General features: G+C 66.2%; 32 protein-coding genes and 3 pseudogenes. 23 read left to right on the top strand and 12 right to left on the bottom strand.

Annotated features, from left to right (window positions below; all coding sequences use genetic code 11):
• Nucleotides 1-318: transposase (locus tag BMY19_RS27565; protein WP_139215722.1), on the top strand; the 318-nt coding region annotated here is incomplete at its 5' end.
• Between the two features lie 88 nt (nucleotides 319-406).
• The gene (locus tag BMY19_RS27560; RefSeq protein WP_100253592.1) at nucleotides 407-1,984 is read left to right on the top strand and encodes a winged helix-turn-helix domain-containing tetratricopeptide repeat protein; all 1,578 of its coding nucleotides are present in this window, start codon (nucleotides 407-409) and stop codon (nucleotides 1,982-1,984) included.
• Between the two features lie 12 nt (nucleotides 1,985-1,996).
• Here BMY19_RS27560 and BMY19_RS27555 read toward each other — a convergent pair whose 3' ends face one another.
• Nucleotides 1,997-2,893 carry a LysR family transcriptional regulator gene (locus BMY19_RS27555; RefSeq protein WP_042671102.1) on the bottom strand — a complete coding sequence of 299 codons (897 nt, stop codon included), beginning with the start codon at nucleotides 2,891-2,893 and terminating at the stop codon, nucleotides 1,997-1,999.
• Nucleotides 2,894-3,011: 118 nt separating this feature from the next.
• Here BMY19_RS27555 and BMY19_RS27550 point away from each other — a divergent pair, with 118 nt between their 5' ends.
• The 7 genes from BMY19_RS27550 (at nucleotide 3,012) to BMY19_RS27520 (ending at nucleotide 10,653) form a co-directional block, all read left to right on the top strand.
• Nucleotides 3,012-3,962: an ABC transporter substrate-binding protein gene (locus BMY19_RS27550; protein ID WP_100253591.1), complete on the top strand. Its 951-nt coding sequence runs from the start codon at nucleotides 3,012-3,014 to the stop codon at nucleotides 3,960-3,962.
• Nucleotides 3,959-4,819: an ABC transporter permease gene (locus BMY19_RS27545; protein WP_100253590.1), complete on the top strand. Its 861-nt coding sequence runs from the start codon at nucleotides 3,959-3,961 to the stop codon at nucleotides 4,817-4,819. The genes BMY19_RS27550 and BMY19_RS27545 overlap by 4 nt, the downstream gene beginning before the upstream one ends.
• Nucleotides 4,812-5,594 (top strand): ABC transporter ATP-binding protein, encoded by a 783-nt coding sequence (locus BMY19_RS27540; RefSeq protein ID WP_091979593.1) that lies wholly within the window; start codon nucleotides 4,812-4,814, stop codon nucleotides 5,592-5,594. The genes BMY19_RS27545 and BMY19_RS27540 overlap by 8 nt, the downstream gene beginning before the upstream one ends.
• The gene (locus BMY19_RS27535) at nucleotides 5,594-6,508 is read left to right on the top strand and encodes a polysaccharide deacetylase family protein (RefSeq protein WP_100253589.1); all 915 of its coding nucleotides are present in this window, start codon (nucleotides 5,594-5,596) and stop codon (nucleotides 6,506-6,508) included. Before BMY19_RS27540 ends, BMY19_RS27535 begins: the two co-directional genes overlap by 1 nt.
• A 15-nt stretch (nucleotides 6,509-6,523) precedes the next feature.
• Entirely contained in the window at nucleotides 6,524-8,332 is a 1,809-nt protein-coding gene (gene atzF / locus BMY19_RS27530) for an allophanate hydrolase (protein ID WP_100253588.1), read from the top strand.
• Nucleotides 8,333-8,447: 115 nt separating this feature from the next.
• Nucleotides 8,448-9,455, top strand: coding sequence for a dienelactone hydrolase family protein (locus BMY19_RS27525; protein ID WP_056524875.1), 1,008 nt, complete (start codon nucleotides 8,448-8,450; stop codon nucleotides 9,453-9,455).
• A 670-nt stretch (nucleotides 9,456-10,125) separates the two neighbouring features.
• Entirely contained in the window at nucleotides 10,126-10,653 is a 528-nt protein-coding gene (locus BMY19_RS27520) for a hypothetical protein (protein ID WP_244535040.1), read from the top strand.
• Between the two features lie 248 nt (nucleotides 10,654-10,901).
• Here the strand turns inward: BMY19_RS27520 and BMY19_RS27515 are convergent, their stop codons facing one another.
• The 3 genes from BMY19_RS27515 to BMY19_RS27505 all read right to left on the bottom strand — a co-directional run bounded on the left by BMY19_RS27515 (nucleotide 10,902) and on the right by BMY19_RS27505 (nucleotide 13,688).
• Entirely contained in the window at nucleotides 10,902-11,414 is a 513-nt protein-coding gene (locus BMY19_RS27515) for a hypothetical protein (RefSeq protein ID WP_139215721.1), read from the bottom strand.
• Nucleotides 11,415-12,548: 1,134 nt separating this feature from the next.
• The gene (locus BMY19_RS27510) at nucleotides 12,549-12,773 is read right to left on the bottom strand and encodes a hypothetical protein (RefSeq protein ID WP_100253586.1); all 225 of its coding nucleotides are present in this window, start codon (nucleotides 12,771-12,773) and stop codon (nucleotides 12,549-12,551) included.
• 156 nt (nucleotides 12,774-12,929) lie between these two features.
• A complete protein-coding gene (locus tag BMY19_RS27505; RefSeq protein ID WP_020091236.1) occupies nucleotides 12,930-13,688 on the bottom strand; it encodes a sugar transferase in 759 nt (252 codons plus the stop codon).
• Nucleotides 13,689-14,880: 1,192 nt separating this feature from the next.
• Between BMY19_RS27505 and BMY19_RS27500 the strand changes: the two genes are divergently transcribed.
• A complete protein-coding gene (locus BMY19_RS27500; RefSeq protein ID WP_020091237.1) occupies nucleotides 14,881-16,026 on the top strand; it encodes a glycosyltransferase in 1,146 nt (381 codons plus the stop codon).
• A gap of 118 nt (nucleotides 16,027-16,144) precedes the next feature.
• Here the strand turns inward: BMY19_RS27500 and BMY19_RS27495 are convergent, their stop codons facing one another.
• The 6 genes from BMY19_RS27495 to BMY19_RS27470 all read right to left on the bottom strand — a co-directional run bounded on the left by BMY19_RS27495 (nucleotide 16,145) and on the right by BMY19_RS27470 (nucleotide 25,244).
• A complete protein-coding gene (locus BMY19_RS27495) occupies nucleotides 16,145-17,488 on the bottom strand; it encodes an FAD-dependent oxidoreductase (protein ID WP_100253585.1) in 1,344 nt (447 codons plus the stop codon).
• 565 nt (nucleotides 17,489-18,053) lie between these two features.
• Entirely contained in the window at nucleotides 18,054-19,529 is a 1,476-nt protein-coding gene (locus BMY19_RS27490) for an O-antigen ligase family protein (protein ID WP_020091239.1), read from the bottom strand.
• 150 nt (nucleotides 19,530-19,679) lie between these two features.
• Nucleotides 19,680-21,038 (bottom strand): polysaccharide biosynthesis/export family protein, encoded by a 1,359-nt coding sequence (locus tag BMY19_RS27485; RefSeq protein ID WP_100253584.1) that lies wholly within the window; start codon nucleotides 21,036-21,038, stop codon nucleotides 19,680-19,682.
• Nucleotides 21,039-21,317: 279 nt separating this feature from the next.
• Nucleotides 21,318-22,733, bottom strand: coding sequence for a lipopolysaccharide biosynthesis protein (locus tag BMY19_RS27480; protein ID WP_100253583.1), 1,416 nt, complete (start codon nucleotides 22,731-22,733; stop codon nucleotides 21,318-21,320).
• A gap of 244 nt (nucleotides 22,734-22,977) precedes the next feature.
• Entirely contained in the window at nucleotides 22,978-24,039 is a 1,062-nt protein-coding gene (locus BMY19_RS27475; protein WP_100253582.1) for a glycosyltransferase family 4 protein, read from the bottom strand.
• A gap of 182 nt (nucleotides 24,040-24,221) precedes the next feature.
• Entirely contained in the window at nucleotides 24,222-25,244 is a 1,023-nt protein-coding gene (locus BMY19_RS27470) for a glycosyltransferase family 2 protein (protein WP_100253581.1), read from the bottom strand.
• 625 nt (nucleotides 25,245-25,869) lie between these two features.
• Between BMY19_RS27470 and BMY19_RS27465 the strand changes: the two genes are divergently transcribed.
• The 8 genes and pseudogenes from BMY19_RS27465 to BMY19_RS31495 form a co-directional block, all read left to right on the top strand.
• Nucleotides 25,870-26,715, top strand: a complete 846-nt coding sequence (locus tag BMY19_RS27465; RefSeq protein WP_244535039.1) for a hydrolase — start codon at nucleotides 25,870-25,872, stop codon at nucleotides 26,713-26,715.
• Nucleotides 26,712-28,043, top strand: coding sequence for a glycosyltransferase (locus BMY19_RS27460; RefSeq protein WP_100253580.1), 1,332 nt, complete (start codon nucleotides 26,712-26,714; stop codon nucleotides 28,041-28,043). Before BMY19_RS27465 ends, BMY19_RS27460 begins: the two co-directional genes overlap by 4 nt.
• Before the next feature lie 269 nt (nucleotides 28,044-28,312).
• Nucleotides 28,313-30,343 (top strand): glycosyltransferase, encoded by a 2,031-nt coding sequence (locus BMY19_RS27455; RefSeq protein ID WP_100253579.1) that lies wholly within the window; start codon nucleotides 28,313-28,315, stop codon nucleotides 30,341-30,343.
• 1 nt (nucleotide 30,344) lies between these two features.
• On the top strand, nucleotides 30,345-32,009 hold the full coding sequence (locus BMY19_RS27450) for a Wzz/FepE/Etk N-terminal domain-containing protein (protein WP_100253578.1): 1,665 nt from the start codon (nucleotides 30,345-30,347) through the stop codon (nucleotides 32,007-32,009).
• Between the two features lie 71 nt (nucleotides 32,010-32,080).
• Nucleotides 32,081-33,193 carry a glycosyltransferase gene (locus BMY19_RS27445; protein WP_100253577.1) on the top strand — a complete coding sequence of 371 codons (1,113 nt, stop codon included), beginning with the start codon at nucleotides 32,081-32,083 and terminating at the stop codon, nucleotides 33,191-33,193.
• A 552-nt stretch (nucleotides 33,194-33,745) separates the two neighbouring features.
• A complete protein-coding gene (locus tag BMY19_RS27440; RefSeq protein WP_100253576.1) occupies nucleotides 33,746-36,376 on the top strand; it encodes an FAD-dependent oxidoreductase in 2,631 nt (876 codons plus the stop codon).
• A 132-nt stretch (nucleotides 36,377-36,508) separates the two neighbouring features.
• Nucleotides 36,509-37,453, top strand: coding sequence for a glycoside hydrolase family 16 protein (locus BMY19_RS27435; protein WP_100253575.1), 945 nt, complete (start codon nucleotides 36,509-36,511; stop codon nucleotides 37,451-37,453).
• Nucleotides 37,454-37,676: 223 nt separating this feature from the next.
• Nucleotides 37,677-37,790, top strand: a pseudogene (locus BMY19_RS31495) (IS481 family transposase); the annotation flags it as partial.
• A 395-nt stretch (nucleotides 37,791-38,185) separates the two neighbouring features.
• Here the strand turns inward: BMY19_RS31495 and BMY19_RS27425 are convergent.
• Nucleotides 38,186-38,784, bottom strand: a pseudogene (locus tag BMY19_RS27425) (transposase); the annotation flags it as partial.
• Nucleotides 38,785-39,491: 707 nt separating this feature from the next.
• On the opposite strand from BMY19_RS27425, the gene BMY19_RS30660 reads away from it, so the two are divergent.
• The 5 genes and pseudogenes from BMY19_RS30660 to BMY19_RS27410 all read left to right on the top strand — a co-directional run.
• Nucleotides 39,492-40,427 (top strand): hypothetical protein, encoded by a 936-nt coding sequence (locus BMY19_RS30660; protein ID WP_139215720.1) that lies wholly within the window; start codon nucleotides 39,492-39,494, stop codon nucleotides 40,425-40,427.
• Between the two features lie 175 nt (nucleotides 40,428-40,602).
• A complete protein-coding gene (locus BMY19_RS30655) occupies nucleotides 40,603-41,358 on the top strand; it encodes a hypothetical protein (RefSeq protein ID WP_139215719.1) in 756 nt (251 codons plus the stop codon).
• 200 nt (nucleotides 41,359-41,558) lie between these two features.
• Complete coding sequence (locus BMY19_RS27420) at nucleotides 41,559-42,659, top strand: trypsin-like serine peptidase (RefSeq protein ID WP_170863059.1); 1,101 nt, start codon at nucleotides 41,559-41,561, stop codon at nucleotides 42,657-42,659.
• A 68-nt stretch (nucleotides 42,660-42,727) separates the two neighbouring features.
• Nucleotides 42,728-43,015: a hypothetical protein gene (locus tag BMY19_RS27415; RefSeq protein ID WP_100253574.1), complete on the top strand. Its 288-nt coding sequence runs from the start codon at nucleotides 42,728-42,730 to the stop codon at nucleotides 43,013-43,015.
• A gap of 31 nt (nucleotides 43,016-43,046) precedes the next feature.
• Nucleotides 43,047-43,295, top strand: a pseudogene (locus tag BMY19_RS27410) (helix-turn-helix domain-containing protein); the annotation flags it as partial.
• Between the two features lie 36 nt (nucleotides 43,296-43,331).
• Here the strand turns inward: BMY19_RS27410 and BMY19_RS27405 are convergent.
• Nucleotides 43,332-43,637, bottom strand: a 306-nt coding sequence (locus BMY19_RS27405) for a transposase domain-containing protein (RefSeq protein WP_139215718.1), incomplete at its 5' end; no start/stop codon positions are given.

Here is a 43,637-nt window from a genome sequence, read left to right as displayed (position 1 = left end):
GCCCATGAACTGCCGCACGCGCTCCCCCTACTCGATCATCTACCGGGCGTTCCGGGATGGATCGTGGCCGATCGGGGCTACTCCAGCCACCGCTTCCGGCAGCACGTCCGAAACGCCGGGGCAAAACCTGCCATCCCGTCCAAGCGCAACGAGGCTCCCGCGCGCTGCCCAGAATGGATCTACACCAACCGCAACATCGTCGAGCGGCTCTGGGCACGGCTAAAGGAATGGCGAGCCGTTGCCACGCGCTACGAAAAGACCGCCGCCAGCTTCAGCGGCGTCCTCTGCCTCGCCGCCGCAATAGATCACCTCAGGTGACGACAGACCCTAGAGCGCCCTCCGCCGCGGAGACCGGTTCGGTGAGCAGGGCGCGGAACGCGGACATGGCCCCGCCCAGGAACGCCCCGTGATCTACCGGTTCGGATCCTTCACCCTCGATTCTGCGCGGCGCGAGCTCAGCCGGGACGGCGCCGAGATCGCCGTCGAGCCGCAGGTCTTCGACCTCCTGCGGGTGCTGATCGAGCGGCGCGACCGGGTGGTGAGCCGCGACGACCTGCTGGAGGCGGTCTGGAACGGGCGCATCGTCTCCGAGGCGACCCTCGGCAGCCGGATCAACGCGGCCCGGACGGCGATCGGCGACACCGGAACCGAGCAGCGCTGGATCCGGACGCTCCCGCGCAAGGGCGTGCGCTTCGTCGGCGCCGTGCGGGAGGCCGCATCGGAGGTCTCGCCCGGGATCGCTCCGGAAGACGCGGCGAAGGCGAGCGTCACGTGGCGCACCGGGCCGCGCCTGCCCGCGGTGGCGGTCCTGCCCTTCACCAACATGAGCGCGGATCCGGATCAGGACTACTTTGCCGACGGGATCACCGAGGAGATCATCACGGCGCTGTCCCGCGTCAGCGGCCTGTTCGTGATCGCGCGCAACTCGACCTTCACCTACCGGGGCGCGGCGATCGACGTGCGCCGGGTCGGGCAGGAGCTCGGCGTCGGCTACGTGGTCGCCGGCAGCGTGCGCCGCGGCGGGTCGCGCCTGAGGATCACCGGCCAGCTGGTCGATGCCGGGACCGGCGCCCATCTCTGGGCCGACAGCTTCGACGGCGGGCTCGACGACGTCTTCGCCCTGCAGGAGCGGGTCGCCGCGCGCGCCGCCGCCGCGATCGAGCCCACCCTCCAGCTGGCGGAGATCGGCCGGCTCGGCCGCGACGCGCCGGCCCATCCGGACGCCTACGACCGGCTGCTCCGGGCCAATGCCCGGCTCGCCGACTTCACCGCCGCCGGCATGGCGGCGGCGCTCGATCACCTGGACGAGGCCCTGGCGCTCGACCCGGGCTACGCCCCGGCGATGGCCGCGGCGGCCTATTGCCGGGCGCAGTGCCATTTCCAGGGCTGGATCGCGCAGGGCGAGGCGGAGCGCGCGGCGGCCGTGCGGCTGGCCTGGGGCGCGGTCGAGCGCGCGCCCGGGGACGCGCAGGTGCTGTGGATGGCGGCCTTCGCGGTCTGGAACATGTCGGAGACCGGGCGGGACCGGGCGCGCGACCTGTTCGGCCGCGCGCTGCTCGTCAACCCGAACTCCGCCCTGGCGCTCACCCTCGCGGGCTGGATCGAGACCATGTGCGGCCGCGCGGAGGCGGGACGCGCCATGGTCGAGCGGGCGCTGCAGCTCAACCCGCGGGATCCGCGCGGCTGGCTGATGTCGGGCGTGATGGCGGTCGCGGCGGTCAGCGAGTCCGACTATCCCGAGGCGATCCGGTGGGCCGAGCGGGCGCTGGCGCAGAACCGGCGCTTCGCCGTCGCCCTGCGGGCGCTCGCCGTGGCCCATGTCGGGCTCGGCCAGCCGGAGCGCGCCCGGCAGGCGGTGGCCGAGCTCCTGGCGATCGAGCCCGGATTGACGGTCTCGGGCTTCCTGGCGCGGATCCCCTTCCCGGTCGCCGCCCTTGGGCAGCGATACGCCGAGGCGCTGGCCGAAGCCGGCCTGCCCGCCTGAGCGGGACGCCGGTCAGGCCCCTTCCCGGTTCAGCCGGACGACCAGCTGATCGGCGAACTTGGCGGCGGCCACCGACAGCGAGCGCCCGCGCAGCTGCGCCAGGACCAGCGTCATCGGGGTGAGGTCGCGGGTGTCGATCGGCCGGCTGTGCAGGCGCGGGTCCTCCGGGATGCCGCTGGGCACCTGCAGGCTCACCACGTCCTCCCGCAGGGTGAGGTTGCGCAGGAACTCCAGCGAGCCCGACTCCACCACGGGCCGCAGCTCGACGCCCCGCCGGGCCAGCGCGTGCTCGATGTGGTGGCGGATGGCGAGCGATCGGTCGGGCAGCGCCAGGGCGTGCGCGAGACAGTCGCGCAGCCGCACCGGCCCGCTCTCCGCCGCCAGCGCGTGGCCTCTGCGCATCAGCGCGCACAGGGTCTGATGGCCGGAATAGAGCGGGTGCAGCTCCGCCGAGGGCGGCGGCTGCAGGATCAGGGCGAGGTCGGCCTCGAATTCCGCCAGGGCTGTCACCGCCTGGGCGTGGTCGCGGACCTGCACGGTGAAGCCGACCTGCGGAAAGCGGGCGCGGTAGGCCTCGACCTCCTCGGGCACCACCTGGGTGACGAAGGCCTGGCTGCAGGCGAGCGCCACGTGCCCCCGCCGCACGCCTGACAGGTCGGCGATCTGCGAGCGGACCCGGTCGAGATCGGCGGCCTGGTCGCGGATGTGCCGGGCGAAGAGCTCGCCGGCCGCGTTGAGCCGCATCCCCTGCGGCAGGCGCTCGAAGATCGGCGTGCCGAGCTCGTACTCGAGATCCTGGATCTGCCGGGTCAGGGCCGAGGGCGTGAGGTTCAAGCGCTCCGCGGCGCGCCGGATCGAGCCGGCGCGGGCGACCTCGGCGACGTAGGTGACGGTGCGCAGGTGCTTCACGCCCGCACCCTGCCGGGCTGTTGCGTTTATGGCAACGGCACGCTCAGAAAATAGCACTTCCTCGCAACAGGTTGGTGCCCGTAGCCTCGGCACATCGAGACCCTGCAGGAGCCGTTCGATGATCCGCCGCCGCACCCTCCTGGCCGGTCTCGGGGCCGGCCTCGCCCTCGGACCCCTGGCCCGGGCCCGCGCACAGGGCGCGCCCATCACGATCCGGATGGGCTCCCTCAAGCTGATCCACTCGATCGCGCCGAGTTTCTACGCGCGCTTCACCCCGCCCGGGGTGAACGTGGAGGTGGTGCCCTTCGAGAGCCCGACCGAGTGCAAGAACGCCGTGGTCACCAAGTCGGTGGATTTCGGCACCTTCGGGATCGCCGCCGCGACGCTGGGCGCCGCCGCCGGCGAGCCGCTCGTGGTCATCGCCTCCACCTGCAACCGCGGGATGGCGGTGATCGCCAAGAAGGGCTCCGGCATCCACGCCATCAAAGACCTGCGCGGCAAGCGCGTCGCGATCTGGCCCGGCAGCACCCAGGAGGTCTTCGTCCTGGAGCGGATGCGCATGGAGGGCCTCTCGGTGAAGGACATCACCCCCGTGCGCGTCTCCTTCTCGGAGATGCACATCGCGCTCGCCCGCGGCGACGTCGACGCCTATGTCGGCGCCGAGCCGGGCCCGGGCGTCAGCCTCGCCTCGGGCGTCGGCCAGCTCGTCGAGTACCCCTACGGCACCGAGATGGGCGCGCTGAACATGGTGTTCGGCGCCCACCGCGACACGCTGGCCGAGCGGCCGGACCTCGTCCGGATCATGCTGGAGATCCACCGCAAGGCGACGGACTTCGCGGCCAGCGACCGCGACGCGATGATCGCCATGGCGGTGGCGAAGCTCGGCCAGAAGCGCGAGGCGCTCGAGCTCTCGGCCCCGAACGTCGAGCTGACTTGGCGCCTCGGGCCGAACGAGATCCGGCAGGCAGACGCCTACGCGCAGCACATGCTCGCGCTCAAGCAAATCAAGCGGCTGCCGGAGCCCGGCTTCATCGACACCCGCTTCGTCGACGCGCTGGGGCGGGCGTGAGCACCGGGATCGAGGCCGGCGCCCTGCCGGCGGCGGTGACGTCGGCGCCCGCCCGCCGGGCCGGATCCGGACCCGAGCTCGCCCACCTGCGCCGGCTGGCGCTCGCCTGCGTGGTGCCGGCCGCGCTCGTCGCGGTCTGGCAGGTCACCACCGCGGGCCGGCCCTACAGCCTGATCCCGCCCCCCGCGGAGGTCTGGGCCGAGATGCGGGATCTCGCGGTCGGCGGCGTCAACGACGACGCGTTCAGCGGCACGCTCTGGACCCATCTCGCGGCGTCGCTGAGCCGGGTCTACGGCGGCTTCGCGCTGGCGGCCGCCGCCGCCCTGCCGCTCGGCCTGCTGATCGGCCGCGTGCCCCTGATCCGGGCGCTGCTCGATCCCGTCCTGCAGGTGCTGCGGCCGGTTCCGGTCACGGCGTGGCTGCCCTTGGCGATGATCCTGTTCGGCCTCGGGCCGCGCTCGGCCTTCTTCCTCGTGTTCCTCGGGGCGTTCTACCCGATCCTGGTCAACACCGTGTTCGGGGTCCGCTCGGTGGAGCCGCGCCTGTTCGAGGCGGCCGCGATGCTGGGCTGCACCGGGCCGGCCCAGTTCGTCCGCGTGGTGCTGCCGGCGGCGCTGCCGTCGATCTTCACCGGCCTGCGGCTCGGCCTCGGCTTCGCCTGGGTGGTGATCGTGGTCGGCGAGATGACCGGCGTCCAGACCGGCCTCGGGGCGATCATCATGGAGGCGCGCCAGCTCTCGCGCACCGAGATCGTGATCTGCGGCATGGCGGTGATCGGGGTCGCGGGCTTCGTCTCCGACTGGCTGGTCATGCAGCTCGGCCGCCGGCTGCTCGCCTGGAGCCCCAATCATGGCTGATCCGACGATCCCGATCCTCGACATGCGGGCGGTCTCCAAGACCTACGCGGCGGGCGGCCGCCGGACCGAGGCCCTGCGCGAGGCGAACCTCACGGTGTCCCGCGGCGAGTTCGTCTGCCTGCTCGGCGCCTCGGGCTGCGGGAAGTCGACGCTGCTGCGGGTCGCCGCCGGCTTCGAGGCCCCGACCGCCGGGCAGGCCCTGATGTGGGGCAAGCCGATCGCTGGGCCGGGGCCGAGCCGCGGCATGGTCTTCCAGGATTACGGCCTGTTCCCGTGGCTCACGGTGCGGGACAATATCGGCTTCGGCCCGAAGGCCCGCGGGCGGCCCGCCGCCGAGGTGCGTGACACCGCCGAGCGCTACATCGCCCTGGTCGGCCTCCAGGCCTTCGCCGACGCTTACCCGCACCAGCTCTCGGGCGGGATGAAGCAGCGGGTCGCCATCGCCCGGGTGCTCGCCAACGAGGCCGAGGTGGTGCTGATGGACGAGCCCTTCGGGGCGCTCGACGCCATGACCCGCGAGCGGCTGCAGGACGAGCTGCTCGACCTGTGGTCGCGGACCGGGCTGACGATCCTGTTCGTCACCCACGCCATCGAGGAGGCGATCTTCCTCGCGGACCGCATCGTGATGATGTCGCCCGGCCCCGGCCGGATCGAGGCGATCCACCCGGTCGAGTTGCCGCGGCGGCGCGACGTGTCGAGCCCGGCCTTCAACGACCTGCGCCGGATGCTGGCGGCCCAGCTCCACAGCCACCACGCCCCGCGGGCCGCCGCCTGATGGACACCGCGCCCGACGATCCCCGCCGGCCCGAGAATCGCCTCGCCTACCGCGCCGCCGTGGACCGGCCGCGCCTCACCTTGCCGGGCGGCAAGCACGTGGCGGTCTGGCCGGTGGTCAACGTCGAGCACTGGCTGATCGACAACCCGATGCCGCGCCAGATCCTGGTGCCGCCGACCGCCGCGAGCCTGCTCCCGGATATCCCCAACTGGGCGTGGCACGAGTACGGGATGCGGGTCGGCTTCTGGCGCTTCCTCGAGGCCTTCGCCAGCCGCGGAATCCGCCCGACGCTGTCGATCAACGGCTCGGTCTGCTCGGCCTATCCCCGCGTGGCCGAGGCCGCCCACGCGGCCGGCTGGGAGTTCATGGCCCACGGCTTCCACCAGGTCCCGACGCACCGGATCCCGGACCAGCCGGCGATGATCGCCCGCACCGTCGCGGCGATCACCCAGACCACGGGGCGCCCGCCGCGCGGCTGGCTGGGACCGGGCCTCACCGAGACCCTCGACACGCCCGACCACCTGCGCGCGGCCGGCCTCGAGTACGTCGGCGACTTCGTGGTCGACGACCGCCCCTACCGGGTGGCGACGCGCACGGGCGACCTCGTCGCCCTCCCCTACTCCGTCGAGCTCAACGACATCCCGCTGCTGGCCATCCAGCACCACCGGGCCGACGAGTTCGTGGAGCGGGCGCTCGCCCATCTCGACCGGCTCGCCGCCGAGGCCGCCGGCTCCGGCCCCCTCGGCGGGGCCAAGGTGATGGGCTTCGCGATCCACCCCTACATCACCGGCGTGCCGCACCGGATCGGCCTGCTGGAGCGGCTGCTCGACGCCGTCCTGGCGCGCAGCGACGCGGTGTTCATGCAGGGGGGCGAGATCCTCGACTGGTACCGCGCCACCGGCGATGAATCCTGAGCCTCGCTGCGAGGAATGACCGTGCCCCCCTTCCCGACCATCCCGCTCCTGCACGCGGCCTACGCCGAAGGCCTCGACCCGCGCGCCGTCGTGGCCGAGGCCTACCGGCGGCTCGCCGCGGTGGACGATCCCGGCATCTTCCTCGCGCTCGTCCCGGAGGCGGATGCTCGCGAAGCCGCGGCGGCGCTCCCGCCCTTCGACCCCGCGGCGATGCCGCTCTGGGGCGTGCCCTTCGCCGTCAAGGACAACATCGACGTCGCCGGGCTGCCGACCACTGCCGCCTGCCCGGACTTCGCCCATACCCCCGCCGAGACCGCGCCCGCGGTGGCGCGTCTCCTCGCGGCCGGCGCGATCCTGATCGGCAAGACCAACCTCGACCAGTTCGCCACCGGGCTCGTCGGCCTGCGCACCCCCTACCCGGCCCCGCGCAACGCGATCGATCCGGCCTACGTGCCCGGCGGGTCCAGCAGCGGCTCGGCCGTGGCGGTGGCCCATGGGATCGTCGCCTTCGCGCTCGGCACCGACACGGCGGGGTCGGGCCGGGTGCCGGCGGCGCTCAACAACGTCGTCGGGCTGAAGCCCTCCCTCGGGGCGATCTCCAGCCGCGGGATGCTGCCGGCCTGCCGGACCCTCGACACGCTCTCGGTCTTCGCCGGCACCGTGGCCGACGCCGACGCGGCCTTCCGGGTCATGCTGGGTCCGGATGCCGCCGATCCCTGGTCGCGGGCCCTGCCGGTGCCGGCCGCCCCCGCCGCCCTCCCGCCGGGCCTGCGCCTCGGGCTCCCGGACGCGGCGAGCCTCCGCTTCGGCGGCGACGGGCTCTCGGAGGCGGCCTTCGCGGCGACGGTCGCCGATCTCGAAGCCCTCGCCGGGGCGGCGCCGGTCGATCTCGCGCCGATGTTCGCCGTCGCGGCCCTGCTCTACGACGGCCCGTGGGTCGCCGAGCGCTACGCGGCGATCCGCCCGGTGATGGAGACGCGCCCCGACATCCTCCACCCGACGACGCGGGCGGTCATCGCCTCCGCCGAGCGCCACAGCGCGGCCGACGCCTTCGCGGGCCTCTACCGCCTCGCGGCGCTGCGCCGGGCCGCGGACGCGGTCTGGGACCGGATCGACGTCCTCGCCGTGCCGACCTACCCCCGCCCGCAGACCTGCGCGGCGGTCGCGGCCGACCCGATCGGGCCGAACAGCGAGCTCGGCACCTACACCAACTTCGTCAACCTGCTGGACTGGTGCGCCCTGGCGGTGCCGGGCCGGCCCCGCGCCGACGGCCTCCCCGCCGGGATCACCCTGCTGGCGCCGCGCGGCTCGGACGGGCTCCTCGCCGCCCTCGGGGCACGCCTGCACGCGGCCTCGGCGCCGCGGATCGGCGCGGGCACGATGCCGGTGCCGGTCGTGGAGCCGGGACCGGCCGCGGCCGGACCGGACGCGATCGAGCTGGCGGTCGTCGGGGCGCATCTCTCGGGACTGCCGCTGAACCGCGAGCTGGCCGGCTGCGGCGGGCGCTTCCTGCGCGCCGTGCCGACAGCCCGGGACTATCGCCTCTACGCCCTGCCGGGCGGCCCGCCGCAGCGCCCGGGGCTGCTCCGGGTGGCGGCCGGGGACGGCGCCCCCATCGAGACCGAGGTGTGGGCCCTGCCGCCCGCCGCGTTCGGACGCTTCGTCGCCGCCATCCCGGCACCGCTCGGCATCGGTACGCTGCGGCTCGCCGACGGCACGGCGCCCAAGGGCTTCCTGGTCGAGCAAGCCGGCCTCGACGGGGCGGCCGACATCACGCGCTTCGGCGGCTGGCGCGCCTACCTGGCCGACCGCGCGGCCGCGTAACCCTCGCCCCCGGGGCCTGACATCGGGCAGCGAGAGGAAACCGGTTCCGGTCCCTCGCGCGGCGACAGGCCGCCCGCGCCGCTGCTAGGCTGCCGCCCGGTGGCGGAGCGTTCCGATGCGGCGATCGATCCTGTTCCTGGCGGCCTGTCTGCTGGCCGGCATCACGCCGGCGGCCTCCGCCGGGCCCGCAGCGGACGGCGTCGCCGATCTCGGCAGCTACGCCGCCCGCGTGGAGGTTCACCCGTTCGAGAGCCTGACGCTGACCGACCGGCAGTTCCTCACCGGCACGTCCGAGGGAGCGAAGCCGGTCACGGTCGCGGGGATCCTGCGCATCGCCAAGGCGGGGACCGAGCGCCTGCCGACCGTGATCCTGATGCACGGCTCCGGGGGCCTGGGCGGCAACATCGAGTTCTGGCAGCGGGCGCTGGCGGCGCGCGGGATCTCGACCTTCGCGATCGACGGCTTCACCGGGCGCGGCCTGACCAGCGTCAACACCGACCAGAGCCTCCTGGCGCGCACGAACCTGATCCTCGACATCTACCGGGCGCTGGGCGTGCTGGCGAAGCATCCGCGGGTCGACCCGGCGCGGATCGCCGTAATGGGCTTCTCGCGCGGCGGGCAGGCCGCGCTCTACGCCAGCCTCAAGCGCTTCGACGCGGCCTGGAACCGCTCCGGCGTGATCCCCGCCCTCTACCTGCCGGTCTACCCGGACTGCTCCATCCGCTTCCGGGACGACACGGCCGTGGCGGATCGGCCGATCCGGATCTTCGGTGGCGGCGGCGACGACTACAATCCCGCCGCCACCTGCGCGGCCTACGCGGAGCGGCTGAGGGCGGCCGGCGCCGATGTCGACCTGACCGTCTTTCCCGGAGCGCAGCACGTCTTCGACAACCCGGCCGGGCCGACCCAGCCCGTGGTCGCCCGGGGCGCGCAGACCGTCCGCGCCTGCGCGATAAGCGAGGCGGCGGACGGCGCCCTCGTGGCGGGCCCGGACGCCACGCCGTTCACCTACGCGGACCCGTGCGTGCAGCGCGACCCGCATATCGGCTCCGACGCCGCCGCCCGCGCCGGGATCCTGGCGCGTGTCTCGCACGCGCTGGACGCCGCGTTCCGGGGACGGTGACCGACGGAGCGCGGTGCGGATCTGCGCGGCCCCTGCCTGCCCGCCGCGCGCTCGCGCGGCGGGCGACTCGGTCAATTGACGTCGTCGGCTTGCCCCGCACCGCCCGGGCCGCCCCCCAACCTGCGTGTCGCGTGGCGTTCTACCTCCAGGCAGCGTCATGAATGCTCACAGATCGAACGTGCTCGGCCGAACTGTGCCGATCTCGTGCCCAACTGGGCCAGTAGGCGCAGACTCTTCGACGGCGAGGACGATCTATCGGGGCTCTCTTTAACCGCCTGGAGACCCGCGACCCCGCTCTCGCGGGCACGGACACCTTCCGACCCGAACACCGCAACCAACTTCGCATGAAGGACAGGGACAACCGAGAGCGTAGCTGTGCGCTTCAATCGACAAATCTACTGCGTTAGATACATCATCGAAATTCGATTTGTCTTAGATGCACGGAAAGCGGAGCTGTTCATATCAGGGCCGAAAATCACTTGTCGCGAGACGGAGCCTATCGCCGGGATCCGCCGGCAAGAATGGCCACTGAGCCCCTATACTACTTTTGGTCATTGCGTACTTCGGAGATTGCTGTAGCCAGTTTATAGGGGTTGGACTCGCCCCGCCCAACACTGGTATGTCATGTGCAAGCTTGGCTAGAATGGCCCGGCGCAGCGCGAGGGCGACCATGGCTTTCAGACGAATCGGAACGCTCGTGGCGGTGCTCACTCTAGGCGCGTGCTCCCACGCGCCGCTGATGCCGACTGCCTACAGCGCCTTGCCGCCCCCGACCGCGATGCCTGCGGCAACCGCGTCGACGGGCCCGCTCTTGGGCGCCGCGGCACCGCGTGCTGAGCCCGATATCGATCCGCTCCCCGTCGTCATTCCCGGCACTCTGAAGCTCACGGACGCGCAGATTGGCCAGAACGGTGTGAACCCTCTGGCGGTTCTCGACTCCTCGATGCGCAACCGCATGAGCTGGAAGAGTCTCCGTCCGGAGAATTTGACGAAGCCGCCGATCTATTCCGGCCTGTCCCGCATGTCGAACGGTGCCGGCGTCGGAGAAGCCTCGGCCACACAGAAAGACAACATTCCCGGCTTCGATAAGGATCTCGCCACCAAGAGGATCATGTCGGAGTACAATCGCGAAGCGGCGATGGCGGCGCTCCTGAAGGGCGGACGCGGCGCCGCGAAGAGCGTATGCTCAGGATGCTGACGTCGCTCTTCGACGCGGCTCGAGAGTGAACGGCGAGTTGTCTGTATCGACCGGCACGCCTCGGTGCGTTCTCACCCGCCACGCCGGTCCCGACTACGGCCCTCAAGCCGGCGAAGTGGCCATCGCTTTCGCCGTGCGCTCCGTCAGCCGACGCCGCGCAGAAGTCCGTTCGCGGACTCCTTCCGGGGAGGATCCCGACGATGCGCCGCACCCATCCTCTCCGCCTTCTTCACACCTGCTGCCAAGCGTCAGTAGCGCGGCGAGAAATTCATCCCCGTCACGACGGTGAAGACCGGTGGCGTGCGGTCAGCAAGCTCGATGCGTGCCGGATCCTGCGAGCGCTCTGTCTGAACTGAGGGACAGAAGACGGTGGAGGGCACCTCGACCGTCGGTGAGAGCACCCGCTCCAGAGGAGTCGGCCTCGTCATCGCGGGCTTCGGGTCCAGCCAAGTTCCGGGCACCACCTGCTGCCCACAATTGCTGACAACCGCTTCATGTATCGTCCCATCGATTGCGGCGGAAACCACACAATTGGCGGGATGGTACACCAACTCGTACTGAAACTTCCTATTCTCGTCGGATTCGGTTTTGAACCGTTTGTCCAAAATCACGGCCGTGTGCGGGCGATCGGTCGTCCCGACAACATAGAGCCGACCGGTGGCAATGGCAGCGACCGTGATATCGGAGGCCGCCGATGCGGGCATGCTGAAGACAAGCGCCAGCACTCCGGAGAGCGTCGCAGTCGAAACCAAGCCGCGCATCCTGCCCTCACCCTCACCCGCAACCTGTTCAGACCCGGCTCGATTGTATCGTCAGCCGTGATCGCGCCCTGAACAGCGGATCCCACAGCCATTCTACCGAGCAATGGCCAGCGTCCATCACCCGATAGAGGTACTCAGATCTCCCATCCACCGGGATATCGAGCTGGACGGACCGTATACCAACGCTCGAGCGCCGGCCCGCCCGTGATCACCGAGCCAGGTCCCTGGGTCCGGGACAAGAGCGTGCACGAACCTGACAGCCGGCGCATCGACGCGATCGCCATCCGATACCGGGAACGTGCCACCTTTCCTGACCAGGGACCTATACGTCCCAGACCTGGAATCGATGGCGCGGCATCACGCACCGAATCCTGGGAATGCCGCTTGCGCCGTTCCGCTCCGATCGGTGAGCCTTCCGACCGCTCCACAACCCGACGTCGGCGATGACGCGAAAGCCGAGCGACGAAGGATCGTGAACATCTCTATGATACAACACCGAAGAGTCTCAACATAAAATAGATTGCGCCGAACAGCGTTACACTTGCAGCAACCCAGATAAAGACCAGCAACCATCGATCAAAATATGCGACATCGCAGTCGGCGTATTCTGTGGCGCAGGGAACGCAATATGCGTTGGAGATCTCCACCTTGGCCCCGCACGTTTGGCAGGCACCGACCGAGAGGGAGCGCTCGCTGGCGGTCATCCTGCGCGTGCGCGGCGGCCAGCCAAAGTGCCAGCGCCGAATGGCAGCCCCTGCCTCCGAGAACCTCATACAAGCACTCGCCACTCGATATGGGCAAATGACATCTGATCCCGTTCGGGATCCATCACGTCTGTCAATTTTCAGAATGGTCAATAGCGCTACTTCATAGCGTTAATATTGTCAATCTCGACCTGATGAAGCTCTCACAACCGGCGCCGCGGCTCCGAGTTCGGTATGCTCCGGACATAACCGGCCTGCGTGCCCGAGAGGTGGGCGGTGAACGGACGCTCAGATGCGCGTTCAGCGTGGCATCACGCTCACCGGAGCTCGGACGGCTGGAGGCCGCGTCGCGGGTCCGTCGGCGGATGACGTATCACGACAGGCCGCTCGAGCCCGGCGAACGCTTCACTGTGACGATGCTGCGCTCGGCTCAGAGCCGCTTCGCAGCGGTGGTCCGATCGCGCAGGATCGAGCGCGCGGCCCGGCACCACAGTCGAGTCGGTAGCCAGTACAGCGCTCGCACCGCATCGAGAGCCGCCATGATCGGCACGAACGCGTGCGCCAGCAGATCGAGGATGACGCCAGGCGGCTCATCCGCCTCGATCCGATCGTACCAGATCGGATCCTCGTGCCGGTACGGGTCTCGTTCGGTCATCGCTGGCACCCGCCACAATCCGATCCGGCCCTCATCTATCGGACCAGCAAAGTGCTGCCCCGAACCGGATCTGGGAGCGCGGTTCGTGCTGCGCCGTCGCGCAGGGCCAGAGCACGCCGTGCCCCGGCGCGGGGCGGCTCGGGGACCACCCGCGCCTCATCGGCTCCCGCGCTGCGCCAGAACCGCGGGAACCGTGCGCAGCATGATGGCGAGATCCCGGTGCAAGGTCCACCGGGTGGCATAGTCCAGATCCAGCGCGACGCGCTCGGCATAGGTCGTGTCGGAGCGGCCCGAGACCTGCCACAGCCCCGTCACGCCCGGCGGCACGGCGAAACAGGTGGGGAATGCCCGCCCGTAGCGGGCGACTTCGGCCGGCACGATCGGGCGCGGACCGACCAAGCTCATCTCGCCGCGCAGCACATTCCAGAGTTGCGGCAGCTCGTCGAGCGAGGTCTTGCGCAGCACGTAGCCGACGGCGGTGACGCGCGGGTCGTCGCTGAGCTTGTGCGTCGCCGCCCACTCGGCCCGGGCCAGAGGATTGGCGGCCAGATGCGCCGCCAGAACAGCGTCGCCATTCGTCACCATGGAGCGGAACTTCAGGCACCCGAAGCGGCGACCGTCCCGGCCCACCCGCATGTGGCGGAAGATCGGCGCCTTGCGATCACCGGCATACACGAGAGCGGCGATCAGGATCAGCAACGGCAGCAAGAGGAAGAGGGCCGTGGCCGCCACCGTGATGTCGAGCCCGCGCTTGGCCGCCCAACCCAACCGCAGACCGCGCGCCACGAACGGCGCCGTTGGCAGAACGGCCTCCGCGACAGCCTCCGCGGCATCGCCCACTTGGTCCGCCAGCTCGACACCGTACTGCGGCGCACGCAAGGCAGGCTGAAGCGGTGGGCCGACGTCGCGCAGCATGTTCTGGCTCCTCGTGACGGCAGGTGGCCGCCAGGCGCAGCAACGGTTAATCAATTGTTAACGACGGGATATCAAATCATCGCGCCTGTTTCAAGCTTAACCGTACCCTAAATGCCAGTATATTTTCCGCCCAAAAATGCAAGAATAGATTTCGATCCCGCAGGATGAAGCACAGTGGCACCGGGCCCCTGCCTCTCGACCCGGCCACGAATCCGCCTCGATGCCGCAATCCAAGCAATGTCACGAGACACCGACCTTGGCCGGATGCTCACCCATCATTGTGCACTGCGTTCGTCCAGCCCGAGGAATGCCGCGCGTTCCCACGGTTGATGGTCGAGAGCTGAGCCACTTGCAGCTCTGTGCTTCTCCCGTGCGCGCGGGCCACCCGTCCGGACCGGGACGCTCGCGCATGGGATCGCGGTGCAATGTCCGGACGTCCCGCCGCAGGCATTCCGGGAGGTCGCTGCGGCGGCGATCGCCGGGATGTTGCTGAATGGCGCGACGAAATCAATTTCGCGCCGAGGGCGATCATGACAACGTGCGGGGCGCGCTCTATGGATGGACTTCCGATACAGTACCTCAGGCGTGGTCAGCGGGATGAGACGCGTGCCGGATCGGTGGCAACGGCCGCCGCGCCGCGACGGACCATGCGTGCGCGGCCCTATTGCGATGCCGCGGGACTAATCCCTATGGCGGCGGGTTCCGCAGCGTGACCCGGATGGGCGAACTCAGTATCCTGCGGATGGCTAAGCGGCATCCAACGTGCAGGAGCGGCCACAATGCCGGAGCCAGTACGGATTGGGGCCACTCATGATGCATGCGCCGAGAGAGAACAGAGTGCCGGGTGGCGCGGCACGCCGGGTGGTCTGCGCCTGTTCGGCCGACGGGTGGGAGCGCAGAGCCTGATGCGGCCCCGGAGCATACCCGCCAAGTCGGCCAGGCCTGCCTGCAACGTCCATCCGCAGCGGATGGCCTGAGACCCGTCGATCCCGTCTGAAAGTCATCAATCCCCGCGGCTCCCGAGGCTCGAACCACACAGGTCCAGCCGAAGGCGCACGTTTCCGATCAAGACTGAGAATAGCGCAATCATGGTCCCTTGCCTGTGGAGCAGCTGCCTGCCAGCGACCGATCGGACATCCACCGGGCAACTCGGTGAGAGCTGCGCGGCGATCGGGGAAGCAGGTTCCGAGCGATGAGAGTCGCGATCGTCCATTACTGGCTCATCGGGATGCGCGGCGGCGAGAAGGTCGTCGAGGCGCTCTGCGACCTCTATCCGGAAGCCGACATCTTCACGCACGCCTACGCCCCGCAATCCATGTCGCCGACCATCAGGGCGCACCGGGTCAGGACCTCGTTCATCGGCCGATTGCCGTTCGCGACCAGCCGATACAAATCCTATCTACCCCTGATGCCGATGGCCCTCGAGCAGCTCGATCTGCGGGGATACGATCTGATCATCAGCAGCGAATCGGGTCCGGCGAAGGGGATCATCCCGCCATCCGACGCGCTTCATATCTGTTACTGTCACTCACCGATGCGGTACGTCTGGAACATGTACCACGATTATCGCGAGCGGACGGGGCTGCTCACGCGCCTGCTGATGCCGCCGGTGGCCCATTACGTGCGCAACTGGGACGCGGTCTCGGCGGGCCGGGTCCACGAGTTCATCGCCAACTCGGACACGGTCGCGCGACGCATCGAGACTTACTATCGACGCCAAGCCAAGGTCATCCATCCGCCCGTGGACACGGCGGCCTTCGAGATCGCTCCGGATGGCCAGCGCGGTGACTACCATCTGATGGTCGGCGAAATGGTCCGCTACAAGCGGCCGGAACTGGCGATCCAGGCCTTCAACCGGTTGGGGCAGCCGCTCGTGGTGATCGGCGGCGGCGAGATGCTGCGTGAACTGCGCAGCATGGCCGGTCCGCACATCAAGATCCTCGGTCCGCAGCCCTTCGAGGTCCTGAAACACCACTACGCACGGTGCCAAGCCCTGATCTTCCCCGGAGAAGAGGATTTCGGCATCGTCCCGGTCGAGGCCATGGCGAGCGGACGGCCGGTCGTCGCGTTCGGCAAGGGTGGTGTCACCGAGACGGTCATCGACGGCGTGACCGGCACCTTCTTCCACGAGCAGTCCGTCGACGCGCTGATCGATGCCGTCCAGCGCTGTCGGGCGATCGGGGTGGAGCCAGAGCGCCTCGTCCGGCGCGCAGCCGACTTCGGTGTCGGCCGCTTCGCGGACGAGATCAGCCGTTTCGTCGACGGGGTCCTCGCGCGCGAGCGCTTGGCGGCCCCTCGTCCTCCGCGTGAGCCGAGCCGCGCCTATCTGGTCCAGTGAGACGGCCCCGCGTCGGCGGCCCCGGCCTCCTCGCCGAACCGCCGAGGTCACGACCGAGGCGGGGGAGGCCCCGGTCTCAGAGGGCGGCGCGCGGCGCCCGCCCGCCGAATCGACTCGACTAAGCGTCCGATGTCCTTGTCGGCATCAGGTGAGCCGCCGCGTTGAGCGTCGAAACACGGGCCGTCGGCTGGTAGTCGAAACCGCCCTGTCGTCCGAACGACTCGATCCCGAAGTCGGCGAGTTGGGCGAGCGCGCGCGACACCCGCTGATGGGCCTGCCCGGTGTAGATGGGATAGGCACAGGGCACCACTTGGCTGCCCTCACAAACCAGATCACCGGCGAAGAGTCCGTTCTTGGCGACATGTGCCCGAAAATCCTGCTCGGCGATCGTCACGGAATCGTTCGCGTGGCCAGCGATGACCTCGACTCCAAAATACTCGCGCCCTTCCACCCGACCGTAGAAATCGGAATACATCGTGAGCCGCTTCCAAGCGCCGTCATGCGCGAAGTTGTAGAGGATCGAACAGTCGAAGCCGCGATTCCCGTCGAAGCTGAAATACAGGCTGATCAGCGTTACCGAGGCGAGACCGGGATCCTCTCGGACTCCGCAGAGGGCCAACGTCCGCGCAATGGGGATCGTCGAGATGAGTCGCTGGGCGGTCAAACGGCGGCCACCTGTGCGGACATCGAATTGCGTCCCGCGCCGTGTGATCGATTCGATCCGCTCGCCCAGATGAAAGACCGAACCGCGCTGCCGCAGGGTCCGGGCGGCCACTTCGTAGAGGGCATTGAAGCCTTCGCGGGGTCGCGCCAACTGCCTGTTGGTCGGACCCGGCGCGCGATGCCGGCGGACATAGCGTAACAAGACGCGCGGGCTGGCGTGCTCCTTGATCCAGAGCATCCGCTTCTCGGCGAATTCCAGATCGACCCAGTCGGCCGGAACGCCGAAGAACCGCTTCATGTAGCTCTCGAGGCCGGACCTTCTGAGCAGATAATCACCGATCCAGTAGCGAGCAAACTCCCGCGCATTCCCGATTCTGCGCCGCGCCACGCGCGAGAAAGCGGCCGATAGCACGATCCTGAAGATGCCCCATGGACCGGCCCGGACGATGTCGTCCCGGATCGACAGCGGGTACGAGGTGACGAAAGCCTGGGGTGTCAGCTTTCCCCACGTCGGCTTGATCGGAACGTAATGTTCCAGCAGCTCCGGAAAATAATTCAGCAGCGGCGAATCGTCCTGAAATATTAGACTTCCGATGTCGAATGTATATCCATTGATGGATCGGTCGATATGATTGCCGCCGATATTTTCAAATTCGTCGATGACGGCAATATTTCGACAGCCGAGATCGTGAAGAATTGAAGCCGATACGAGGCCTGTAATACCGGCCCCTAATACGATCGCATCGAAAATCTCGTCTCCCGAGTGCCCATGACAATCGAAGGCTGAAGAAACGGTCATGATTCGCTTTGCATCGGCCACGGCGTCAGGCGATGGAGGACGATGCCGGAGCATCATGGTCGGCCGCGCCGAGCACGATGATCATCGCCGACACTCGAATCAGATCGGAAGTTGCGGATCGATACCATAGGATCAGTTCGGAACCCAGTCATGACTACCGTTAACTGAGCAGAATTTGCAAACACACCGTGGCGCGCGGACCGAAACATCTCCTGACGATCGCACTATGGATCTGTCCCCGTTCTGAACGAGCGGACAGGCACTCCGCGCCTTGCGGCCGACAGAGGCAGCATTGGCCGCCCTTCAGCAGGGTAAAGTCAACAACGAAAACGACAGATGTCCCATGAGCCATTTGATCAATGGCTTCGAGGCAGTGGATCCACCCAGCATACCTTGAGCGTCCCCCGCGCCCCCGGGCCATTTCCGAGCTCCCTGCACGGCCGTCGCGGCGCGACGGCGCGGTCCGTGGTTTTGCTCCCGGAGCGGAACACGGAACGGCAGTCCCCGGTGCCGGACGGCAGCAACGCCCAGCCCTCGGTCCGGCCATCGGCCTCCGGGGCCGCCCTCACGTGCCGAGTGATACGTTCTGAGCCGAATGGCGAGCCGGTTCGGCGAGCCGCGACCGTATCGCGACCGCGGCCGGCTCGATCGGAGTTGCGGAGACACCGATACGCCCGACTGGATGACGTGCGGGATAGGCGCAGGCGGTGGCGGCGAAGATGTAGAATATCAAGCCCTGATCGACGGTCGGGCCCGCGATGAGGCTGCCAGGGAGAAGGGACAGGCAGGCGACGCGGCCAGCAGCACGGATGTCGCTCGCGTAGGTCCGCGGCGCTCCGCGCCGAAATCCGAACACCGACGCCAGGAAAAGCACGTAGAAGACGGCTCCGGGAATCCCGACATTCGACAGCACCGCGAGCGGAAAGCTCGATGTGCGATTGGTTCCGAGGCCGACGCCCAGGCCGTTCGAGTCGATGAAGTTCCGCCACGCATAGGCGTTCCAGGCCGAACGCTGAACACCCGAACTCGTCTCGGCTTTGCTCAGGACAAGCGTATCGACGTAATCGTAGATGCGCTCAGCCACGCCGCCGACCGAGAAGGCCAGGAGCACGAGGACGCAGGCGACCAACGGACCCGCGACCACCAGCCAGGCGCTGAAGCGGTCCTGACGACGCGTGCTGCATCGCAGCAACGCGATCGTGTAGAGCATCGGGATCAGCACCGCGGCGCCGACCAGGCCGGTCGAGGAAGTCGACAGGATCACGAACAACAGCGAGATCAACGCCAGAGGTCCCGTCACCAAGGGCTTGCGGCCACAGAGCCACAGCATGCCCGTGAACCCGCAACCTCCCAGTGTCATTCCCGCGAAGGCCGACGCCTCCGGCCAAGCCCCGATGATCCGCCGCATACTGCCGACACTCTCCTCGTCGTGGAACGTGTACTGAGCGTTGCGAATGAATTGCAGGGCCTCCTGCGTGCCCGTTGCCGCCGTGAGGACGTCGATGATGCCGAAACATATGTTGGCAGCCGCGTAGAGGATGAGCGCCTTCGCGAGCGTCTCAATCCCGTTCTTCGAGGATCCGAAAGCGGTGATGATACTGAAACAGACCAGATCACCGATGAGATAGATCGGCTGCGTGAAATTGCTGGATACTGGTCCCAGGGGAACGACGCCGTCGCTCGTGATCAGGTGTGACGACGTTCCCAGCGGCACGATATAGGTCTGCCCCGCGAAGAGCCGCGGCAGGATGTAGCTGCTCGCCACCCCGTAGAGAGTGAGACAGAGAAGCCAGAAACCCGGTTCAGGCAGGCGGAACGAACTCAGGACCTGTGTCGAGATGTTGCGGTGGAACAGTGTCGCGATCATCAGGAACACGAGGAAGAGATGCGCCGGCTGCACGTTGGCGCCGCCCAGCAGGAGTGCCGCGGCCGAGCCGAGATTGCAGAACACCACGAAGGCGATCACCACCGATTCCCTGCCGAACAGCAGACAGAACAGGCCGATGACGACCGCGATGGCGCCTATTGGTTCGAAGCTCATGTCAGGCTGATCCAGGCATGATCGACGGCGGAGCGGCGGTGGCACTCAGGCGACGCACCGGCACCCCCGGCGGTCGTGCCGGGCCGGGATCGGGCGATCGCGTCGTCTGGTCACCGCCCGGATCGATGCGACGCGCACGCATCGACCATCTCAGCGATTCGCACTCTCGGTTGGCCGCAGTGGCGCATCCGAAGCGGCCGGACCGCGGCTCACCGGAGCGCCCGATGATCCGGGCCGCGGCGACGGGGACGGCCGCGTCTCCCCGGCCTTGTCGGCCAGCTGGCGCACGAGCGTCACCCGCACGACGTCGCCGGGCTCGACGACGGCCTCCTCGGAGGCGAGCCATGTGCCCGCCTTCACCCCCTGCTTCCGGGTAATCTCGTAGCGCGCGCTCACGGCTTCTGCCGCGTCGTCGGTGCTGCCGACCATCTGAGACTCGGCATCGGCCGCGAGCCGCTCGGCTGTCCGCGCCTTCTCGTCGATCGAGGCGAGCTTCTGACGGGCATCCGCGGCCTCCGACAGAGCTTCGCGGCGGAACCGGGCCTTGAGGTCGATGATGTCGCGCTCGGCGCGCGTGAGGCTCTGCTGAGCGCGCAGCATGGCGACCTGCACGTCGAGTCGGCTGCTCTCGAACGACGCCTGACTCTGCTCCGCAGCCAGCTTGCGCGGCGCGATCGTGAGCCCCTTCGAGACCAGATCGTTGATCAGGCCGAGTTCACCGCGACTGAGCTCGATCTGGCGGTCCAGCGTTTTGGACTTATTATCGAGCGTGCTCATCTCATTTTGAAAGCTGGCGATCGACTGTTCAATCGACTTGATCTCGGCCTTCAGCGCATTCCGACGCGTGTCGAACAGGAGTTGCTCACCGCGGACGGCCTGCTCTGCGTATATCCTGTCCACCGTGCCTTTCAGCTCGCCGCCGAACGCGATCGTCTCCGCGCCGCCGACCTCCGCTTCGAGACGCGCCAGCTTGGCGGCCAAGGCGACCCGCTCCGCTGCCAGATTTCGCAACTCGCCGCGCGTTGTGACCGCGTCGCGCTGGATACTGCGCGGGTCGGTGCCGCGCATCAGTCCCTGAGCCGTGCTGACGGCCTGTAGTACGGTCAGGCCGGGTTGATACTCGTACTTGCCGGGCTGCTGGACCGCACCGATGATGTAGAAGGGACGGTAGGTCGCGACTTCGACCGATGCTGCGGGCTTCTCCGCGAGATCGGCGACCTGTTTCAGAGCGACACCGATGGCGTTCGCGAGATCGATCGGCGTGCCGCCCGCCGCCTTGATCTGGCCGATCAGTGGCATGGACACGGTTCCGTCCGCTGCAACGACGAACTGACCGTTCAGTGCCGTCCACGAGTACGCTTCGCCGGTGTTGCGACGCAAATCATAGACGCGGATCGTCAGATGATCCTGAGGGCCGAGCAGATATCGACCGGCTTCGTCGGCGGCCGCATTCGCGTGCGGGCTGCCGAACAGCAGGACGCACGCCGCCGCAACTAGACGCAGACGCATCAAATTCTCCCCGACCAGAGCCAAATCTTGAGTATAAGTCTGCGCGCTGCGATCGCCCTACGGTATCCGTAGCACAGAATCCCGAGGGCCACATCGAAAGGTAGCAGACGCCGCCAAGTTAGCCAAGATTTAACGACCCGAGGTCTGTCTTGCGGCCGCTGCTCATCCGAGCCGTTGAAGTGAGCACGGCCAAAATTATACCCTCCGCAATCTCGTGGATCAGCCCGCTGGCGGCTGTAAGTTCTGCGTTCTTCGCCGCTGGCCCTCGCGCGACCGGGCTCATGGACGCAGGGTCCTCAGGCGAAAGCCGAGCAGCAGCATGCTTACGCCGTAAGCCGCCGCGCCGCCGAGGATCAGGGCCGCGAGAAGCCCGGCCGAGCCGATATCCAGGCGGCTCAAGGCGGCCCGCAGCGCGAGGACGGCGGCCGCCATCGCCGCGCAGGAGAGGGCAATCTGCCAGAGATTACGGATCTGCCCCGCCACACCGGCACCGACGAGACGCCGCGCGTAGATCGCGCTGATCAGGAAGTGAAACAGGGCCGCGGCAAGGCGCGCGTAGATCATCATCATCACGCCGCCGAGATAGAATCCCAGTGTCATGCTCAAGACCTTCGCCACCGACTCGAGAAGCGTGATCTTGAGCATCACGTTCGGCTCGTCCATCGCGAGGCAGAGCGTTGAGACAGGTTGGTAATAGGCGGTGAACATGACGGCCAGCGACAGCCATCGCAGATAGGGCGCCGCGGAAATCCATTGCGCACCGAGGATGACGCTCACGATCTGGTCGGCGGTCAGTGCGATGCCCACGCCAGCCGGGAGCGCGATGATCATCGTGAGTCGAGCCGCCTTCAGGAAGGCGGCTCGTAAGCGGAGGCGGTCATCGGCCATCGTCGCGAACGCGGCCATGACCGGCCGCATAGCCGGACCGATGACGCTCTGGGTCGGGAGGACGGAGAAATCGCTCGCCACCCCGTAGCGGCCGAGTACGGCCTTGTCGACGTGGTAACCGAGGAACATGCGATCGAACTGCCAACTGAAGGCAGCGAGGATCTGTGAAGATGTGAACCAGCCTGTGAACGCCGAGAAGGCACTCAGCCGCGCCAGGGAGAGCCCCGGTCGGTAAGGCGCCAGCACGTAGGACAGGATGGTCGGCAGGATCGCGGATGCAGCCGGGTTGATCACCAGGGCCCAGTAGCCGGCTCCCAAGTAGAGAGACCCGATCGAGATCAGGGCCGCGGCCACTTTTCCGGAAAAATCCGCGAGAAACGACGCACGGAAGTCGATCTTGCGGAACAAGTGTACCATGGCCGGGCTGTAGAGGCTTCGCGCGATCGGCGCCGAGGCGAGCGCGAGCGTGATGGGGATCAGTCGGACGTCGTCGTAGATGTGGGCGACCGGCCAAGCGGCGGCCATCATCAGGACGGCGATGACCCCGCCCCGGAGAAGGCCCAGCGTGAATGCAGTATCCAGATGCGACTTCTCGATCTTCTGCAGACGCAACAGGGCCTGAACCAGCGGGATCTCGAGGATCATCTCGACGATCGAGATCAGGGACGCGGCGATGGCCGTCAGGCCGAAATCGGCGGGCGACAGGATCCGTGCGAGGACGAGTAGCGTGCCGAGATCGATCGCGCGCGCGGAGATCCGCGCGGCGACACTCCATCCGGCGCCGCGCAGCGTCTTAGAGGCGAGCATGAACGTGTCCCACGGAGGACTGACCGGCGCCACACCGGCCCGGAACGACGTCGTGCCTCGTGGTCACGACATGGATCCGGATCTGAGCAACATGGCGATTCCGATCCTGACACGCTCTGCAAGGCAGTCCTGAACCAGCATCCGGCGGCGGCATCAATCTAGCTAATTTGGTCAGCTTGCGATCGAGCCGCGCCCGCGGTGCGTTGTGGGAGCCGTGTCCGGGTTCCGCGCACCGGGACGCGCATCACCCCGCGAGGCCGGCAGCGCGCCGATAGACGGTCAAGGTCTCGTCGGCCACCCGTGCGATCCGCAGGTGATCCAGGTTGATCTGGCTCTTCGCTCTCAAAGCGCCCAGGGCGCTCGGATCGGTCGTGAGCGTGATCAGCGCCTGCGCAAGCTTGTCCGGATCGTTTGCCGGGACCAGAATGCCCGCCCTTCCCCCGTCGAGCAGCTCGGGAATCCCGTCGACGTCGGTGCCGACGATCGCGCAGCCCGCCTCCCGGGCTTCGGAGAGCACGAGCGGTGCCGGATCGGCGTGGGACGGGAGCACGAAGATGTCGGCGCCCAGCATCCAGCGGTACGGATCGTCCCGCGGCCCGGCGAAGGTAATGGCATCCGCGCAGGCCAGCGTGCGCGCGGTCTGCTCGTAGGCGCCCCGGTGAGGACCGCCGCCGACGACGTAGAGCCGCATGGCGCGATTGTGGGGGAACGCCTTGTCGAAGGCCTGCAGCAGATCGGGCAATCCCTTCCGGGGATGCAGGCCTCCGACGAAGACGATGGCGGGATGATCCAGAGCCTGCGGTTCCTCGGACCGACCGCGCATGCGGGCTGAGCCGATGGTCCCGTTGAGCACGACGTCGATGCGGGAAGCCGCGATGCCGCGCTTCCGCATCGACGCGGCGACCGCACCGCTCACAGCGATGACCCTGGTCCCAAGGCCCATGAGGACGGCCCCCTTCTCGAACTCATTGTGGACGGTCGTCACGAGGGGAACGCGCAGCAGCTTGCAGGTCGGCCAAGCCAGCACGGCGCTGGTCATCATATGGGCGTGGACGACATCGGGACGCCAACGCCGGAGCACACCGCCACATCCGAGGAACGACGTCAGGATCCGGGCCGGCGTGCGCGCGTGGCTCGCGAAGATCGACTCGACGCCGTTGGACCGGAGCAGCGCATCGAAATCCCCACCCTGACTGGCAATCGCGACCCGGTGTCCGGCCTGCGCCTGTTGGCACGCGAGATCGACGGCCGCGTGGACATGGCCGTTCAGTCGGCGCGTGTGATTCAGCAGATGGAGAATACGCATGACTTACGAGCGCTCGTGTCGGATCCGAGCCCCGGCCTGCGCTGGACTCCATGCAAGCCGCGGCGCCGATTAGGCGGGAGATACGACCCTGGCCGAACAGGAGAGCCGCCACATATTCCGGAGCCATCTAGGTGTAAAAGCGCGACCGGGCGCAACAGAAAAATCCGGCGCATTACTGATTTTCAACAATGCCCCGCACCGATCGTGGCGCGCAGGATCTGTCGGACCGGCCGGCGCTTGGGCGAGAAGCGGAAGGCGAGCAACGCCTGCGCACAGCGAACGGGCGCGAGAAACGTCGCGACTACGAAGAGCGCATTCGCCATTTTCCACTTCAGGGAACGCGGCTCGATCAGGACAGATCTGATCAGGCCCAGGAACGGCCTGCCACCGTACCGGACACCCCGGAGGATCGCCATGCAGAACTCGAGGAACTGAAAATAGTATGTCTGCTCTGGCTCGACGAGGGAGATCCCGGGACGCCAGTCGTGAAGAAGACCGCGCAGATGCCTCAGACGTGACTGGAAACGCTGGAGATCCCGCTCGACGGTGGCCGCCTGCGGGACGCGGCCCAGACCGGAGTCATTGCGGCCATGGACACGGTAGAGCCCGAGACTTTCGGAAAGGCTGACGATCTCGCCCATGAACGGGGCAGCCAACAGGATCACGCCATCGACAGCTTGGTCGTACGCGCATTGATGGAGCAGATCGCAGACATCGCGGCGGAAGACATTCCCGGACGTGGGCGGCGTCTGGTAGACGCCTGAGCGCAGGATGTCGCCGACAGTCCTGTCCTGCCCGCGGAACGCGCCGAGAGCGGGGTATGGGTCCGCCAGGATCGCCCCCGCCGAGTCGACGCATCTCAGACAGAACTGAAGTTTGGCGACAGTCGGATCTAGCTCCGCGAGAATACGGTCGAGAGCACCGGGCAGAAGCTCGTCGTCCGCGTCGAGAAAGAGCAGAAACGGGGCAGAAGTCTTGGCCAATCCATACAGGCAGGCCGCCCTCTGACCGCCGTTCGGAATCCGGAATGCCGCGACGCCGGACCGCTGGATAATCGACCATGAGTCATCCGTCGATCCGTCGTCTATCACGACGATCTCACAAGAGTCATTGTGCTGGTCGACGACACTCTGAATCGTTTTATCGACAAAACTTTCGTAGTTGAAACAGGTAATAATGACTGCGAGCTTAGGATCCTTGACCACGAAAGACGTCTTTCTCGCTCGTCGCTCCGCGCTCCCGTCTCTCACTGTCTCGAGCGCTCAACAGGATGTTGGCTCGCACGGCATCCCGCCGAGATCCACAATCGATACATGAAGACGCAGCCACAACCCAAGTCTAATTGCCGGACTTATCGCTGACGAGCTCAGCATTTCACGTTGTCTCGATGACAATAGTCAATTCTCCGTGATCGAGAATCGATCGAGGTCCATCCCTTTCCGGCCCGGGCCGGGCTTCCAGGAACGTGTTGAACCCCGGATGAGGCGCGAGATCGAGGTGACATCCAGGCAAGTCGAGCCTGTCGGTCGATCCGTCGCGGCCGACGGCGCCGGCCGCACTCCCAGCGCGGGCGGTCGTACCTTTGATCCCCCGGACCTACTCCGAACGGCGGTCTTGTTGGGCGCCCCCAAGCTCCACTAAGGCCCCCTTTCCCGGAAATTCCCCCTCGGTCGGGCCGATCAAGCCGCCTTTTCGGGGGGTGCGCGGTCGCCTCGTCAATGCTTATGGCCGTAGCAGCGCGCCTTCATTGATGTCGGACGGGACAGATTGTTGCTATACTCGTTGGAGGATGGACATCGCGCGCAGCGTGGTGCCGTCACGGCACCGTCATTGCAGAAGGGATCCGCCGGACGCGGCCCGGCGGGCAGACATCAGGTTCGATCGCCATCGATCGGGAGAGATCTAGCCATCATGCACCTACCCGAGACGGCAGCCCGTATCGTATCCTGCGACGTCTTCGACACGCTGCTCCTGCGCGATCACCGGTCCGAGCGCTGCCGCTTCCACGAGATCGCGGCCGTCGCGTCGCAGCTGCTCGCGGCGGAGCACGGCGTGGTGCGCCGTCCGGGCGCGATCTACGCCGCGCGCCTGGAGGTGCAGCGAGCGGCCTACCGGGCGCTCGACTTGGCCAATCCCTCGGGCGACGTGCGCTTCGCCGACATGCTCGCGGCCATGACGCGCGTCCTCGGCCTCGATGATCGGGCCGCGGATATCCTGTATCGGGCCGAGATCACGGTCGAACGCGCTCAGTTGCGCGCGAACACCCGGCTGATGACGTGGCTGAGGGGCCGGGCGCGGGCCGGAGGCAGGATCATCGCGGTGAGCGATACGTACCACCGCGGCGAGACCATCGCGCAGCTGCTGAACGCGCTGGCTCCCGACCATCCCATCGCGCGCATCTACACCAGTGCCGACCACGACGCGACCAAGCGGACACGGGCGCTCTTCGATGTCGTTCTCCGGAGCGAGAAAGTGCCCCCGGCCGAGATCCTCCACCTCGGCGACGACACGCTGGCGGACGTGACGATGGCCGCCGCCGCGGGCCTGAGGACGGCACAACTGCTCCGGCCGCGCCACGTGGTGCTGCGTCGCCGCCTCGATGCCGTCCGCGCTCGCGTGATGCACCGGCACTGGATCGGTGCCGCCCGCAGCGGGGCCAGGAGGATCGGGCCGTGAGCGCGACCGACGCCGCACGCGGCCCCGCGGGCGACGACGCGGGCGACGACGCGGGCGACGACGCGGTCGCGTTCGGCCAGCGCGTGCTGGGCCCGATCCTCGCCGAGTTCTGCCTGCGCCTCTGGCTCGCGGAACGCTTCCTCGCGCCGGACAGGACCGTCCTCCTGTTCTGCGCCCGGGGTGGCCTGCGCCTGCAACTCGTCTACGAGCGCTTCCTCCAGCGAACCGGCCTGCCACAGAACCTCCCGCGCGCGGCCCTGATGGTCTCGCGCCTCGTGGCCGCCCGCACCGCCTTCGATCCGCCGAGCCCCGGCATGCTCTCCGAACTCGGTCGGGAGTTCAGCGGCCGGTCGATGGCGGAGATCGCGGCGGCGCTGGCGCAACGCGACGATCTGGCCCTTCCGGCGTCCTGGGATGAGCCCTTCGAGGAGGGGGCTTTCACCGCGCTGCTGTCCGGCAACCAGCCCGGCGTGGCCCGCCTTCACGCCGCGATCGCCCAACAGGATGCCCGTTTCCGCGCGCATCTCGAGGCCTGCGCCGGCCCGGCGCGCCACTGCGTGCTGGTCGATACCGGGCTCTACGGCAGCACGGTCCGCATGCTTCAGGAGGGCCTGCCGGAGCGGACGTGGTCAGGGCTCCAGCTCGCCCGCTGCAACTACAAGCGCCTCGCCACACCGCATTTCCGCCGCACGTTCGGCCTGAGTGTCGAGAGCGACTGGTACAAGCCCTGGGACGCGCGCACGTCGGTGCTGCGCTTCTGGCACCTGATCGAGGCCTGCCTGGAACCGGACCTGCCGAGCGTCCGCACCTTCGCCCAGGCCGTCCCGGGATCGCCGCCGCGGGCCAATCTTCAGGACGACGGCTGGGAGGCGCGGATCGCATCGACGCGGCCGGACCTCTTCACCGGCGTTCTGGCCCACATCGACGATCTTCGCTCCGAGAGCGTCGCGGCGATCCCGGACGACGCGGCGCGGGCGTGGGCGGCCCTGAAGAAGGCAATCATCTGGCCGGATGACCGGACCGTCTCGACCTTGAGTCTCGGCGGCAGATCCCGCGATTTCGGACGCGTCGAGCTGAGCGCGCAGTACGCCACACCGCGGCCGGCCCGACCCGCGCAGCAGATCCGCGAGAGTCTCTGGCGCGAGGGCGCGCTTCTCCGCTTCTTCCCGCGGGCCGGCCGGTTCCTGCTTCCCGTGATCGAGGCCGTCTACGCCGGTCGCGCCCTTCGAAGGGAGGCCACGTCCCGTCTCGTCCGCCGCCGCGAGCCCGCGCCCGAGGCGCGCGCGGAGCCGCCCCTGTGGCGCCGGCAGGCCTCTGGCGCGAACTGAGGTCTCTCCGTGTCGTCGAATGCAGCGTTCGGGCCTCGGCTACTGAACTTGGATTTTCCTGTCGAGAATCAGAATGCTGCCTATAAAATAATTAGCGTCCAGGATTTTTGCCTCTATTACGTACGCGAATTCTGCGCACGCGCGGGGTCATGCGCGATCCCGGTTCCTGGGATCGCGGGTCCGACCGCGCCGCTCACGCGAAAGGTGGAACACTCTTGTTCTCGTATTCGATCCGCGAATCGGGGCTCCGACAGGAGTAGAGCGACAGCATGACGGCAGTCGGATCGTTCGGAATCAACGGTCGGTTCCTCACCCAGCCGATGACCGGGGTTCAGCGCTACGCGATGAACGTCACCCGGGCGCTGAGCGCGGCCCTGACCGCTCGTGGCGAGAGCGCCCCCTTGCTGTCCGTGCCGGACGCGGAGGATCCCCGTCTCGCAGGCACGCCGCTCCGCACCGTCGGACCGGCGGGTGGGCATGCCTGGGAGCAATTCGTCCTGCCGCGCGCCTGGCCCGGCCGATTGCTCAACCTCTGCAACACCGCCCCCGCGTTGAAGGCCGATCAGGTCGTCTGCATCCACGACGCGAACGTGTTCAACGCGCCGGAGAGCTACAGCGCGTCGTTCCGGACCTTCTACAGGACGCTCCAGCCGCTTCTGGCGCGCCGTGCCGCGCGGATCGCCACCGTCTCCAGCTTCTCGGCCGGACAGATCGCCAACCATCTCTCGGTGAGAGCCTCCGACATCGTCGTGCTCCCGAACGGGCACGAGCACGTGCACGCCTGGGATCCGCGACAGGCCGTCCGGGCGCCGGCGGCCCTGGACCGGGACGCCGACGGCCTGGAGCGCCCCTTCGTGCTGGCCCTCGGGTCCCGCGCCCGCCACAAGAACCTCGATCTGCTGCTCAAACTGGCGCCCGCCTTGGGCGAACTCGGGCTCGACCTCGTGGTGGCGGGCGGCCAGGCGACCATCTACGCCGCCGAGGACCTGCGGCGCGGCGAGAATGTCCGCCACCTCGGCTTCGTCACCGACCACGACCTCGCCTACCTGATGGAGCGCGCCCTGTGCCTGGCCTTCCCCTCCCTCACGGAGGGGTTCGGGCTTCCGGCGCTGGAGGCGATGGCACGCGGCTGCCCCGTCGTCTCGACCGACCGCGCGAGTTTGCCGGAGATTTGCGGGTCGGCGGCCCTGCTCGCTCCGCCGGACCGGCCGGAACGCTGGCTCGACCAGATCCGCGCCCTGGCCGCGAGCCCGGACCTGCGATCGGACCTGATCGGCCGCGGTCGCGATCAGGCCGCCCTCTTCTCGTGGGAGGCTTCGGCGCAGGGCTACCTCGATCTCATGCGGGCGCCGAAGGTGCGGCCGACCGCGCGCCCCGCCGCGCGCCCTGCCGCGCGATCCGCGGCACCGCCATCTCCGCCCAGCATCGCCGTCGCCATCGCGACGCTGGGCCGTCCCGAGGTGGTGACCGGCACGCTGCGGCGGATCCTGGATCGGCAGACCCTGAAGCCCGCCGCCATCCTGATCTCCTGCGTCACCCCGGACGATGCCGGCGAGGCGGCCGCGTGGCCCGGCGTGACGGTGGTCACGGGGCGTCCCGGCCTCGCCACTCAGAGAAATGCCGCCCTCGCCGCGCTGCCGGAGGCGATCGATATCGTGGTCTTCTTCGACGATGACTTCGTCCCCGAGGCCGGCTGGCTCGCAGCAGCCGCGCAGCGCTTCGAAGACGAGCCGGACATCGTCGGCCTGACGGGCGACGTCGTCGCGGACGGCATCAAGGGGCCCGGACTGCGCTTCACCGAGGTCGACCGGATGCTCGCCGCGCTGGCTCCGGTCGAGCCGGCGGCGCCCATCGAGGCCTTCAGCCCGTACGGCTGCAACATGGCGTTCCGTCGCTCGGCCATCGGCACGCTGCGCTTCGACGAGCGGCTCGTCCTGTACGGCTGGCTCGAGGATCGCGATTTCGGCGCGGCCCTGGCGGCCCGAGGCGGCCGGCTCGTCAAATGCATAGAGGCCCGCGGCGTCCATATGGGCGTGAAAGGCGGCCGCATCTCCGGCGATCGGCTCGGCTATTCGCAGATTGTCAACCCGCTATACATGCTGCGCAAGGGTACGATGACCCTGTCTCAAGTCTTCGGCCAGATTACCCGCAACGTTCTCAGCAACGTGACGCGCTTCGCGGCCCCCGAGCCGTTCATCGACCGGCGCGGCCGGCTGCGCGGCAATCTGCGCGGCGCCGCGGACGTGCTCCTGGGACGGCTGGAGCCCGAGCGGGCCCTGAAGATCCGACGGAAAGTGTGAGATGAACATCCACAACACCAACCGGATCCCGCCGGACCAGTCCCAATCGGTCTCCCATTCTCCGGAGACGACCTCCATCGGCGTGCAGGACGGCCCGCTGGCCGTCATCTCGGCGGCCCTCAAGGCGGCCCGCCGGCACAAACTGGCGGTGGCCGTCTGGGTGGTCTTCTGCATCGGCTGCGCGGCGCTCTACACGGTGACCGCGACCCCCTTCTACACGGCGACCGCTGTGCTGCTGCTCGAGCCGCGGCGCCCGGTGGGCTCGGGCTCCTCCGATGGCGCCCTGATGCCGAGCCTCGATGTGGGCCGGGCCGAGAGTGAGCTCCAGGTCCTCCGCTCGGAACGGCTGCTGGCGAACGTGTTCAACAGTCTCCAGCTGGCGAACAATCCGGAATTCGGTCCTCCGGAAGCCGAGAGCCCGAAGGAGCCGGGCCCGGGCGCGTCCGAATTGTCGGGGCTGCGGACCGCCCCGCCGTCGACGGCAGCCATCCTCCAGCAGAGGAAGTTCGAGAACTTCGCCGAGCGATTTACCGTCAGGCGGGTCGGACAGTCGTACGTTGTCGAGGTCTCGTACACGTCCAGAGACCCGAACCTGGCGCGGCGCGTCGCGAACGCGGCCGTCTCGGCCTATCTCCTGCAATCCATCGCGGCGAAAGCCGATGCGGCCAAGAACGGCGCCGAGTTCCTCCAGGGTCGCGTCAATGCCCTCGCCGCCCAGGCGCGGTCCGCCGCGGCGGCCGTCACCGAGGGCACGCTGCCGGACGCGCCGACGCCCGATGCCGACGCGCGGGTGATCGGCGCGGCGCTGCAGCCCCTCAAACCCTCGGCCCCGCGGAAGACCCTGATCCTCGGCCTCGGCGCGATGATCGGCCTCGTCGGCGGCTTCCTGGCCGTGGCGCTGCTGCAGGCCTTCGACCGCCGGATCCGGACGCCGCAGGATCTCGTCCAGAGGGCCGGCATCCCCTGCCTCGCCGTGATGCCCGAGGTCCTGCGCAAGACGGCCGAGGGGCGCCGCGAGACCGTGGATCTGCGCAACGTCAACGCGCCGTGGTTCCTCAACGTCAAATTCTCCACGGGCGTCCGAGACCTTCGGACGTCGATCCAGCTGGCCCTCTCCGCGCGCGGCCACGATTCCGACTGTGTCATCGCCCTGGTCGGCTGCACCCCGCGCACCGGCACGACCCTGATCGGCCTGAGCTTGGCGCGCCTGCTGCAGGAAGGTGGCCGGACCGCCCGGCTGATCGACACGAATATCCACGGCGCCGGAACCTTCTTCCTGACCCCGGACTCCAAGGCCGGGGTCGGCGCGAGTCTCGCCGACCTGATCATCAATCCGAGCCATCTGGCCCTCGCCAAGTTCGTGGATTTCGGGGGCGTCTCGGTCCTGCCGTCGCGGTCGCCGTACACGGCGGTCGGCACCGGCATCTCCCTCAGCTCCTCGGTCTTCCAGAGCGTCATCGACCAGATGCGCCGGGGGGGCTACGTCATCCTCGACCTGCCGCCGCTCTCCGTCTCGGCCGAGTCCCGGGTCGCGGCCCGTCGAGCGGATGTCGTGGTGATCGTCGCCGAGGCCGGGCGGACGACCGTCGACGAGCTGTCGGACGCGGTGAACGGCCTGATCGGTGCCGGCGCGAACGTGATCGGCGCCGTTCTCAATCGCGCGTGAGTCGGACTCCGGCATCGTCGACGGGCCCGCGCCCGGATCGCCGGAGCTTCGAACGGAAGGAGTTGGTTGGGATGGCGGCCGGAGATCGTGAGAAGGTCCAGATCCTCTATCTACAGCCGGGGTCTTCCGTCTTCGCCGGCATCGAGCGAGTGGTCGACACGATCGGCGGGGAACTCGCGCAGAAGTGCGGCACCGAGTTCGCCGTCGACGTGCTGCGAGTCACGCAGCACGCGAACTACCCGGCGGAACCGCGGCCTTACAGAAGCGTCTTCCGGCCGGTCACATCGCGCCTGCACCTCCTGCGGATCTTCAGGGATGTCAGCAAAGGAGGCCGCTACGATCTGGTCATCGTCCCGCAGATCGAGCCGACCGTCATCTTCTGGCTCGCCCGGTTGGGCATCCCGCAGCGGATCACGATGCACCTGCACGGCAACCCGCGGCGCGAATCCGCCAGCCTGAAATCGAAGGTCAAGTTCTTCCTCCTGAAGCATTACATCCTCCCGCGGATCGCTTCCGTTTTCGGCACGTCGCCGCGGCAGCTCCGGGCGTTCGAGGCCGATTTCAACTGCAGACGGCCAATGTACTGGGTTCCCAACCCGGTCAGGCACTTCGAAGCGTCGGACACCGACATCCGGCCCGACCCCGCCGTCATCACCTTCGTGAATGTCGGACGCTACGCCTTCCAGAAGGGTCAGGACCTTCTGGTGCGCGCGTTCGCGCGATTGTACGAGCGGCGCAGGAACGTGCGGCTCAACTTGGTCGGCCACGGATCCGACAAAGCGGCGCTGGCGGACCAGATTCAGGCGCTCGGCCTGTCCGAGGTCGTCCGGCTCGTCCACTACCCGGACAACCCGCAACGGGCGCTCTTCGCGAGTGATGTCTTCGTCGCGACGTCTCGATGGGAGGGCTGGTCGCTGGCGATCTGCGAAGCCCTCCGGTGCGGACTGCCCGTCATATCCACCGACTGCGAATTCGGCCCCAGCGACATCCTGGTCGACCGACGTCTCGGGCGCCTGATCCCACCCGACGACGAGGAGGCGCTCATAGAATCCATGGAGTATTACTGTGACAATATAATCCTGGAGAGATCGTTTTCGGAATTCAGGAAGCATCACATCGACCAGTACAGTGCCGAGAGGATCGTGCACATTCACGCCGACGCGATCCGGCAATCGGCATGCTGAACCTCGGCCAGCCCCCGGTCGCGCAGCGGCCCGGCCCATCCTCCACCTCGACCCTAGAGCGCTCTCCGCCGAAGTGGATACCGGTTCGGCGTAAGAGAGCGCGTCGAGACAAAGGTCTAGAGCCGTGCCCGATTGCAACGCGATCGGGCACGGCTCTAAGTCGTCGCGCGCGCCGCGGAAGCAGCATCGACGCGGCGGCCCGCCGAGCGCGTCAGGGTTCGCAGCCGCGATGCGCCGGCCGGCCGGTACGGGGCGATAGGCGCGCGTCGCACGGGAGAGCCGCACCACCGGCCGACAACGTCCGGACCGCGCCGCGGAGCGTCATGGATCGCCGTCCTCACGACCGCGCGCAACCGTCGCGCCCGCTCGTCGACGGATCTATCGCTGGTCCATATCCGCGTCGTGCCCGAAGAATCACTGACGATCCGGCGTCATGGCAAGTGGACACTGAGCATATTCATGCCTCCTCAATGCGTCGATCGTCCACGTCCGCGCTTCAGCAATAAGTGCGCGACGGTAGTCTCGATGGAATGAGCCCGGGAGCCGCCCACCGTGATCCAACTGCGTGCCGCACGTGAAATCGAGGGTCTTCTGGATGCGGCTTGCGATGTCTGCATTGTCGGGACAGGCCCGGCCGGGAGCACCTTGGCGCGCGAGCTGTCCGGCGGCGGCCTGAGGGTCGTGCTGCTGGAGAGCGGCGGCCTCGACCGGATGGAGAGCGCGGACGCGCTGGACGCCATCGTGAATGTCGGCCGGCCGCGCGCGACCCAGTGGGCCGTCCGGAACCGGATCGTGGGTGGTAGCTCGCACACGTGGGGCGGCCGGTGCGCCCCTTTCGACACGATCGACTTCGAGCAGCGTGCCTGGGTCCCGGAGAGTGGGTGGCCGTTCCAGCGCGACGCGCTCGATCCTTATCTCGAGCGGACGGCCAAGTATCTCGGGCTCGCCTACGGCAACCATTTCAGCGACGCGCGCTTCTGGGACCTGTTCGGTTCGCAGCCGGCCTGGTCCGAGCCGGATCCTCGGATGCTCCTGCCCTTCTTCTGGCAGTTCAGCCGCGACGACGCGGAATCCTATCCGTTCGAGTACACGCGCTTCGGGCGGAAACTGGACGAGAAGTTGGGCCCGAACGTCACGTTGATCAGCGGCGCGACCGTCGTCGCGATCGACGTGAACGGGACGGGCGACAGGGTACAGGGCGTCCAAGTCGCGGCGCCCGACGGCGCGATCGTCAAGCTGCCGGCCCGCCATGTCGTCCTGTGTGCCGGCGGGATCGAGAATGCGCGGCTCCTCCTCGCCTCCGATCATCAGGTCCCGGGCGGCCTCGGCAACAGGTTCGACCGCGTGGGTCGCTACCTGATGGATCACCTGCGCGGGCCGGTCGCGCATTTCGACCCTCACCGATCGCGCGCGCTGCAGCGGCGGTTCGGCCGCTACACCATCGAGGATCGGCTGTTCCGAGGCGGGCTCCGCCTGAGCCCGGACGTCCAGCGAAGCCGTCAGCTCCTGAACAGCGCGGTCTGGCTCGGGGAGACGCTCGCCCCCGACGACCCGGGCGACGCGATCCGGAGGATTCTGGTCGGCAAGCCGCGGGCGAAGGACATCCTGACGCTGACGTCGAACCTGCCGCTGCTCCTGCGCGGCTGCCGGGACCATTTCATCGCGCGCAACGGCTTTCCGCGGAAGCTGTCCGAGCTGAGCCTCGAATGCATGGTCGAGCAGCGGCCGGATCCCGAGAGCCGGGTCATGCTCTCCGATCAGCGGGATCACCTGGGCAGCCGGCTGCCCCTGATCGACTGGCGCAGTCACGAAGATGAAGGCCGCACGATGCGCGAGACGGCGCGGCTCGTCGTCTCCGAGTTCGCCCGCCTGGGCCTGCCCGTGCCCGAGCTGGCAGACTGGGTGCGCGAAGAGGCGCCGATCCCGCTCAGCTTCGTCGATGTCGCCCACCCGACCGGCACCACCCGCATGTCCGACGATGCCACCAGGGGCGTCGTCGATGCGCGCGGCCAGGTTCACGGGATCGACGGCCTGTTCGTCACGGGAAGTTCGGTGTTCCCGACAGGAGGCCACTGCAATCCCACGCAGATGATCGTCGCTCTGGCGATCCGCCTCGCCGACCTGCTGAAGGTCCGGGAGCAGCGCGACACCGTGGTCCCCGACCTCCGAACGTCTCCGCCCGTCCCGGGCGATCTCCGCGTCCTCGTGACGGGGGCGACGGGGCGGATCGGCCGCATCCTGGTGGAGGACCTGCAGGAACGCGGCTACGCGGTCAGGGCCGTCACGTCCCAGCCCCTGACCGAGGCGCAGCCGCGCACGGGTCAGGTCGAGTGGCGGACCTTCGACTTCACGGCGGATCAGGATTACGCCGGCCTCGTCCACGGCTGCGCGGCCGTCATGCATCTCGCCGCCGAGCTCGGGAAGCAGGATCGGATGCAGGCCATCAATGTCGAGGCGACGCGGCGACTGGCCGAAGCCGCCGAGCGGGACGGCGTCCGGGCCTTCTGCTACATGAGCACCGTCTCCGTGTATGGCAGCGGCCGCGCGCGCACCATGACGGAGACGGCGCCGGTTCTCACCAGCAGCGTCGACGTCAAATCCGAATACTGGGCCCTGGACTACGTTCGCGCCTACGGTCGAACGAAGCTCGCCGGCGAAGAGGCCATCAGGCGGATCGCCTCGACCCTTCCCTACGTGATCCTGCGCCCGACGGTGGTCGTCGATCTCCATAATCTCATCGGCTTGCGCGACTGGAGCCTCTCGAAGCGCCTCTTCGCAGCGCATCGGCCCTCCCATCACGTCTACGTGCGGGACGTCACGGACGCGGCGATCTGGACGATGACGCGGTCCCTGACCGGGGCTTGGCCGGCGGGCGAGGTCCAGGTCTTCAATCTCTCCGATCACGAGGCGCGCGATGCGCGGATCGGCGACTTCATGCGGCGGGCGTTCGCGATAAGCCGCGATCCCCGCTTCCGGGTCATCCCGATGCCGGCCCTCGTCGACTGGCTCCACGATTTCCTGCGCAACCGGACGCTGCCCTTGCGCAATCCTCTCTGGAGGATGCGGTTCCCCAACGATCGTCTGCGGCAGGCCGGGTATCGACACCGCTACGGAATGGCCAGGGCCCGCGCCATGGCGCTGGACATCCTGCGAGCGGAAACACGGGAGCGAAACCGGTCCTGAAAGCCGTCCGCCTCACCACAGCGGCGCGCCGCCGGGCACCGGCACGTCCCAGATCATGGCGTCCCTGTGAAAGGGAGGTTCGTGCCGCGAAGTTCTCTCTCACTTGCCACGCCGGAACTCGGAGCCTGAGCCATGACGAAACCTCGCTGGGTACGCCGCGATCTGCTGAAATCGTGCTTCCGGGATCTACCGATCTGCGCGGCCGCGTCCCTGCTGCCGACCAGCCGCTCGAGCGCGGCGATCGACGCCTCCGTGGATCCGACGCAGGGCCGCACGCTCGTCTTCGATGAGCCCTTCGCGGAGATCAACGGACGGATCTGGAATGGCGGACCGAAGGCCACGACAGGGCCGTCCGGTTTCTACGGCCGTTCCGCCTTCGCTCCCCTTGCCGGCGCGGAAGGCTTCAAACCCTACGAGATCGTCGCGGATGCGGAGGCCACGGGCGGCACGGCCCTCCAGATTTCCGCGAAATACATCGGACGCAAGATGAGCGTCGTGAATTACTATGGAAACAACACATCCGACTATCAGTGGATTTCCGGAAATTTGCAGACCGGCAGCCGCAGCGGTGTCGTATCGGTCGGCTGGCGCCAAGGCTATCTCGAAGCGCGGATGAGATTCCCGCGGCATCCGCTCACGTGGCCAGCCTTCTGGCTTCTCAACCGAGAGGGCATCACCAATGCCAAACGGAGCATAGAGGTCGATATCGTCGAGCACAAGGGTTTCGAGCCGAAGCTCTACGGCGCGTACTTGCACGAATGGGGGCAGCCCGGTGAGCACAACGAAGGCACCGGCGTTCCCACGCCCGTCGACATGACCGAACAGTACTGCCGGTACGGCGTGCTGATCCAGGACGGTCAATGCATTCCTTATTTTGAGCGCAAGCCAATCATCAATCCTAAAACTAACCAACTCAATATCTGGACACTCACCCGCGCGTCGGAGATGGAACAAGCCGGCGACGTCTTCTGGCCGCTCCTCACATTGGCGTTGCGGACGGATGTCCCGGCCCCTCAACTGACCGAAGCGCAGAAGCTCACCCATATGCGCGTCGATTATTTTCGCGTGTACGCATAGCCTCGGACGCCGCGCCGATGAATCCGTGAGGGCGGCGAGGCTCGCGCCCGCGACCTGTTCTCATCGCGGACGGCACACCAAGCGCGTCGCTCCGAATCTGACCTGACCGGCTGGCTTTGGACCGGGCTGATTGAGAGGATCAGCCAGGACCGAAGGCGTCGGACATGCGGCGAGGTCAGAAGACGAGCGGGGAGCAGGTCGTGCTGAAGCTGCGCCTGATCGAACGCTGGCCGAGCGCTACGGCATCAACCTGAAAGCCGTGGCGAAGTGGAAGACGCGCACGTCCGTCCTCGATCAGCGTACTGGGCCGAAGGAGCGGCATTCGACCGTGCTGTCGGTCGTGCTACGAGGGTATCAGCAAAGCCTGGGCCGCAGAATCAGAGCACTTCAAGCTCGACCCGCTCCACCAAAAGCCGGGACCAAACACGCTCTCGTCGCGAGTTCAGAGACTGCGTGGGTTGGTCGTCCGACAGTCGTCAGCGGGAAAGGGCATTGCCCCGGCATCCGCTAAGCACTTGATTTGAGTGGCGCGCCCGAAAGGATTCGAACCTCTGACCCCCAGATTCGTAGTCTGGCCCCGGTTATTGGAAAACAACAACTTTTTTGCAAATTTTCCGCTTTCGTGGCCATTCGCGGCATACTGGCTGAGCTTGGCAGCGCCAACTCCCGCCCAAAGTCGAGGCGGACAGACGGACCTTGTACTGAAACGATTGCTGCACGGGCTGGTGCGTGCTCCGGCAGCTTCATCATCTCTAGTCCGATGCCGTCCTCACGGGCGGCCGCGGCCGGCTTCTCGCCCGTGTAGCCCTGATCGACGAAGGCGACCGTGACGCTCTCGCCGGTGGCCGCCTGCACGGCTCTAGCTAATTGTCCGACCTGCGCGCGATCTCTAGCGTCAGCGGGCGTGACGTGCAGCGCGAGCAGGTGACCGAGGATATCCACCGCCATGTGCGGCTTCGAGTCCTTCTTGCGCTTAGCCCTATCGTAGCCGGCCCGCTCACCGCTCTCGGGCAGGAGCGCCAGGTCCGACTGCCGAGCAGGGCCGCGCTCGGTTCCGGCGTGCGACCCGCGACCATGCGCAGAACAGCGCGCAGATCCTCGGCCAACTGCTCGAAACAGCCGGCCGAGAGCTAGCCGTGGGCCTGCTGATACGCGGCAAACCAGGGCGGCAGGTCATGAGGCATTCGGCGCCACGAGCAGCCGCTCCTGATGACGTATCTCAGCCCGTTGAACACCTCGCGCAACGCTTGCTCGGACTGACCAGCATCCTAGTCGGAAACGTCACACAGATACGGTTTGCAAGCAGGGTTCCTCACCACCCAACTGAGCATCGCCCCCGCCTAGGTCCCTAACAACCTCTAGCCGTCACGACTTGCTCAGCCAAGGCAGCGCATAGTTCATGCAGGCAGATCGTGGGCTGCGCTTCGTAGGTCGCTCGGATCAGGTGGGTGTGCGCCTCGATGTACAGTGAATGATGATCGCCACCGCGGGGCCGCGGCGCGACCGGGCTCTCCTACCGCGGGCGCACCGCCCCGCGACTGGCGCTCGACGCACTCGCCCTGAAGCGGACCGCCGCGCCATGGCAGGAAGCTGCCACCGCTATCACGGGGAGAACGCGCCCACGGAGATCGATCGACGTGGCTGACGGCATCGAAGTTTCCTCAACCCACCAACGCCTCATCTCGAACCAGATTGCAGTTGAGTTGGACATAGTTCTAGCGCGAATTCAGAGCGACCTACTCTGCACCCGTGTTCAGATTTCGCCGAAGATTTATTTTTCTCGGTCGCAGCTGATCCTCAGGATCAGCTTAGCCGAAAGCCAGCCGGTTATATCAATCGGCGCAACAGTCCGCGCCAAAAGTGACTTGGGCAATATCATTGTACCGATCAGGAATCAGAATCGAAGGCTGCGTGCCGTCGCAGTACACTGACGATACAAATACCGGTCACCTTCGTAAAAATGCCTTGCTTTTCACTGGTAGTTCAATCCATGCTATTTCCAGATTCGCGGGGCACTAGCTTGGCAGGAGGGCTTGGAATGCCTCATGTCACATTTGTTCACGGAATTCTGAATAAGCCTCCAGCAGAGATTGAGCTGGCATTGTGGAAGTCCGCGTTATGCGCTGACGACTTCCCAGTAGATTTAGACAAAAATGGCGTAACCTGTTCATCGGTTTACTGGGCCGATGTGTTGTACGGCTCGCCATTGGAAGGCGTTGCGCCCGAAGATCCTACAGCAACGACCGAGCTGCGAACACTAGAAGGCTCGAAGGTCACAAAAAGTGTAGGTCTCGAAGGTAGAGACCCAAATGAGCAAAGATGGGTCTTAGCGCTTGCCTCCAAGCTAGGCGGTCGCGCAGCGATCCCCGGTGATAAAGATGACCAACCGCCGGTGGAAGAAGCTGATGGAAGCTTTGAACGCGTTCCATTGCCCTGGACGGTGAAAGAAATTTTTCTTAAAAACTTTCTTCGAGATGTCCACCATTATTTATTTAACGAGACTTTCTCTCCGCGGCCCGGTCAAATTTATGCCGTTCAGGACGAAATACGTAGACGATTTGTTTTCGACTCGCAGCAAGTAACATCTCGTCCCCATGTCGTTGTTAGTCATAGCATGGGTACCGTTATAGCGTACGACTGTCTGAAGCGTGTACCTGAAGTATCTCAGGCCGACGCACTGATAACGATCGGAAGCCCGCTTGGATTGGACGAAATACAGGATAAATTACAACCTGGATGGACGCGACCGGACGGGTTTCCGGATAAAGTTGGCGGAACGTGGTCTAATTTCTTCGATCACCTAGATCCAGTGGCGGCATTTGATCCATTTCTTTCGGTGGATTTCCGTAAAAATGGGCAAGAGGTGGTCAAGGATATCCATGAGCCAAATTATGGACTTTGGCGTCACGATTTAGGAAATTACCTGCGCGGTAAGATGCTGAGAGCTACGCTCACGCAGGTGCTCCAAATTTGAAGAGGCTGCGCAAGTATACCCGTCCAGCGATTGGTCGCAATCGTCGAACAGGGCTTTGTGTCATCTAGTTCGAAGCAAGAAAAATTGGAAAGCTCGAACAATCTCGTCATAAAAGATGATGGCAATTATCCGGCCACCTAATACCCTCACTGAAAATCGAATCAGAGGTGCCTCGATGAACATGAAAACGGATTTGCGATACACCATTGGGCTTGCGATCGTATCGGTATGGTTTTGTACTAGCTTATACCACACTGAAGCTAAAGCTCAAAATACCACCGCAACTCAACCTCAAAGGTCTCCACAATCCACTGATTCACGGCCAGTTGAGGCATCTCAAGTTTCGACGCCGCAAATCAAAATGACTATACAAACGCCAAATGGTCCAGCGGAATCTGTTTTCAGCCCTGCTCCAGCAGATATCGTCTCTCCAGCAGAGGTAGCCCGGCCGCAGACGGAGAGCATTGCGCCCAAGGAACGTTTCGGCTCCGGTGTAGTACTTGGATACCCTCAGGCTGAAGTTGCGGGTAAAGCAAAATACAGGGCGCAGCTGGCAAGCATCAGCGGCTGGCCAGAATTTAAAACCGAGATGGAATTACAATGTATAAGTGTCTTTGGCAAGAAACTTTGTACAGACATACCAGCTTTTTATACTCGCAGCAGTAATTTCAAGTTATTCGGAGAATTAGCTATTCCGGATGATATCAATGACCGCGTTAAAGGTGTGGTTAATGGGTGCCTTCTGGGTGCCCTAGGTGGAGCTATAACGGCTGCAGTCGTAACGTCGCCTGGCTCATCAGTCCCCGCGTTCAAGGTTGCTCTAATTTCATGCTTGAGCACGGCCGCTGGCGATATGGCTAAGAGGCTCTTTTCTGAGATCGAAGTTGGTCTGTATAACACAATTGAACCGGGGCCGTGGCAACGTAGATGAACCTGCGGGCAGATCCAAAATAATTTCGCCACGATAAAAAATCCATCATTGATTAGATAATAATTTAGATTGCAATCGGCTCATTTCGCTAAAGCAAGATGGGGAGGGTAAATATGAAGCCGCATTGTATTTCGACACTCATGTTTTTTATGGGTTGTTGCGCGGCAACGGGGCAAGTTTTGCCCTCGAGACCCTACTCGATGCCTCTACCTCCTGCCAGCATCAAAGAAACCGCTGAAAAAGGGCAGGTATTTCGATTTGATCCAACAAAAACGCGTGACGAAAACTTAAAAACATTGGAGGCTATCGACGGCAAACTAGAGGAACTTGTGCGTCGCAAGAAGGATGTGGATCGCGACCGTACACGGGCAACCAATTCTCGCGGGGGGGCAGAGGCGCCGATTCGCCAACGCGATCGCGATACAAGTGAAGCGCTATCTCGAGAGATAGTTTCTCTGGACCGGGAGCGACGACGTGTGCTGATCGAGACTCGATGCGGACCTTCTGACGATTCACAAGATGTCGAATTATACAAGGGTGACCTAGGAGCATCAAAGGAGTTTGTTAATAAACATCAACCGTCTACAGCACTTCTTCAGTGGAGAAACAATCTTAAGTCCCTCCTGTCGCCAGGGGATGATGCTGGAAATGTTGAAGGCGAGAGGTGGTGCACGGGAACATTGCTTTCGGATAATCTTTTTGTCACAGCGGGTCACTGCTTCGATATAGATGCTAACGAATGGACAACTCCGCGGCACCGTATAGGCGCTAACACATATTCACCGTACCAACCAACGGAGTTTGCGCCACTGATGCAGGTAAATTTTAATTTTCAGCGTGACGCGTCGAAATGTACTGATGCTAACCCAGAAAGCTGTCCAACCCGTCCTACAATTATATATCCTGTAACCCGAGTTCATGAGCATCGAAATGGTCAGCTTGATTATACCATTATCGAACTAGGTGCCTCCGATCGCGGAGAAAAGCCGAATGTAACTTTTTCGCCTCAAGCTACTGATTCATCGCGACGGGCATTAGAAGGATTGAAGACCCTAACGGTGATACAGCACCCAAATGGGGTGCCTAAGAGAGTGGCGGCAGGATCGGGGCTGAGGATCTCGGGCGACACCATTTTCTACAGTGACATTGATACTCTCGGAGGGTCGTCCGGTGCAGGTATCATCGATCAAGATGGCAATCTAATAGGCATTCATACCAATGGAGGTTGTTTTACAAACGGCGGCGAAAATTCAGGTCTGACCCTAGAGGGGATTAGACGTGTATCGGGACTTATCCATTGAGGCACAGGCTGTCAGTGTCGTCGCTGTTAGTAACACTGATCCTCTAAGTCGGCCGGGCTACGAGATCGATGGCGATGGCCGCGCCGAGTATCTGCAGGAAGGACGCGACGGCGCTAGCCGCTGAGATCGCCTCACCGCCCAGCAAACTGAGCGCGGCCATTGCCGAAATGGGGATGGCACACGTCTCGGCCCTCAGCGGCATGTTCAGGGGCCTGATCGCCAAGTTCAGCCAGTACACGAAGACCAGCTTCGAAGGCGGCAACGACCTCGGTGGTCTGATCCAGAAGGCCAGCTTTGACAGCGACAGCGGAGCGGACGACAACTTTCGCGCCGCGCCGAGAGTGGTGCGCTTTTAGCCCATCGTGGCCAGCTCAGACGGACACGTTTTTGGCCGAGTACTTCCTCGACCTCAATCGCGAGCGGACCATGGAGGGGCTGAAGGAAGCGCTCGCCCGCGGTCTGAAGAGCGGACGGCCGAAGAAGCTGAGCGAGGACGATATCGCTGTCGGTTGGGCTCTGCTCGCAGCTGGCGCAATCAGCGTGGCCGAGATCGCCAAGCGGCTCGGGGTCAACCGGGATACCCTGTACAGCTACTTTCCGCGGGCGCGGGCCAACAGTACGGCAATCAAAGGCTAAGATGTGCTTGGTGTGGCTTCATCGTAAGCGTCGTTCTCAGGCCACGGCCCTGAGGGTCTGCGGGGCGTAGGCCCAGGGCAGCAGGTCGTCGATATTGCTCTGCGGATGTCCGGCGACGATGCGGGTGATGACGTCGGTCAGGTAGGCCTGCGGCTCGACCCCGTTCAGCTTGCAGGTCTCGACCAGCGAGGCGACGACAGCCCAATGCCCGGCCCCACCGTCCGAGCCGGCAAACAGCGCGTTCTTCCGCGTCAGGGCCAACGGCCGGATCGCCCGCTCGACGGTGTTGTTGTCGATCTCGACGCGGCCGTCGTCGAGGAAGAGAGACAAGCCGGCCCAGCG

The sequence above is a fragment of the Methylobacterium sp. UNC300MFChir4.1 genome (genome assembly GCF_900110155.1).
GTDB lineage: Bacteria > Pseudomonadota > Alphaproteobacteria > Rhizobiales > Beijerinckiaceae > Methylobacterium.
Note: the sequence above shows the minus strand (reverse complement) of the source record. Positions and strands in the feature narration are given on the sequence as shown.

Excerpts from the sequence above, each read along its gene's own strand:
- BMY19_RS27550 (WP_100253591.1), top strand. The coding sequence starts at position 3,012 with ATGATCCGCCGCCGCACCCTCCTGGCCGGTCTCGGGGCCGGCCTCGCC.
- atzF (WP_100253588.1), top strand. The coding sequence starts at position 6,524 with ATGACCGTGCCCCCCTTCCCGACCATCCCGCTCCTGCACGCGGCCTAC.
- BMY19_RS27535 (WP_100253589.1), top strand. The coding sequence starts at position 5,594 with ATGGACACCGCGCCCGACGATCCCCGCCGGCCCGAGAATCGCCTCGCC.
- BMY19_RS30655 (WP_139215719.1), top strand. The coding sequence starts at position 40,603 with ATGAACATGAAAACGGATTTGCGATACACCATTGGGCTTGCGATCGTA.
- BMY19_RS27420 (WP_170863059.1), top strand. The coding sequence starts at position 41,559 with ATGCCTCTACCTCCTGCCAGCATCAAAGAAACCGCTGAAAAAGGGCAG.
- BMY19_RS27520 (WP_244535040.1), top strand. The coding sequence starts at position 10,126 with ATGGCTTTCAGACGAATCGGAACGCTCGTGGCGGTGCTCACTCTAGGC.
- BMY19_RS27510 (WP_100253586.1), bottom strand. The coding sequence starts at position 12,773 with ATGACCGAACGAGACCCGTACCGGCACGAGGATCCGATCTGGTACGAT.
- BMY19_RS27450 (WP_100253578.1), top strand. The coding sequence starts at position 30,345 with ATGAACATCCACAACACCAACCGGATCCCGCCGGACCAGTCCCAATCG.
- BMY19_RS27525 (WP_056524875.1), top strand. The coding sequence starts at position 8,448 with ATGCGGCGATCGATCCTGTTCCTGGCGGCCTGTCTGCTGGCCGGCATC.
- BMY19_RS27495 (WP_100253585.1), bottom strand. The coding sequence starts at position 17,488 with ATGACCGTTTCTTCAGCCTTCGATTGTCATGGGCACTCGGGAGACGAG.
- BMY19_RS27540 (WP_091979593.1), top strand. The coding sequence starts at position 4,812 with ATGGCTGATCCGACGATCCCGATCCTCGACATGCGGGCGGTCTCCAAG.
- BMY19_RS27500 (WP_020091237.1), top strand. The coding sequence starts at position 14,881 with ATGAGAGTCGCGATCGTCCATTACTGGCTCATCGGGATGCGCGGCGGC.
- BMY19_RS27490 (WP_020091239.1), bottom strand. The coding sequence starts at position 19,529 with ATGAGCTTCGAACCAATAGGCGCCATCGCGGTCGTCATCGGCCTGTTC.
- BMY19_RS27515 (WP_139215721.1), bottom strand. The coding sequence starts at position 11,414 with ATGCGCGGCTTGGTTTCGACTGCGACGCTCTCCGGAGTGCTGGCGCTT.
- BMY19_RS30660 (WP_139215720.1), top strand. The coding sequence starts at position 39,492 with ATGCCTCATGTCACATTTGTTCACGGAATTCTGAATAAGCCTCCAGCA.
- BMY19_RS27435 (WP_100253575.1), top strand. The coding sequence starts at position 36,509 with ATGACGAAACCTCGCTGGGTACGCCGCGATCTGCTGAAATCGTGCTTC.
- BMY19_RS27445 (WP_100253577.1), top strand. The coding sequence starts at position 32,081 with ATGGCGGCCGGAGATCGTGAGAAGGTCCAGATCCTCTATCTACAGCCG.
- BMY19_RS27505 (WP_020091236.1), bottom strand. The coding sequence starts at position 13,688 with ATGCTGCGCGACGTCGGCCCACCGCTTCAGCCTGCCTTGCGTGCGCCG.
- BMY19_RS27475 (WP_100253582.1), bottom strand. The coding sequence starts at position 24,039 with ATGCGTATTCTCCATCTGCTGAATCACACGCGCCGACTGAACGGCCAT.
- BMY19_RS27480 (WP_100253583.1), bottom strand. The coding sequence starts at position 22,733 with ATGCTCGCCTCTAAGACGCTGCGCGGCGCCGGATGGAGTGTCGCCGCG.
- BMY19_RS27455 (WP_100253579.1), top strand. The coding sequence starts at position 28,313 with ATGACGGCAGTCGGATCGTTCGGAATCAACGGTCGGTTCCTCACCCAG.
- BMY19_RS27415 (WP_100253574.1), top strand. The coding sequence starts at position 42,728 with ATGGCGATGGCCGCGCCGAGTATCTGCAGGAAGGACGCGACGGCGCTA.
- BMY19_RS27485 (WP_100253584.1), bottom strand. The coding sequence starts at position 21,038 with ATGCGTCTGCGTCTAGTTGCGGCGGCGTGCGTCCTGCTGTTCGGCAGC.